The sequence below is a fragment of the Nonomuraea purpurea genome (genome assembly GCF_042650645.1).
Taxonomy (GTDB): domain Bacteria; phylum Actinomycetota; class Actinomycetes; order Streptosporangiales; family Streptosporangiaceae; genus Nonomuraea; species Nonomuraea purpurea.
Genome location: NZ_JBHSBI010000015.1, coordinates 168,043 through 224,274, shown reverse-complemented (window position 1 = coordinate 224,274; position 56,232 = coordinate 168,043). Strand labels below are relative to the sequence as shown.

The 56,232-nt window shown below is 70.1% G+C and carries 51 protein-coding genes (2 of these 51 cut by a window edge); 24 read left to right on the top strand and 27 right to left on the bottom strand.

Annotated elements, in window-relative coordinates; translation table 11 throughout:
• Nucleotides 1-461, bottom strand: the 5' end (the start) of a protein-coding gene (locus ACFOY2_RS29135) for a helix-turn-helix domain-containing protein (protein WP_379531276.1). The gene continues 472 nt to the left of window position 1, outside the view; only the first 461 of its 933 coding nucleotides appear in the window; the start codon lies at nt 459-461; its stop codon lies off the left edge, out of view.
• A 169-nt stretch (nt 462-630) separates the two neighbouring features.
• On the opposite strand from ACFOY2_RS29135, the gene ACFOY2_RS29130 reads away from it, so the two are divergent.
• Nucleotides 631-4,161 (top strand): S8 family serine peptidase, encoded by a 3,531-nt coding sequence (locus ACFOY2_RS29130; RefSeq protein ID WP_379531275.1) that lies wholly within the window; start codon nt 631-633, stop codon nt 4,159-4,161.
• 94 nt (nt 4,162-4,255) lie between these two features.
• On the opposite strand, the gene ACFOY2_RS29125 is transcribed toward ACFOY2_RS29130, so the two are convergent.
• A complete protein-coding gene (locus ACFOY2_RS29125) occupies nt 4,256-5,734 on the bottom strand; it encodes a M4 family metallopeptidase (RefSeq protein ID WP_379531274.1) in 1,479 nt (492 codons plus the stop codon).
• Nucleotides 5,735-5,952: 218 nt separating this feature from the next.
• Between ACFOY2_RS29125 and ACFOY2_RS29120 the strand changes: the two genes are divergently transcribed.
• The 4 genes from ACFOY2_RS29120 to ACFOY2_RS29105 all read left to right on the top strand — a co-directional run bounded on the left by ACFOY2_RS29120 (nt 5,953) and on the right by ACFOY2_RS29105 (nt 8,720).
• The gene (locus ACFOY2_RS29120; RefSeq protein ID WP_379531273.1) at nt 5,953-6,729 is read left to right on the top strand and encodes a GNAT family N-acetyltransferase; all 777 of its coding nucleotides are present in this window, start codon (nt 5,953-5,955) and stop codon (nt 6,727-6,729) included.
• 255 nt (nt 6,730-6,984) lie between these two features.
• A complete protein-coding gene (locus ACFOY2_RS29115; protein ID WP_379531272.1) occupies nt 6,985-7,695 on the top strand; it encodes a Crp/Fnr family transcriptional regulator in 711 nt (236 codons plus the stop codon).
• Between the two features lie 81 nt (nt 7,696-7,776).
• Nucleotides 7,777-8,388 (top strand): hypothetical protein, encoded by a 612-nt coding sequence (locus ACFOY2_RS29110; protein ID WP_379531271.1) that lies wholly within the window; start codon nt 7,777-7,779, stop codon nt 8,386-8,388.
• The gene (locus ACFOY2_RS29105) at nt 8,385-8,720 is read left to right on the top strand and encodes a hypothetical protein (RefSeq protein WP_379531270.1); all 336 of its coding nucleotides are present in this window, start codon (nt 8,385-8,387) and stop codon (nt 8,718-8,720) included. Before ACFOY2_RS29110 ends, ACFOY2_RS29105 begins: the two co-directional genes overlap by 4 nt.
• 32 nt (nt 8,721-8,752) lie before the next feature.
• Here the strand turns inward: ACFOY2_RS29105 and ACFOY2_RS29100 are convergent, their stop codons facing one another.
• Genes ACFOY2_RS29100 through ACFOY2_RS29070 form a run of 7 tightly spaced genes read right to left on the bottom strand, consistent with a single transcriptional unit; the run spans nt 8,753 to nt 17,450 of the window.
• A complete protein-coding gene (locus tag ACFOY2_RS29100; protein WP_379531269.1) occupies nt 8,753-10,753 on the bottom strand; it encodes an alpha-glucuronidase in 2,001 nt (666 codons plus the stop codon).
• Nucleotides 10,740-11,435: a hypothetical protein gene (locus ACFOY2_RS29095; RefSeq protein ID WP_379531268.1), complete on the bottom strand. Its 696-nt coding sequence runs from the start codon at nt 11,433-11,435 to the stop codon at nt 10,740-10,742. Before ACFOY2_RS29095 ends, ACFOY2_RS29100 begins: the two co-directional genes overlap by 14 nt.
• Nucleotides 11,432-11,605 carry a hypothetical protein gene (locus ACFOY2_RS29090; RefSeq protein WP_379531267.1) on the bottom strand — a complete coding sequence of 58 codons (174 nt, stop codon included), beginning with the start codon at nt 11,603-11,605 and terminating at the stop codon, nt 11,432-11,434. The genes ACFOY2_RS29095 and ACFOY2_RS29090 overlap by 4 nt, the downstream gene beginning before the upstream one ends.
• Nucleotides 11,605-13,245 carry an ABC transporter substrate-binding protein gene (locus ACFOY2_RS29085; protein ID WP_379531266.1) on the bottom strand — a complete coding sequence of 547 codons (1,641 nt, stop codon included), beginning with the start codon at nt 13,243-13,245 and terminating at the stop codon, nt 11,605-11,607. The genes ACFOY2_RS29090 and ACFOY2_RS29085 overlap by 1 nt, the downstream gene beginning before the upstream one ends.
• A 28-nt stretch (nt 13,246-13,273) precedes the next feature.
• Nucleotides 13,274-14,149 (bottom strand): carbohydrate ABC transporter permease, encoded by an 876-nt coding sequence (locus tag ACFOY2_RS29080; RefSeq protein WP_379531265.1) that lies wholly within the window; start codon nt 14,147-14,149, stop codon nt 13,274-13,276.
• Nucleotides 14,146-15,114: an ABC transporter permease gene (locus ACFOY2_RS29075; protein ID WP_379531264.1), complete on the bottom strand. Its 969-nt coding sequence runs from the start codon at nt 15,112-15,114 to the stop codon at nt 14,146-14,148. Before ACFOY2_RS29075 ends, ACFOY2_RS29080 begins: the two co-directional genes overlap by 4 nt.
• Complete coding sequence (locus ACFOY2_RS29070) at nt 15,111-17,450, bottom strand: beta-xylosidase/alpha-l-arabinosidase (protein WP_379531263.1); 2,340 nt, start codon at nt 17,448-17,450, stop codon at nt 15,111-15,113. The genes ACFOY2_RS29075 and ACFOY2_RS29070 overlap by 4 nt, the downstream gene beginning before the upstream one ends.
• Before the next feature lie 257 nt (nt 17,451-17,707).
• Between ACFOY2_RS29070 and ACFOY2_RS29065 the strand changes: the two genes are divergently transcribed.
• From ACFOY2_RS29065 to ACFOY2_RS29050, 4 genes are all read left to right on the top strand, one after another.
• Nucleotides 17,708-18,736 (top strand): LacI family DNA-binding transcriptional regulator, encoded by a 1,029-nt coding sequence (locus ACFOY2_RS29065; protein ID WP_379531262.1) that lies wholly within the window; start codon nt 17,708-17,710, stop codon nt 18,734-18,736.
• A 68-nt stretch (nt 18,737-18,804) separates the two neighbouring features.
• A complete protein-coding gene (locus ACFOY2_RS29060) occupies nt 18,805-19,860 on the top strand; it encodes a hypothetical protein (RefSeq protein WP_379531323.1) in 1,056 nt (351 codons plus the stop codon).
• Nucleotides 19,861-19,980: 120 nt separating this feature from the next.
• On the top strand, nt 19,981-21,279 hold the full coding sequence (locus ACFOY2_RS29055; RefSeq protein ID WP_379531261.1) for a hypothetical protein: 1,299 nt from the start codon (nt 19,981-19,983) through the stop codon (nt 21,277-21,279).
• Nucleotides 21,276-21,662 carry a hypothetical protein gene (locus ACFOY2_RS29050; RefSeq protein ID WP_379531260.1) on the top strand — a complete coding sequence of 129 codons (387 nt, stop codon included), beginning with the start codon at nt 21,276-21,278 and terminating at the stop codon, nt 21,660-21,662. Before ACFOY2_RS29055 ends, ACFOY2_RS29050 begins: the two co-directional genes overlap by 4 nt.
• A gap of 51 nt (nt 21,663-21,713) precedes the next feature.
• Here ACFOY2_RS29050 and ACFOY2_RS29045 read toward each other — a convergent pair whose 3' ends face one another.
• Both ACFOY2_RS29045 and ACFOY2_RS29040 read right to left on the bottom strand, forming a co-directional pair.
• On the bottom strand, nt 21,714-24,611 hold the full coding sequence (locus ACFOY2_RS29045) for a M48 family metalloprotease (RefSeq protein ID WP_379531259.1): 2,898 nt from the start codon (nt 24,609-24,611) through the stop codon (nt 21,714-21,716).
• A gap of 2 nt (nt 24,612-24,613) precedes the next feature.
• A complete protein-coding gene (locus ACFOY2_RS29040) occupies nt 24,614-25,165 on the bottom strand; it encodes a hypothetical protein (RefSeq protein ID WP_379531258.1) in 552 nt (183 codons plus the stop codon).
• Nucleotides 25,166-25,533: 368 nt separating this feature from the next.
• Here ACFOY2_RS29040 and ACFOY2_RS29035 point away from each other — a divergent pair, with 368 nt between their 5' ends.
• From ACFOY2_RS29035 to ACFOY2_RS29020, 4 genes are all read left to right on the top strand, one after another.
• Nucleotides 25,534-29,208 (top strand): NACHT and WD repeat domain-containing protein, encoded by a 3,675-nt coding sequence (locus tag ACFOY2_RS29035; RefSeq protein WP_379531257.1) that lies wholly within the window; start codon nt 25,534-25,536, stop codon nt 29,206-29,208.
• A 196-nt stretch (nt 29,209-29,404) separates the two neighbouring features.
• Nucleotides 29,405-29,854 (top strand): hypothetical protein, encoded by a 450-nt coding sequence (locus ACFOY2_RS29030; RefSeq protein WP_379531256.1) that lies wholly within the window; start codon nt 29,405-29,407, stop codon nt 29,852-29,854.
• A gap of 10 nt (nt 29,855-29,864) precedes the next feature.
• Nucleotides 29,865-30,461, top strand: a complete 597-nt coding sequence (locus ACFOY2_RS29025) for a cell wall protein (RefSeq protein WP_379531255.1) — start codon at nt 29,865-29,867, stop codon at nt 30,459-30,461.
• A gap of 10 nt (nt 30,462-30,471) precedes the next feature.
• The gene (locus ACFOY2_RS29020) at nt 30,472-31,239 is read left to right on the top strand and encodes a MauE/DoxX family redox-associated membrane protein (protein WP_379531254.1); all 768 of its coding nucleotides are present in this window, start codon (nt 30,472-30,474) and stop codon (nt 31,237-31,239) included.
• A gap of 50 nt (nt 31,240-31,289) precedes the next feature.
• On the opposite strand, the gene ACFOY2_RS29015 is transcribed toward ACFOY2_RS29020, so the two are convergent.
• Genes ACFOY2_RS29015 through ACFOY2_RS29000 form a run of 4 tightly spaced genes read right to left on the bottom strand, consistent with a single transcriptional unit; the run spans nt 31,290 to nt 34,563 of the window.
• Complete coding sequence (locus tag ACFOY2_RS29015; protein ID WP_379531253.1) at nt 31,290-31,697, bottom strand: cupin domain-containing protein; 408 nt, start codon at nt 31,695-31,697, stop codon at nt 31,290-31,292.
• Between the two features lie 10 nt (nt 31,698-31,707).
• Nucleotides 31,708-32,529 (bottom strand): phosphoenolpyruvate hydrolase family protein, encoded by an 822-nt coding sequence (locus tag ACFOY2_RS29010; protein ID WP_379531252.1) that lies wholly within the window; start codon nt 32,527-32,529, stop codon nt 31,708-31,710.
• Complete coding sequence (locus tag ACFOY2_RS29005; RefSeq protein ID WP_379531251.1) at nt 32,526-33,767, bottom strand: Tm-1-like ATP-binding domain-containing protein; 1,242 nt, start codon at nt 33,765-33,767, stop codon at nt 32,526-32,528. Before ACFOY2_RS29005 ends, ACFOY2_RS29010 begins: the two co-directional genes overlap by 4 nt.
• Nucleotide 33,768: 1 nt before the next feature.
• Nucleotides 33,769-34,563 carry a thioesterase II family protein gene (locus ACFOY2_RS29000; RefSeq protein WP_379531250.1) on the bottom strand — a complete coding sequence of 265 codons (795 nt, stop codon included), beginning with the start codon at nt 34,561-34,563 and terminating at the stop codon, nt 33,769-33,771.
• A 417-nt stretch (nt 34,564-34,980) separates the two neighbouring features.
• Here ACFOY2_RS29000 and ACFOY2_RS28995 point away from each other — a divergent pair, with 417 nt between their 5' ends.
• Nucleotides 34,981-35,802, top strand: coding sequence for an alpha/beta hydrolase (locus ACFOY2_RS28995; protein WP_379531249.1), 822 nt, complete (start codon nt 34,981-34,983; stop codon nt 35,800-35,802).
• A gap of 686 nt (nt 35,803-36,488) precedes the next feature.
• On the opposite strand, the gene ACFOY2_RS28990 is transcribed toward ACFOY2_RS28995, so the two are convergent.
• The 4 genes from ACFOY2_RS28990 to ACFOY2_RS28975 all read right to left on the bottom strand — a co-directional run bounded on the left by ACFOY2_RS28990 (nt 36,489) and on the right by ACFOY2_RS28975 (nt 39,770).
• Nucleotides 36,489-37,277: a lytic polysaccharide monooxygenase auxiliary activity family 9 protein gene (locus ACFOY2_RS28990; protein ID WP_379531248.1), complete on the bottom strand. Its 789-nt coding sequence runs from the start codon at nt 37,275-37,277 to the stop codon at nt 36,489-36,491.
• Between the two features lie 63 nt (nt 37,278-37,340).
• Nucleotides 37,341-37,982, bottom strand: coding sequence for a histidine phosphatase family protein (locus tag ACFOY2_RS28985; RefSeq protein ID WP_379531247.1), 642 nt, complete (start codon nt 37,980-37,982; stop codon nt 37,341-37,343).
• Nucleotides 37,983-38,036: 54 nt separating this feature from the next.
• On the bottom strand, nt 38,037-38,906 hold the full coding sequence (locus ACFOY2_RS28980; RefSeq protein ID WP_379531246.1) for a GNAT family N-acetyltransferase: 870 nt from the start codon (nt 38,904-38,906) through the stop codon (nt 38,037-38,039).
• Between the two features lie 60 nt (nt 38,907-38,966).
• Nucleotides 38,967-39,770 (bottom strand): class I SAM-dependent methyltransferase, encoded by an 804-nt coding sequence (locus tag ACFOY2_RS28975; protein WP_379531245.1) that lies wholly within the window; start codon nt 39,768-39,770, stop codon nt 38,967-38,969.
• 145 nt (nt 39,771-39,915) lie between these two features.
• On the opposite strand from ACFOY2_RS28975, the gene ACFOY2_RS28970 reads away from it, so the two are divergent.
• The 6 genes from ACFOY2_RS28970 (at nt 39,916) to ACFOY2_RS28945 (ending at nt 45,998) form a co-directional block, all read left to right on the top strand.
• Complete coding sequence (locus tag ACFOY2_RS28970) at nt 39,916-40,053, top strand: hypothetical protein (protein ID WP_379531244.1); 138 nt, start codon at nt 39,916-39,918, stop codon at nt 40,051-40,053.
• Nucleotides 40,054-40,198: 145 nt separating this feature from the next.
• Nucleotides 40,199-41,671 (top strand): IS21 family transposase, encoded by a 1,473-nt coding sequence (gene istA, locus ACFOY2_RS28965; RefSeq protein ID WP_379531322.1) that lies wholly within the window; start codon nt 40,199-40,201, stop codon nt 41,669-41,671.
• A complete protein-coding gene (locus tag ACFOY2_RS28960) occupies nt 41,668-41,961 on the top strand; it encodes a hypothetical protein (RefSeq protein WP_379531243.1) in 294 nt (97 codons plus the stop codon). Before istA ends, ACFOY2_RS28960 begins: the two co-directional genes overlap by 4 nt.
• Entirely contained in the window at nt 41,930-42,703 is a 774-nt protein-coding gene (gene istB, locus ACFOY2_RS28955; protein WP_379531242.1) for an IS21-like element helper ATPase IstB, read from the top strand. Before ACFOY2_RS28960 ends, istB begins: the two co-directional genes overlap by 32 nt.
• Nucleotides 42,704-43,049: 346 nt before the next feature.
• The gene (locus tag ACFOY2_RS28950) at nt 43,050-44,261 is read left to right on the top strand and encodes an MFS transporter (RefSeq protein ID WP_379531241.1); all 1,212 of its coding nucleotides are present in this window, start codon (nt 43,050-43,052) and stop codon (nt 44,259-44,261) included.
• A gap of 129 nt (nt 44,262-44,390) precedes the next feature.
• Nucleotides 44,391-45,998 carry an FAD-binding oxidoreductase gene (locus ACFOY2_RS28945; protein ID WP_379531321.1) on the top strand — a complete coding sequence of 536 codons (1,608 nt, stop codon included), beginning with the start codon at nt 44,391-44,393 and terminating at the stop codon, nt 45,996-45,998.
• Between the two features lie 30 nt (nt 45,999-46,028).
• On the opposite strand, the gene ACFOY2_RS28940 is transcribed toward ACFOY2_RS28945, so the two are convergent.
• The 6 genes from ACFOY2_RS28940 to egtA all read right to left on the bottom strand — a co-directional run bounded on the left by ACFOY2_RS28940 (nt 46,029) and on the right by egtA (nt 53,626).
• Nucleotides 46,029-47,825: a cytochrome c oxidase assembly protein gene (locus ACFOY2_RS28940; RefSeq protein ID WP_379531240.1), complete on the bottom strand. Its 1,797-nt coding sequence runs from the start codon at nt 47,823-47,825 to the stop codon at nt 46,029-46,031.
• Between the two features lie 275 nt (nt 47,826-48,100).
• Nucleotides 48,101-49,339 carry an ergothioneine biosynthesis PLP-dependent enzyme EgtE gene (gene egtE / locus ACFOY2_RS28935; protein ID WP_379531239.1) on the bottom strand — a complete coding sequence of 413 codons (1,239 nt, stop codon included), beginning with the start codon at nt 49,337-49,339 and terminating at the stop codon, nt 48,101-48,103.
• Nucleotides 49,336-50,316 (bottom strand): L-histidine N(alpha)-methyltransferase, encoded by a 981-nt coding sequence (gene egtD / locus ACFOY2_RS28930; protein ID WP_379531238.1) that lies wholly within the window; start codon nt 50,314-50,316, stop codon nt 49,336-49,338. Before egtD ends, egtE begins: the two co-directional genes overlap by 4 nt.
• Nucleotides 50,317-50,336: 20 nt before the next feature.
• Nucleotides 50,337-51,044 carry an ergothioneine biosynthesis protein EgtC gene (egtC, locus tag ACFOY2_RS28925; protein WP_379531237.1) on the bottom strand — a complete coding sequence of 236 codons (708 nt, stop codon included), beginning with the start codon at nt 51,042-51,044 and terminating at the stop codon, nt 50,337-50,339.
• Nucleotide 51,045: 1 nt separating this feature from the next.
• Nucleotides 51,046-52,344 carry an ergothioneine biosynthesis protein EgtB gene (gene egtB / locus ACFOY2_RS28920; protein WP_379531236.1) on the bottom strand — a complete coding sequence of 433 codons (1,299 nt, stop codon included), beginning with the start codon at nt 52,342-52,344 and terminating at the stop codon, nt 51,046-51,048.
• Nucleotides 52,345-52,414: 70 nt separating this feature from the next.
• Nucleotides 52,415-53,626 carry an ergothioneine biosynthesis glutamate--cysteine ligase EgtA gene (egtA, locus tag ACFOY2_RS28915; RefSeq protein WP_379531235.1) on the bottom strand — a complete coding sequence of 404 codons (1,212 nt, stop codon included), beginning with the start codon at nt 53,624-53,626 and terminating at the stop codon, nt 52,415-52,417.
• A gap of 131 nt (nt 53,627-53,757) precedes the next feature.
• Here egtA and ACFOY2_RS28910 point away from each other — a divergent pair, with 131 nt between their 5' ends.
• Nucleotides 53,758-53,991, top strand: a complete 234-nt coding sequence (locus ACFOY2_RS28910; protein ID WP_379531234.1) for an anti-sigma factor family protein — start codon at nt 53,758-53,760, stop codon at nt 53,989-53,991.
• Here the strand turns inward: ACFOY2_RS28910 and ACFOY2_RS28905 are convergent.
• Both ACFOY2_RS28905 and ACFOY2_RS28900 read right to left on the bottom strand, forming a co-directional pair.
• Nucleotides 53,986-54,225, bottom strand: a complete 240-nt coding sequence (locus tag ACFOY2_RS28905; protein ID WP_379531233.1) for an anti-sigma factor family protein — start codon at nt 54,223-54,225, stop codon at nt 53,986-53,988. The two genes, ACFOY2_RS28910 and ACFOY2_RS28905, sit on opposite strands and share 6 nt — an antisense overlap.
• Nucleotides 54,226-54,307: 82 nt before the next feature.
• Nucleotides 54,308-54,940 (bottom strand): RNA polymerase sigma factor, encoded by a 633-nt coding sequence (locus ACFOY2_RS28900; protein WP_379531232.1) that lies wholly within the window; start codon nt 54,938-54,940, stop codon nt 54,308-54,310.
• Nucleotides 54,941-55,136: 196 nt separating this feature from the next.
• Here ACFOY2_RS28900 and ACFOY2_RS28895 point away from each other — a divergent pair, with 196 nt between their 5' ends.
• From ACFOY2_RS28895 to ACFOY2_RS28885, 3 genes are all read left to right on the top strand, one after another.
• Nucleotides 55,137-55,679 carry an NUDIX domain-containing protein gene (locus ACFOY2_RS28895; protein ID WP_379531231.1) on the top strand — a complete coding sequence of 181 codons (543 nt, stop codon included), beginning with the start codon at nt 55,137-55,139 and terminating at the stop codon, nt 55,677-55,679.
• Nucleotides 55,680-55,793: 114 nt separating this feature from the next.
• Complete coding sequence (locus ACFOY2_RS28890) at nt 55,794-56,171, top strand: hypothetical protein (RefSeq protein ID WP_379531230.1); 378 nt, start codon at nt 55,794-55,796, stop codon at nt 56,169-56,171.
• 48 nt (nt 56,172-56,219) lie between these two features.
• Nucleotides 56,220-56,232: the 5' portion of a serine hydrolase domain-containing protein gene (locus tag ACFOY2_RS28885; RefSeq protein ID WP_379531229.1), read on the top strand. It continues 1,187 nt past the right edge of the window; 13 of the gene's 1,200 nt are visible here — the first part of the coding sequence; it begins with the start codon at nt 56,220-56,222; its stop codon lies off the right edge, out of view.

The following is a 56,232-nucleotide window of genomic DNA, read 5'->3' as shown; positions in this document are numbered from 1 at the left end:
GCGGCCATGGCCGCCTTCTGGGCCTGGTTGTCGTCCGAGAACACGATCGGCGCCTTGACCAGGCACTTGACCTCCTGCTGGGCCGAGCGTTGCAGGTGCTGCCAGCGGGCCATGACCTCGGCGGCACCGACCACGACCTCCACCACCTCACGGGAGTCGCGCAGGGCGGAACGTTCGCGATACTCCTCCATGAGGGTGGCGATGAACGTCTGCACCCGCTGGATCTCCCCGTGGCGGCGCAGCAGCGCGGGCCCGAAGGCGACGTCCGGCGCTGCGGCGACCAGCCGGTTGCCGGCCTGCCGGACGAACCCGTCCCTGACCAGGCGATCAACGACCGCGGAAACCTCCTCGGCCGGGCGCCTGAGGCGCTCGGCGAGCTCGCTCTCGCCGCTCGCGGGCAGGCGGAGCAGCGATAGATAGGCGTTTTCCTCCAGGTCGTCAAGGCCAAAAGTGCGTAACAAACGAACCTCTCCTTCGACGGCGAATCCACGGGACCTGACGTATTGCAGCCGTGTCGCAGATACGTCACGGGAGTTCCGTTGATCTACAAACTGACTTGCCTGACTATCTCTGACAGATGATCTCGCATTCATATGGTCATCTGAATCCCCGAGCCCCTCAAGGAGCATTGTGGATCGAAGCACCAGGCGATGGCGCATGACCGTCGCCGGCATCCTCGCGGCCGTGGCCTTACCCCTGGTCCCGGCGCCGGCCCTCGCCTACGACGACCCACCCGAGACCGTTCAGGCGAAGACCGAAGCCGAGGTTCTCCAGCAGCTCGACAAGGACGACAAGGCCGTCTACTGGGTCAGGCTGAAGGACCAGGCCAACCTCATCACCGCCGAACAGGCCACCGAGAAGGTGGCCAAGGCCAGGGCGGTGTACGCGGCCAAGACGGAGACGGCCAAGCGCACGCAGAAGAACCTGATCGCGCTGCTCGACCAGGCGCAGGTCGAGTACAAGCCGTTCTGGATCGTCAACATGGTCAAGGTCATCGGCGACACCGCGACCCTGGAGCGGATCGCCGAACTGCCCGAGGTCGCCGCCATCGAGGCGGACGACGCGATCGCGATCGACAAGCCCGAACCCGGCAAGAACGAGCCCACGGTCAACGCCATCGAGTGGAACGTCGCCGCCGTCAACGCGCCCAAGGTGTGGGACGAGCTGGGGGTCAAGGGCGAGGGCATCGTCGTGGCCAACCTCGACACCGGCGTCGAGCACACCCACCCAGCGGTCAGGTCCAAGTACCGAGGCCTGAACGCGGACGGCACCTACACCCACGCGTACAACTTCTACGACCCCACCGGCTCGTGCGCCGGCGGCGTCCCGTGTGACAACAACGGCCACGGAACCCACACCATGGGCACCATGGTCGGCGAGAGCGGCGCCGAGGTGATCGGCGTGGCGCCCGGCGCCAAGTGGATCGCGACCAAGGGCTGCGCCGGCAGCAGCTGCGCCCGTGAGCACCTGCTGGCCGCCGGCCAGTGGATCGCCGCGCCCACCGACGCGGGCGGGCAGAACCCCCGCCCCGATCTCGCCCCCGACGTGGTGAACAACTCCTGGGGCGCCAACGCGGTCGACCTGTGGTACACGCAGATCGTCGACTCGTGGATCGCCGCCGGGATCTTCCCGTCCTTCTCCATCGGCAACGCCGGGCCCTCCTGCGGCACCGCGGGCAGCCCCGGCGTCTACCAGCAGAGTTATGCCAGCGGCGGTTTTGACAGCACCGGCAGCGTCTACACCAGCTCCTCGCGCGGCCCCGGCGTCGACGGCGACATCAAGCCGGACATCTCCGCCCCCGCCGTGAACGTGCGTTCCAGCGTGCCCGGCGGCGGCTACGGAGCCAAGACCGGCACCTCCATGGCCGCGCCGCACACGAGCGCCACGGTGGCGCTGATCTGGTCCTACTCCCCGGCCTTGCGTGGCAACCTGGCCGAGACCCGCGCGTTGCTCGACCAGACGGCCCATGACGTCGACAACGTCACCTGCGGCGGCACGAGTGCGGACAACAACGTCTGGGGCCAGGGCAAGCTCGACGCCTACGCGGCCGTCTCCATGGCGCCGCACGGCCCGACCGGCATCCTGACCGGCAAGGTCACCTCGGGAGGCGAGCCCCTGTCCGGCGCGACGCTGGACATCGCAGGCCCGATCAAGCGCACGGTGACCACCGGCGCCACCGGCACGTACGAGGCCAAGAACCTGTCCGTGGGCGACTACACGATCACGGTCACCAAGTTCGGTTACGAGAAGGCGACGACGACCGCGACCGTCCTTGAAGACCAGACGGTCACCAAGGACACCGCGCTGACGGCCGCCCCCTCGGGCAAGGTGAGCGGCACGGTCAGGAGCCGGATCGGGGTCGCGGTCAACGCCGCCATCACAGTGACGGGAACCCCGGTCACCGCCACCACCGACGACCAGGGCAAGTACAGCCTGACCTTGCCGCTGGGCGACTACAGCCTGCAGGTCGCCTCGCCCGACGACTGCGCCGAGGGCGCGACCAAGGCGATCTCCGTCACCGGCGACATCACCACCGACGTCGATCTGCCCGACCGGCTCGACTCCTACGGCTACACCTGCACGACAGGCAAGCAGCCCTGGATCGAGGGCACCGACCTGGTCTCCCTGACCGGTGACAGCACCACGGCCGTCTTCACCCTGCCGTTCGCCTTCAACCTGTACGGCACCTCGTACACCTCCGGGCGGATCGGCACCAATGGCGCCATCGTGTTCAACGGGACCTCGCTGACCAACAGCAACGTGGCGATCCCCACCACCGCCGCGCCGAACGCCGCGCTCTACGCCCTGTGGGACGACCTCTACCTGGACGCGGACTCGGCGGTCTACACCAAACTCACCGGAACCAGCCCGCGCAGGACGTACGTGGTGGAGTACCGCGACGTCGCGTTCTACACCCCCCGTACGGCCCGGCTCTCCTTCGAGGTGCTGCTGGGTGAGGACGGCTCGATCGGCTACCGCTACAAGGACATCGACCCGGCGGTCAGCAAGGAGACCGGGTCGGAGGCCACGATCGGCATCGAGAACCACGCCGGCACCGTCGCCTTCCAGTACTCGCTGAACAAGCCCGTCCTGTCCGAAGGACTGAGCATCGACTTCAAGCCCACCAAGACCGGCATCCTGCATGGCGCGGTCACGGACGCCAACGACGGCAAGGCGGTCGCGGGCGCCACGGTGACGGTGAAGTCAGGCGGGACGGCGGTCGGCACCGCGACGACCGCCGCCGACGGCACCTACTCGGCCCAGCACCCGGCCGGGGCCTACCAGGTCGAGGTGGCGGCGCCGCACTACGAGAGCACGACCAAGACGGTCACCCTGGAGGGCGCCGGGGTGAGCGAGGCCTCGGCCGCGCTGCGCACCGGCGCGGTGGCCGCATCGCTCGACACCCTTGAAGCGGTGGTCCCGGTCCTGCAAACCAGGACCAGGACGCTGGAACTCAGCAACCCCGGACTGAGCACCGCCTTCACCGTCGAAGGCGCAACCCCATGGCTGAGCGTCACCCCGGCCACCGGGAACCTGGCCACCGGCGGCAAGACCAAGCTGACCTTCAGGATCGACACCTCCGCCGCCGAGCGGGGCACGGTCCTGGAGACGACGCTGAAGGTCACCTCGGAAAGCGGCAGGACACCGACGATCAGCGTTCCCGTCAAGGTCGTCGTGCCGGCTTACCAGGCCGCCATCGACTCGGCCTCGAACACCTCCAGCGTGGACGAGGCCGGTGACACCTGGTACCAGGATCGGGCCTACTCCGCCGCCACCGGGGTCGGCTACCTCGGCACCGCCTCCACCAAGTCCACCAGCCGCACCATCGCGGGCACCGACAACCAGGCGGTCTACCGCAACAACCGGCAGGGCATGTACGAGTACCGCTTCGACAACGTGCCGAACGGCACCTACAGCGTCGAGCTGGGCTTCGCCGAGGTCGAGTCGATCAAGGCGAACAAGCGCGTCTTCGACGTCATGATCGAGGATGCCGAGGTGTTGCCCAACCTCGACATCGCGCTGAAGGCAGGCACGTACGCCGCGCACAAGCGCACCTTCACCACAGAAGTCACCGACGGCCAGCTCAACGTGCGCTTCGTCAGCAGCTTGGGCAAGCCGCTGATCAACGCGATCAGGGTCACCGAGCGGCCCGACATGTAGGCCCTCATCAGTGATCGGCCGGGGTCCCGTTCCGGGGCCTCGGCCTTCTGGTGGAGTTTTCGGCGCCCACAGCAGCGCGGCCGTGGGCGTCTGGTCAGGGGCAGGGCTGGTCGGCGCCGGTCACGGCGACCGCCGACCAGGCGGCCTGCACAGCGCGGTACTCGGTTCCGCACTGCCCGTAGAGTTCGGTCGCCGCTTCGAGCATCCCGGCGCGCGCGCCGGCGTAGTTCGTCGATGAGGTCCATTGCGTGGTCAGCGCGTGGAACCACAGGCGGGCGGCGGTGTCGCGGCCGATGCCGGTGACGGTGGAACCGTCGCAGGTCGGGCTGTCGCCCCAGGCCGATGGGCCGCTGCCGTTGGCGAGCAGGAAGAAGGCGTGATTGCCGACACCTGAGGAGCGGTGCACGTTCAGGCTGCCGACGTTGGGCGACCAGCAGTCGGCGGACACACCGTCCTTGCTGGGCCGGTCCATGTAGCGCAGCGGCGCGGCCTTCCACACCTTCTCGCCCACCAGGTAGTCGGGCGCATCGTTGGGGTTGGCGGCGAAGAACTCCACCAGGTTGCCGACGATGTCGGAGGTGGCCTCGTTGAGCCCGCCGGACTCGCCGGTGTACCAGAGCTTGGCGGTGCGCGAGATCACCTGGTGGGTGGCCTCGTGCGCCACCACGTCGAGGGAGGTGTAGGAGTTGGTGGTGACCCCGTTGCCGTCGCCGAAGCGCATGCAGTAGCACTGCGCGCTCCAGTAGGCGTTGGACAGCTTGTCGCCCTCGTGCACCCCGGCGTTCAAAGTCATCGGCCCATCCGAGAACTCGGAGTTCCGGACGAGGGTGAAGTCGAAGGTCTGCTTGTAGAAGTCATAGGTCACCGCGGTGCCCCACTGCACGTCCACGCCGGCCGTCTGCGGATTGCTCGGCTTGCCGTCGGCCCAGTCGCCGTCGGTGTCGGTGAAGTACCGCATGGTGTCGACGTCGTAGGTGCCGAAGGTGCCGCGCGTCGGATCCTTCAGAACCTTGTTGGTCGAGGTGCCGGCAGGGGTGGTGGTGAGCGGTACGTCGCCGGAGTGGAAGCCGTGACCGGTGTCGGCCTGCACGTCGTCGTAGGTGGTGCGCACCGCGCCCGTCGCGGCGTCCACGAGCACGTGCAGGGCCGTGGGCAGACCGTCCGGCCGAGTGCCGGTGACGAGCACGTCCCAGGCCAGCGCGGGTACGCGGGCCGCGGCGGTGTCGCCGATCCCCTCGATCACCAGCCGCGGTGACCCGCTCGGCTGGTACGGGAAGCTCTTGGCCGCGATCGCCACGGCGGCCTGGCCGGACACCCGGGGCGTGGTGGACAGGGTGCTCAGCGTCGAGAGGGTACGGCTTTCCGCAGCCCCGTCCCCGTGCGTGATGACGTCCCCGCCGAGCACGGGTAATCCCTGGTAGGTGCGCTCGTAGTGGGTGTGCTTGACACCGTCGGGGCCGGTGACGGTGCGTAAGGCGTGCAGTTCCTCGCCCGGAGCCGCATACGCGGGTGGTGGGACGGCCGCCAGGCCCGCCAGCATGACACCCGTCACCACAATGCTGAATAACCGCATATTTCCTCCGATCGCTCACCCAGGTGGGATGTACGGCGACACGCCGAATGGCGGTCAAGGTCCGTAATGCGAGATCTTGCCGCCACCATGACCACGGGTCAAGATCCTTCCCAGGAGCGTGGTCGCCGCGACGGTCACGTTCGTCCGGCCCCGCGACAGCGTGATCGCGCGGGTCCTACGATCTTTTCGCAGCCATCGTTTCCCGGAGAGGACCTCACTTGTTCGACGCCGACGTGCACGCCTACCTTCGTTCGGCCGCCGGAGACCAGGCGCACCGGGTCGGACCGTTTGTGATCCGGTTCGACGAGCACGATGACGCGCCGCCGTTCAACTACGCCATCCCCGACGACGGCGCCTCCCCCACCAAGGACGACCTCGCCACGCTCGTCGCGGCGTTCCGCGAGCGGGCCAGGACCCCGAGGTTGGAGTACGTGCCGCAGGGGGCGCCGACCCTGGAGGACGCGCTGCTGGCGGCCGGGTTCACCGCGGAGGGGCGCTACCCGCTCCTGGTGTGCCCGCCGCAGGACGTGGTGGAGGCCCCCGTGGATCCCGCCGTACGGGTGGCGCTGGTGACCGATGACCCCGGGCTATGGAAGGTCGCCGGGGTGATGAACGCGGCGTTCGAGGCGCCGGAGGCAACCGAGCACGACGTCGCGCGGCTGCGGCGGGTCCTGGATCGCGGCGGGCTGGTGGCCGCCGCCGTGGACACCGCGACCGGCGAGGTCGTCGGCGCGGGTCAGCTCGGCGGCCCGCAGGCCGGGGTCGCCGAGGTGGCGGGCATCGCGGTACGCGTGTCACACCGGCGGCGCGGCATCGCGGGCGCGGTCACGGCCCTGCTGACCAGGGCGGGCGCCGAGGCAGGCATCACCACCCCGTTCCTGACCCCGGGTGACGATGCGGCGGGCCGGGTCTACGCCCGCGTCGGCTACCGCAAGGTCGGCGAGATGCTGCACATCTGCCTGCCCAAGTCTCGGGAGAGCGGGACGGCGGCGTAGGGCGAACGCGGTGGGGCGGCCCTGAGCAGGGGCTCTTCCGCCGTGATCGCCCGCAGCTAGACATTTTCCAACAAATGGCAACTTGGGCGAATTGTGCAGAATTATCGCCCATTTCTCGTTAGTTACTCGCGAGTTGCGAACAAAGCTCGCAATCCTCCCCGAGCACAATTCCTGTGGAATCCGGTTCGAGTTGCGAGTACCGGCCTAAAAGGTGAATCATCTTCCCGTTGCACCCGTACCCACCCGGGAGGGGAAATGCATTCTAGCCGCACGCCCGAGTGGCCGGCCGGCACGCTGATGGCCGGTCTCGACCAGAGCGCCGGCCGCGAGCTGCTCGCGCTCGGCACTCCCGTGCGACTGCCCGCCGGCAAGGTCCTCATCAGGCAGTGCGACGAGGACGACCGGCGCGTCTTCCTGCTGCATTCGGCCGGCGCGCACACCGCCCTGGTGAAGGTCACAGCCGGCCTGGCCAACGGCGCGGAGTCCCTGCTGGGCATCCGGGTGAGCGGTGACGTGGTGGGCGAGATGGCCGCCCTGTGCCACGGGCCGCGGTCGGCGACGGTCACACTGTGCTCCGACGCCGTCGTCCACGAGATCCCCGGGCGGGCCTTCCAGGCGTTCCTGGAGCGGCGGCCCGCCGCCGGGATCGCGGTCACCGCCATGGTCGCCGACCGCCTCAACTGGGCAAACCGCCGCAGGGTGGACATGGCCGGCTACGACGTCGCCACCCACCTGCGCGCGGTGCTCGCGGAGATGGTCGAACGCCATGGCCGGCCCACCGCGGAGGGCTACGACCTCGGCGTCAGCCTCACCCAGGCCGAGCTGGGCCGCCTCATCGGAGCCCGACAGGACGCCATCGGCAAGGCCATGCGCTGCCTGAGCAGGAGCGGTCTGGTCAAAACCACATACAAACGGGTGATAGTCCCCAATCCCGATCAATTGCGCCTTCAGCCGACAAACGACTGAAGACGTATTGGTACGGCATTTCTCGGCGGACCGCGTGCAAGGCTGTCGCATCTTCTGAAGCAATTCTCCATGGAGAACGATATGACGATAAATACTGCCCGACACTGGCTGCTGGCCATCGACGTCGTCGGCTACGGCAAAGGGGACGACCAACGCCACCGCAGCATTCAGCGCGTCCTTCTCGAGCTCCTGAACGAGGCGGCCGACGCGGCCGTCCTGCACCGCAAGCGCTGGACCATCCAGTCCACGGGCGACGGCGAGCTGGCCATCATCCCCCTCACCGAGTCCGAGCGGCGCCTGGTCGACGAGTTCATCCGGCACCTCGACCGGCTGCTCACCCAGCACAACGCCTGGCACATCGAGGCGGCCCGGCTGCGGCTGCGGGTGGCCGTCCACGTGGGCGTGGTCGGCCCCGGCGACAACGGATACACCGGCCAGGCGGTCGTGCAGGTCAAGCGGCTGCTCGAGTGCGGGGCGCTCAGGAAGGCGGTCGAGGCGGCCCCGGAAGCGAACATCGTGCTCGTCGTCTCCGACGAGATCCACCGCGGGATGATCAGCCAGGGCTATACCACGTACCGGTCCGACGACTTCCGGCGTGTGCGCGTGGGGCTGAAGGAGTATCGGGGACAGGCCTGGATCCACGTGGTCGCCGGCAAGGCCACCACCTCCGGCTACCACCAGGGGACGTCGTGAACGACTCCGTGCTGTCCGCCCTGGCCACATCGCTCTGGTCCGCCCTCGTGCACGGCGACCTCGACGAGCCCGGCCCGCACGGGAGCTTCGGCGGGCCCGGATCGGATGGAGCCGAGCGCTCGGTTCGGGTTCGTGGCGAGCAGGTGGGCGATGAGTCCGCTCAGTCGCTCGGCCTGCTCTGGGCAAGGCTGTGTGCCCGTCGCGAGCGCCGGGGCCACCACGGGCTGCCCGCCAACCGCGAGGAACTCTATCTGAGCCTCCTGGAACTGCTGCTCGACGACAGCGTGGCCTGCGAGCTCGTCACGCGGATCAGCGTGCCCGCCGATCAGTAGACGCGCCCGCCCCGCGCGTCGGGCACGCTCGATCAGTGGATGCGGCGGCCTTGTGCGTCGGGTATGCCTGACTTGCGCAGGAAGTAGGTGTTGATCTGATCGCGCCACTCCCCTGCGCACCGGACCTGCTCGTCGAGTCGTTCCTTGACCCGGGCGTGCAGGTCCGCGTCTACGCTGCCCGCGAGCTTGTCCCACAGCAGCCGCGTCTGGGCCGCCTCCTCGGCCCCGGCGAAGTGGGTGTCGTAGATGTGCTGGATGAGGGTCGATCCGTTGCGCAGCACGTGCCCGTATGGGACGTGGTGGAAGAAGAGCAGCAGTTCGTCGGGGCAGTCGGCGAGCGACTCGTACACCTGTGACCAGGGCGGTGGGTACTGGCCGGTAAAGCCGGTGCCGGTGGCGCGGGTGCGGTCCACGCCGACGCCGTCCCGGTCGGCGAAGTGGTAGGTGCCCCAGGGGGTGTACTCGTAGCCGTCCACGTCGGGGCCGTAGTGGTGGCCGGGCCGGACCATGAAGCCGACGCCGAGCGGCGCGGTGTAGCGCTCGTAGGTGCGCCAGGAGCCGTCCATCATCGCGTGCAGGGTTCGCCGCGGCTCGTCGCCGGCCGGGGCGAAGGTGAGGTCGATCCACTCGTCGAGGACGGCGGCGGGGTCCAGGTGGGGGTTCCAGGCGAGGCGGCCGAAGGCGTACAGGTTGGCCTGGGCGAGGGGGTGGCCGGTCCAGTACGGGTCGTCGCCGACGTTGGAGACCGCGACGATGTCGGAGGCGAGGGCGGCGACGTCGCGTCCGTCGTCGCCCCAGAAGCGGAAGCCGAGTACGTCGGACCACATCGGGGCCAGGTAGCACACGTGGCGCTGCTGGCCGGTGTACTCCTGTGTCACCTGGAGCTCGACCGCCAGGCGGGTCCTGGGCATGGCGGCGATCACGGGTGAGACCGGCTCGCGCACCTGAAAGTCGATGGGGCCGTATTTGACCTGGAGGACGGCGTTGTCGCGGAAGAGGCCGTCGAGCGGGGCGAAGTGGTCGAAGGCCGCGCGGGCGCGGTCGGTCGTGCGGTCGCGCCAGTCCTGGCGGTGGTTGTAGACGAAGGCGCGCCAGTGGACGACCCCGCCGAACGGCGCCAGGGCGTCGGCGAGCAGGTTCGCGCCGTCGGCGTGGCTGCGTCCGTAGGCGAAGGGGCCGGGCTGCCCCTCGGAGTCGGCTTTCACGACATATCCGCCAAAGTCGGGGATTGTGGCGTACACCTGCTCCGTCGTCTCCCGCCACCACGCCCGCACGTCCGCGTCAAGCGGATCGGCCGTCGGCAGCCCGCCGAGGGCGATGGGCGAGGCGAAGGTGACCGACAGGTGCACGCGGATGCCGTACGGACGCAACACGTCGGCGACGGCCGCCACGTCCCCGAGGCGATCCGTCAGCAGGTGGGCCTCGGTGGCGTGCACGTTGACGTTGTTGACCGCCACCGCGTTGACGCCGCAGGCGGCCAGCAGCCGTCCGTAGGCGCGCACCCGGTCCAGGTCGCGCGGCGCGCCGTCCGCCCAGAAGATCGACCCGCCCGAGTAACCGCGCTCGACCTGGCCCATCACAGGGTGCACGTCGATGTTGTCCCAGTGGTCGAGCATGCGCCGGTGCACGGCGGGCCGGTGGTGCTCAGTCGTTCGCGGGGCCGTGAAGGCCGGCTCGCCGAGGCGGACCACGTGGAAGAAGCCGTACAGCAGGCCGGTCGGGTCGTCTGCGAGGACGACCGTGACGCCGTCGCGGCGGGCCAGCAGATAGGACTGCTCGCCGATCGCGCCTTCGTGCCCGGCCAGGGCCGCCCGCGCGGCGGCGGGCAGGGGCTCCGCCGTGGTGAGGGCGAGCACCAAATCGGCTTCCTCCCCCACGTCGGCCAGGCGACCACCGTGACGAGCGCAGGCGTGGACGACCTCGTCGCGGACGACGCCCGCGCCGGGCGCGAAGACGCGGCGGGAGCCGACTGCCGAGAAGGCCAGAGGCGGCAGCCAGGCGGCGTGCGCGCCGGTCGGTTCAGGGATGGTCACGGGTGAACTTCTCCTGGATTTCGACGATCATCGGACGGCAGTTCCGCAGCAACATCGCCACCAGCGCGAACGCCGCCAGCGCCAGCACCGCCTCCGAGGTGTACAGCGTGATGCCGGCGGCCACGACGAGCAGGCAGAGGTTGCCCACGGTGGCGCCGGGAGTGCGGAGGAGGAAGTAGGAGGCCAGCCGGGCGACGTCCGACGGCCGGAACTCGTACAGGGAGCTGATGACCAGGGCGTTGGCGGCCCAGAGCGTGGCCCCCACCGCGATCACGACGAGCAGCACCGCCCACCAGCCGGGCACGCCGGCGGCGCCGAAGTTGGCAAGGTTCGTCCCGATGACGGCCAGGCCGGCCAGCCATGGAACCCAGATCTTCAGCACGCCGCGCACATTGGCCCGGTAGCCGCGCAGGAACGCCGCCGCCGGCGACAGGTCGCCCAGGTCGCGGCGGCGGTGGTGGAGCGCGTACACCGCCGCGGAGATCGCCGGGCCGAGCGGGAGCGCGCACAGCGCCACGAGCGGCACGTTGCTGGCGTCGTGGTCGAGCAGGATAAGGCCGACCAGGCCGGGCAGGGTGGTGGCCAGCAGCAGGAGCTCGACCACGAGCCAGGTGTAGATCAGGGCGGCGGCGCGCGAGAGCGGCCCTTGGCCGAAGCGGCCCGCGGCGCTCACATCGGTCATCGCCCTTCTCCGGTAGTCCGTCTCACGAAGTGCCGTAGTCCGTGCCCCCGGAGGTGCCGGAAGCCGATCTCCCGCTGGGCCGGCGCCGGCGCGAAGCGGCCGGTGCCGACGCGGAACCGCCAGGCGTCGGACAGCCGCCCCGAGTTCTGTCCGGGGACACGGATGCGCATCAGCCGTGTTCCTTCTTGAAGCGCTCGTAGGCGGTGTTGATGAGGTTTATGTAGGAGCCCATGTTCTTGCCTTCGAGCTCCTTGACGTAGGCGTCCCATTCGCCGAGGTCGCGCTCGCCGAGGATGAACTTGAGCGTGTTCTGGGTGACGTAGTCCTCCAGCGGCGTCTCCCACAGTGTCGCCTGCTCGCGCTCGTCGGCGTTGAACGGGCGCGGCGGGTCGACGGGCAGCGCCTTCCTGGCCTTCATCACCTTCTGGAACTCCAGCTCCTCCTCCGAGAACGTGGACTCCAGGAGCTTGGTGCTGCCGCCGTAGGCGAACACGCCGTTGCCGAAGCCGAAGTCCTTCTGCAGGTGCTTGGGCGCGCCGGGGTTGAGGGCGACGTAGTCGACGTCCTTGGCCAGCTTGTAGTTTCCTGAGGCGTCCTTGGTGAAGGTGACGCCTTCGACGCCCCACTTGGCGAACTCCAGGCCCGCGTCGGAGTACCAGAGCCAGTCGATGAACTGCATCATGGCGACGAAGTTCTTGTTCTCCAGGGCCTTCTTGGAGATCATGATGCCGTTCTCGAGGCGGGTGCCGACCTTGACCTCGCCGAGCGGGCCGACCGGCACCGGGATCTTGACGATCTTGGCGTCGGGGTTCGTCTTCTCAAGCTGCGACCGGTATTCGTTGACCAGCGTCTGCGCGTTGGTGCTGATCACGAAGGACTTTCCGGCGGTGAACTTGGCCTTGGCGGTGTCGTCGCTCTGGGTGAAGCTCTCGGGGTCGAGCAGTTTCTCCTTCACGAGCTTGTTGAGGTAGACCAGCATCTGCTTGTACTGCTCCATGGCGCCGGTGAAGACGTACTTCCCGGTGGCGGTGTCGAACGTCGCGTTGTGGTAGTCCCAGCCGCCCTGGGTGCCGTACGCCTGGCCGACCATCTTGAGCAGGTTGCCGCCCGCCGTCGGGATGCCCCACCGGTCGGTCATCGGGTACAGGTCGGGGTGTTCCGCCTTCATCGCCTTGAGCACGGTGTAGAGGTCCTCCCAGGTCTTGGGGACCTCCAGCTTGAGCTTTTCCAGGATGTCGGTCCTGACCGCCAGCGAGTAGTCGATCCAGATCTCCTCGTGCAGGCCGGGCAGCAAGTAGTAGCGGCCGTCGGCCTGCATGAGCTCCTTCAGGTCACCCTCCAGGTTCCACTTGGCGATCTTGTCCTTGAAGTTCGGCATCAGGTCGACGTACTCGCTGACCGCCAGGATCGCGCCGGAGGCGACGAACGGCTCCTCCTGAGGCGTGTAGGTCTTGGGGATGATGAACGGGGCGTCGCCGGCGCCGATCAGCAGGGCGCGCTTCTGCTCGTAGTCGCTCAGCGGCACCACGACCGGCTTGAACGTGACATTGGTGCGCTTGTTGAGCTCGGTCCAGAACAGCCAGTCGTTCTTGATCGGGTAGAACGGGTGGTTGTTGTACAGGACGTCGAACGAGAGCGGCTCAGTCGCCTTGAACTGCTGGTTGACGCCGTAGTTGGCCATCGCGCCCGCTTTGTTCGACGTCAGGTCCTGGGCGCCCTTCTTCGCGGCTTCGTCCTCGCCGCAGCCGGCGGCCAGGAAGGTCAGCGCACCCAGGCCGACGAGGGCCTGACGACGGGATATTTCGCGCATCGGGGGGTTCCTTTCGAAATGGGGAGGGCTAGCCCTTGACCGCGCCGAGCATGACGCCGGAGACGAAGTACCGCTGGACGAACGGGTAGACCGCCAGGATGGGCAGGACCGTCAGCACGATCGTCACCGACTGGATGTTGGCGGCCGCCTGCGTCACCTCGGAGGCCGCCGCGCCGGCGGCCTCGGCGCCGGTGGCCCCGGCGATGAGATTGCGCAGGTAGACCGTCACCGGGAAGAGTTCTGACTCGTTCATATAGAGAAACGCCGCGAACCATGAGTTCCAGAACGAGACGGCGTAGAAGAGCACCATCGTGGCGATCACCGCCTTCGACAGCGGCAGCACGACCCGCCACAGGATGCCGTAGGTGTTGAGGCCGTCGATGGCGGCGGCCTCCTCCAGTTCGTGCGGCAGGCTCTCGAAGAACGCCTTCATGACCAGCAGGTTGAAGACGTTGATGGCATTGGGCAGGACGATGGCCCAGATGCTGTTCTTCAGCCCGAGGCTGGTGATCAGGACGTAGTTGGGGATCAGCCCGCCGGAGAAGAACATGGTGAACAGGGCGATGCCCACCAGGGTGTTGCGGCCTTTGAGGCGCTTCTTCGACAGGACGTAGGCGTAACAGGTGGTCAGCACGATCGAGATGATCGTGGCGACGACCGTGTAGATCACCGTGTTGCGGTAGTTGATCCAGAACATCGGGTCCGAGGCCACGATCCTGTAGGTCGTGAGGTTGAACCCGCGCGGGATGAGGTTGACCTCGCCCGAGATGATGTAGCGCTCTTCGCTGAACGACCGGGCGATGATGTTGATGAAGGGGTAGAGCGTCACGGCCACGACACCGGTCAGGATGATGCCGTTGACGACCTGGAAGAGGCGGTAGCCCCTGCTCGTGCCGAGTGTCACCACAGGCTCGTCCCAACTGTGCGACGGGAGACCAGGTTCGCCGACAGGACGAGGATCAGGCCGATGACGGCCTCGAACAGCCCGATCGCCGCGGCGTAGCTGAAGTTGCTGGAGACCACGCCCATCCGGTACAGATACGTGGAGATCACGTCGGCCGTCGGATACGTCAGCGGGTTGTAAAGCAGCAGGACCTTCTCGAAGCCGACGGCCATGAACGTCCCGATGTTGAGGATCAGCAGGGTGACGATCGTGGGCCTGATGCCGGGGAGCGTCACATGCCAGGTCTGCCGCCAGCGGCTGGCGCCGTCCATGCGGGCCGCCTCGTACAGGCTGTCGTCGATGGTGGTGAGCGCGGCCAGGTAGAGGATCGTGCCCCAGCCCACGGTCTGCCAGATCTCGGAGGAGACGTAGATCGTGCGGAACCAGTCGGGCTGCTGCAGGAAGGTGACGGGGTCGTTGCCGAGCACCTTCACCATCTGGTTGATGGGCCCGTCGATGGAGAGCATCTGCATGGTGATCGCGGCCACGATCACGATCGACAGGAAGTGCGGCAGGTAGGACACCGACTGGACGAAGCGTTTGAGCAGGCGGTTCTTGACCTCGTTCAGCAGCAGCGCCAGCATGATCGGCAGCGGGAAGCAGAACAGCAGGGTCAGCGTGCCCAGCACCAGGGTGTTGGTGAAGACGTTCCAGAACGTGGGGTCGCTGAGGAACATCCGCACGTAACGCAGGCCCACCCACGACTCGCCCAGCACGCTTCCGCCCGGCTCGAAGCGGCGGAAGGCGATGATGTTGCCGATCATGGGCACGTACCGGAAGATCGCGAAGAACAGCAGCGGGAGGATCGCCAGCGAATAGAGCTGCCAGTCGCGGCGGAACGCGCCCCTCCAGCCACCGGGGCGGCGGCGGGCGCCGCGTTGGGGTCGCCCGCGCGCGGGCGGCGCCGCGGTCTGAGTTGTGCTCATCCTCCTACCTCCGGTTCTATGCGGGTCAGCGGCAGCAGCCGTCTGTCGTGGCCGATCTCGCGCTCGGCGCCGACCAGGCGCAGCGGCAGGGCGGCCGTCACGTCCGCGCTGGATCGGCAGAAGCGCAGTTCGACGTCGCCCGGCTCGACGATGCGCCGGCCGCGCAGCCCGGTGAACGAGGTGAGGTCGGCCGGGACCTCGAACGTCACGCGCGCGGCCCGGCCCGGTTCCAGGGGGACGCGGGCGTAACCGATCAGGCGCGCCACAGGCCGCGTCGTCTGCGCGACCGGGTCGTGCAGGTAGAGCTGGACGGTCTCGGTGCCGGCCCGCTCGCCGGTGTTGCGGACGGTGATCTCGACGCTCGCCTCACCGTCGACCGGCCACTCGGCCGGCCCGCGCACGGCCGCGTCACTCCACTCGAAGGTGGTGTAGCTCAGGCCGTGCCCGAAGGGGAAGGCGGGGGTCGGGTCGATGGACGACACATCCGTGGGGCCCCCGAGCGGCGGCGTCAGGTACGTCGAGGGCAGGCCGCCGGCGCCGCGCGGGACGCTGACCGGCAGGCGGCCCGACGGGTTCACCGCGCCAGTGAGCACCTCGGCCAGCGCCTGGCCGCCGCGCTGGCCGGGGAAGAAGCCGTAGAGCACGGCCGCGGCGGCGTCGAACTCGGCGCCCAGCGCGTACGGGCGGCCCGCGAGCAGCACCAGCACCACGGGGGTGCCGGTGGCCAGCACCGCGCGGACGAGGTCGGCCTGCACGCCCGGCAGGCGCAGGTCGGCGGCGTCGCAGCCCTCGCCGGAGGTGCCGCGGCCGAACAGGCCCGCCCGGTCGCCGACGGCCAGCACGCACACGTCGCTGCCCGCCGCCGCGGCGACCGCCGCCTCGATGCCCGAGGTGTCGTCGCCGGTGATGTCGCAGCCCCGCTCGTAGGCGAGGTCGGGGACGAGCGCGCCGAGCGCCTGGCGCAGCGACGGGATGTCCACGCCGAGCCCGTGCTCGGGGTGCGGGCCGACGTGGGTGGGGAAGGCGTAGCAGCCGAGCATCGCCATCGGGTCGTCGGCGACCGGGCCCACGAGCGCGACCCGCCGGCCTGCGGGCAGCGGCAGGATGCCGCCGGTGTTGCGCAGCAGCACCACGGACTGCCTGGCCAGGCGGAGCGCGAGGGCCTGGCTGTCGGCGTCGTCGAGGCGGACCTGCTCGGCGTCGCCGGGCAGGGGCCGGAAGTCCGCGTCGAGCAGGCCGAGTTCGGCCTTCTGGGCCAGCACGCGGCGCAGGGCGCGGTCGATCAGCGCCTCCTCGACCTCTCCCGCCTTGACCGCCTCGATCAGGGGGGTGCCGAACGTGTCGACCGTGGGCAGTTCCACGTCGATCCCGGCGCGCAGGGCAAGTGCGGCCGCGCCCGCCGCGTCGGCGGCCACGCGGTGCAGCCGCTCCAGGAACCGGATCGCGAAGTAGTCGGCGACCAGCGTGCCTTGGAAGCCCCATTCCTCCCGTAGCAGCCCGGTGAGCAGGCTCTCGTCGGCGGCGGCGGGGACGCCGTCGATCTCGGTGTAGGAGTGCATGACCGACCGGGCGCCGCCCAGGCGCAGCGCCATCTCGAACGGCGGCAGGATCACGTCGGCCAGTTCCCTGCGGCCCATGGCCACGGGCGCGTGGTTGCGTCCGCCGCGGGAGGCGGAGTAGCCGGCGAAGTGCTTCAGCGTGGCGACGACTCCGGCGCTCTCGATGCCGCGCACGTAGGCCGCGCCGAGGGTCCCGACCAGGTACGGGTCCTCGCCGATCGTCTCCTCGGTTCGGCCCCAGCGGTAGTCGCGGGTGACGTCGAGGACGGGCGCCAGCCCCTGGTGGATGCCGGCGGCGCGCATCGAGCGGCCGATCCGCCCGGCCATCTCCTCGATCAGTTCGGGATCGAAGCAGGCGCCCCAGCTCAGCGGCGCCGGGTACACCGTGGCCCCCCAGGCGGCGAAGCCGGTCAGGCACTCCTCGTGGACCTGCGCCGGGATCCCGAAGCGGCTGGTCGCCACGATCTCCTTCTGGGAGGCGACCAGCGAGCGGGCTCCGGCGACGGGGTCGACCGGCGCGGTCCCGAACGGGCGGGTGAGCTGCCCGAGCCCGTTGGCGATGACCGAGCCCCACTCCACGCTGTTCATGTCGGACTGGTGCGGGGCGACGCCTCCCCCTGAGGCGTCGGCGCCGACCCAGACTCCGACGAGTTGGGCGATCTTCTCTTCCAGCGTCATGAGCGGGATGAGCGCCTCGGCCCGTTCGGCGGGCGACAATCGGGTGTCCCGCCACGGCACCGACTCCGGGCTCGTGTCGATTGGTACCTGGCGACTCATGCCATCCCTTCGGCTGGTGCCCGGCGCCCGTCGCGCGCTGCCGACGGGCAGCGTTACGCTACCGTGACGCCGAAACTTTCAAAAAGATCCGCTTAATATTGCGGCAACATAGGGGGGACCGTCAGACGTGTCAAGAGCTCTGCCAACTGCTATGTTGCCAGTCCGTCCGGCGACGGTTCCGCTGATCCCGGCGCCAACATGAGCACCATCCGACACTAAACTTGCCCGAAAGTTTCGGAAACTAATATGAGACCCCGATGACAACTTCCCGCCCAGCCGTCGCCCGCCGCTCGGCCACGATCGCGACCATCGCCGAAGAGGTCGGCGTGTCCGCGGCGACCGTCTCCAAGGTCCTCAACGGCCACCCCGACGTCGCGCGGGAAACCCGGGCGCGCGTGGAGGACAGCCTTGAGCGCCACCGCTACCGCCGCCGCGCCAAGCGGCAGCCGGCCGAGACGGCGCAGCTCCACCTGGTCTTCCACGAGTGGGACTCCGTGTGGGCGATGGAGATCATGCGCGGCGTCGAGGCCGTGGCCGCCACCGCGAAGGTCGACCTGGTGCTCTCGCAGCTCGGGGGCAGGCACCGGCCGTCGGAGGAGTGGCTGAACGGCGTGCTCGGCCGCCGCCCCGTCGGCGTGCTGTTCGTGTTGTGCGGCCTGACGCAGGCCCAGCAGCAGAAACTGCGGCGCCGGCACATCCCCTTCGTGGTGGTCGACCAGGACAGCGCGACGTCGGCGTCGGTGCCGACCGTCGGCTCCAACAACTGGGACGGCGGCCTGCTGGCCACCCGCCACCTGGTGGAGCTGGGCCATCGCCGGATCGCGGTCATCTCGGGGCCGCAGGACGTGCTGTGCAGCAGAGCCCGCGTGGCCGGCTTCCAGTTCGCGCACGACGAGGCGGGGCTGACGGTCGATCCCGGCCTGGTGCGCTACGGCAACTTCCAGGTCGACGCCGGCTACGAGCACGGCATGGAACTGCTGACCCGCGCCGACCGGCCGACCGCGATCTTCGCCGGCTCCGACATGCAGGCCATGGGCGTGCTGCGGGCGGCCCGCCGCCTCGGCCTGGACGTGCCCGGCGACCTGTCGGTGATCGGCTACGACAACCTGCCCGTGGCCGCGTGGATCGACCCCGCCCTGACCACCGTGAACCAGCCCCTGCGCGACATGGCGGGCATCGCCGCCCAGATGCTGCTGGACCTGTCTCGCGGCGTGGACCTGGCGACGAGCCGGATCGACCTGGTGAACGAGCTGGTCGTCCGCGAGAGCACCGCCCCACCGGGCTGAGAGGTTTATTCCACGTCTACGCTCTCTCTGTCAAGATCGAGTTTGACCGAAGGGAGCTAGAGGTGGCAATGGCCGACGCCGGCATCCGGCGATTAATCGTGGACTCCGGAGAACCCCGGCAGTGGGTGTCTCCGCGCGGTGACCTGGTTACCGCGCTGCTCGGCGTGTGGTTCGGCGTCGGGTTGATGATCGACGCCTGGGCGCACACGAGCCGGAGCGAGCTGGAGACCTTCTTCACGCCGTGGCACGCGGTGTTCTACTCGGGGTTCGTCGTCGTGTCCGGCTGGATCTGCTGGCAGGTCTGGCGCAACGTCAGGACCGGACGGCAAGGGCTCGCGGCGGTGCCCATGGGCTACCTGGCCGGACTGCTGGCGATCCCCGCGTTCGCCGCCTTCGGCTTCGCCGACCTGACCTGGCACACCGTCCTCGGCATCGAGACGGAGCTCGACATCCTGTTCAGCCCGTCGCACCTGGGGCTGGTCACGACGATGCTGCTCATCATCACCTCGCCGGTGCGCTCCGCCTGGAGCGCACCCGACGTGGGCGAGCGGCCGTCGCTCGGCAGGCTGCTGCCCGCGCTCATCGGGCTGGCGTTCGCGACCACGCTGGTGTCGCTGTTCCTGTCCTACGGCGACGCCCTGCAGTACGGCCCGCGTACCGTCGTCGAGGCCTTCTCCAGCGTGGAGGGGACCTCGCGCCCGGCGCACCTGGCCACCGCCATGGTGGTCTCCAACGTCGTCCTGCTCTCCCCCGTGCTGCTGATGGTGCGCCGCTGGCGCCTGCCGTTCGGCGCCGTGACCATCATGTACGCGCTGGCGGTGCTGATGCCGGGCGCGCAGACGGAGTTCACCAACGTGCCGATCCTGCTGGCGATCGTGGTCGGCGGCCTGGCCGGTGACCTGCTGATCCTGTGGCTGAAGCCGTCCGCGGACCGGCCGAAGGCCTACTGGGCCTTCGGCGCGCTGTCGGCGCTGATCACCTGGTCGCTCTACATCGGGGTCGCCTCGGCCACGGGCGGCGGCCTGCCCGCGGTGCCCGAGCTGTGGACCGGCGCGCCGGTCGTCGCCGGGCTGATCGGCCTGGTGCTGGCGGCGCTGTTCCTGCCCAACGCCCGCCGGGCATGACCGAGCTTGTCGAGGTCATCAATAAGCAAGGAAACATGGGCCCGACGAAGGAGGGTTCATGACCGAGCTTGTCGAGGTCATCAATAAGCAAGGAAACATGGGCCCGGCGAAGGAGGGTTCATGATCCTGCGCGTCGTCGTCCTCGTCGTCTTCCTGGTGGTGGCGAGCGCCGCCCCGGCGGCCGCGCACAACGTGACGGCCGGTGCGGACCTGCGGATCGCGCAGACGATCGCGGGCACGGAGCTCACCGTGGTGATCAAGGGCACGTCGCGGGTTCCCGGCCCGTTGCGGATCGGCGTCGTCGCCTTCCAGCCGGTCGGCGACCTGCCCATCTCCTTGGAAGTGCGCTCGGTCGAGGACGGCCGTACGGTGACGGGCGTGGCACGCGCCGCCCCGGAACCGCAGTACACGCCGCTTCAGGTGGCGCGGACCGGCCCGCACGAGCTGAGGTTGCGTGCCGGGAACGAGGTCGCCGTGCTGCCGTTCCGCGTGCTGGTGGACCGGGGCTCCGCGGGCGACTTCGTGATCTACGGCGGCCTGTTCGTGGCGGGGCTGCTGATGGTGGGCGGGCTGCTCACCGGGGCGCTGTCACGGCGGGGCCCGGCGATGGCGCTGGCCGCGGGGGCCACGGCCGCGGTGACGGTGGCCGTCATGGTCGTCGTCGCCGAGCCGATCCTGCCCCCGCCCTCTCCGGACGGGGCCGCGCCGACGGCGCAGACGCCCGCAGCCGGGCGGCCGTTCGCGCAGGCGCGGGTGGCGACCGTGCCAGAGCGGCCCTCGGCCGGGCAGGAGTTCACGTTGCGGGTCGATCTCGTCGACGGCTCCACCGGGCGGCCGGTCGACGATCTCGTCCTGCATCACGAGGCGCTCGTCCACGTGGTGGTGACCAGCCAGGACGGGCGGTTCTTCCGGCACCTGCACCCGCTGCGGACCGCGCCGGGACGGCTGGAGGTGCGGCTGCGGGCCGAGCGGGGCGGGCGGTATCTGGCCCATGCGGAGCTGGAACGGGAGGATTCGGGCGGGCAACTGCTGGCCGGGGACTTCCGCGTCGAGGGAGCCGACGGTGAGGGCTCCCCCGACGCCGGGGACTTCGCGACCGGGCGCTGGGATGTCGGCGCCGAACCGCCCGCGGGGGTCGTGCCGCGGGTGCAGCCCGCCGCGCCCGTCGCGGGTCGTCCCGCGACGATCGAACTCGACCCCTCCGGGGCCGTGCGCCCGTGGCTCGGCATGGCCGGTCACCTGCTCGTCCGCAGCCAGAACGGCGCGTTCCTCGGCCACGTGCACGAGATGGGCGCGCCGGGCAACCGGCGGCTGCGCTTCACCTTCACCTTCCCCGAGCCGGGACGGTACTTCGCCTGGGTCCAGTACGCCCTGCGCGACCGCATCGTGACCGTGCCGTTCACCATCGAGGTCTCATGAAACGGATCCTGGCCCTGGCCGCCCTGGTGGTGGCCGCGGCGGTCGTCTTCATCGTCGGCAGCCTGTCGGCGGCCGAGCCGTTCGAACAGAGCGTCACGGGCACGCGCTACGCCGCCACCGTCCTGATCCCCGAGCCGGTCACGGGCAAGGCCGGGGTGGAGGTGCGGGTGAAGTCCGGCGACGCGAACGCCGTGGCGGTCTCGGCGGTGATGCCCGAAATGGGGCACGCGGTCCCCGAGGCCACCGCCAAGCAGGCCGCGCCCGGCAGATTCGTCGCCGCGGGCGAACCGTTCTCCATGTCGGGCGTGTGGGAGTTGTCGATCCGGCTGAACGGGGCGGCGGGCGAGGAGACGCTCACCGTCAAGGCGCTCATCGCGAAATGACGACGGCGCTCCGGCAGGGGGACAGCCCCTGCCGGAGCCTGCCAAGTTTCGCTATTCGCGGCCTGGGAGGCCCCCCGGCTTCTCCTGGAAGACGGCCCGTCCCGCCTCGAGGACCCGGCCTGAGACCGATACGAGTGCTTTCCCTGCCTCGGTGAATTCATTCATGAACGCGGCGAAGAGATCGGTGTTGCCGGGATCCAGGCTCTGCCGGCAGTCCCCGCTGGCTTTCTCCACCTGGGTGATGAATGTCCGCCAGACCGCTTGGATCTCGGGCTCGGGGACCGGGAAGTAACGGTCCGCGTCGCGGGCGATCTGCCCCATGTCGACGCACAGGGGGCGGAGGAGGGCCGGGTCGATGGTGCCGCGCCCGGAGTCCGCGGCATCTTGCTGGGCCGCGATGAGACTCTTGAGGACGGTCAGGTAGCGATCCTGCAGGTCCTGCCCACCGCGGAACCACCAGGCCGCCACCTGCAGGCGCCTGGTGCTGTCAGGCACGGCCGTGTCGTCGACGGGCACCAGCTGTCGCGCATCAATCCTGGAGATGCGTCCGGACGGGTTCTGTTCGAACGGGTTCTGTCCGGACGCTGCAACGGTTGCCGCCACCGCTGCGGCGGACAACGCCAACGCGCAGAGGCGACGGGCGGTGAGCCGACCCCTCACCGGTCCGGGCCTCGGCTCGGGGACCGTGTCTTCCGTTCTGGACCGCCACGCCCTCCGGGCCGCTGACACGATCGCGGCCGCGATGACGGCGGCGATCGCGGTGAGCACAAGGACATAGCCCAGGAGCATGTGGACGAGTGCCCAGGCCACGCCCGGCTGCCACTGGCAGTTGGTCGCCAGCGTGTTCAGCGGAGGGAGGCATCCATCCACGGAGACGAGCACGAAGTGACCGGCAAGGCCGCCCAATGCCACGCTCTCGGCGGTGATCAGCGTGACGAGCAGCCGGTAGCGGCGTGCCAGGACGCTCGCGGCGACGGCGGCCGCTGTGGGCCCGGCCACCAGGGCCACGAGCGCCCACGCCTGGTAGATCAGGAGGTAGAGGGGCCGTTGCCCGGACGGGGGCTGCCAGGTGTGCATGTACCCCTTCACGGTCGCGACGGCGGCCCAGCACGTCAGCACGCCCGCCAGTGCGACCAGCAGCACGCGCCGAAACGGCGGCAACACCTCCTCTGGCGCAGTCGCTCTGCCGGCTCCGCCCAGGACGCCGAATGCCCAGCGGGGCGGGACCGTGGCCGGACGGAGCGTCCAGGCGAGCAACGGCACCACCCACAAGGCCGTGACCGCGGACAGGATGAGAGGCCCTTCAAGGGTCGACAGCGGTTCCAACACCACGCCGATCACCGACAACATGGCCGGATCGTCGTTGGGCAAGGCACCGAAGGTGTCCTGTAACACCCGCCCCGTCCCGGCACCGAAGATCAGCCCTAGGCTCACCAGCAGCGTGCCCTGGCTCGACCACCACGCGAACCACGAAGTCAGCACCAGCCACGCGGCCGCCAGGCCCAGGAACATGGCCGGCCGGATCGTACGTCCCGGCCACGCTCTGACCCAGAGCTGAGCGCACTGCGCGGTCCACCAGCCGAACGCCGCTCCGGCGAACAGAACCAGCGCCAGGACCAGCGGGTGGTTCGGCACCCACAGCCCAATCGCAACCCGGTTGTAAACCAGTTCGCCGGCCACCAACCCGGCTCCCAGCCACAGCCCCGCACGCACGCCGGAGGGCGTGCGGCGCCCGGTGAGTACCGCGTGGGCCACGGCCCGCCACAGCGCTGTACCGGCCACCCCGCTGGTCAGACCCGCCGCCATCAGCGCAGTCGTCGTCGGAACCGCCCAGGCATCGCCGACGAATGACCAGTATTCTCTCGCCTGAGTCTCGATCAGCAGGGCAGCGGCCCCGGTCAGGAACATCGGCAGCGCCTGCACACCGAACAGTGCCGCCGGGTCGGTCAGAGCGTCCTGGCGCAGTTTCCAGCGTGGGTGGGTGCGCCACAGTTCGACGAAGGAGCCAAGTGCCCGCCGCAGCCTGCCCCCGGCCTGGTCGGATACGGTGAACGCCCAGCCGCGCGGATCCGCGCCCCAGCGCACCGCGGCGAGGTCGGCGTAGATCTCCCGGTTGCGCAGCACGTCCGAGCGGGCGAGGTAGACCAGCGTGATCATGACGACCGCAAGCAGCAGTTCACGCGTCGCATACGGTGCATCAGCGGGCCACCACCGCGACCGCGCGGAAGTGGGGATCCGGCTGAGTTGCCAGATGACGTACGGCAGGAGCACCAGGGCCATGAACACTCGCCACACGGCGATGGTGGTGTAGGTGAGAGTGACGTCGCCGTTGCGGATGTGGGCGAATTCGTGCAGGGCCACTGCTCGGAACGCGGTGGGGTCGGTGTTCCTGCGGGCGAGCAGCCCGCCGTGCAGGCACACGATCGGCCGGCGGTTGCTGCCGAACACCACCGCGCTGGTGGAGGCTGCCGCCGGGTCGACGACGACTCGTGGCAGGCGGTCCAGGCCGGCCACCGCCGCGAAGTCCGCCAGCCTGCGCCGGATCTCGCCGTCGTGGTCGATCGCCTCCAGCGGGACGAGCCGGCCGCGCCGTGCCTTCCACCGCGGCAGACACCAGAACAGCACGACGGTCGCCGCCACCAGCAGGGCCGGCCACAGCAGGGTCAGCCACAATGGCGCCCCAGGCTCGTAGCGCTCCCGGCATGCCTGGTAGGCCTCGAAGTACGGAACAATCCTGGCGGTGCTGGCTCGGCCTACACCCTGGTTGGGATCACCTCCGGCGGCGAGCAGACAACCGTAGTCGGATGCGCCATAGAACTGGTTGGTCACGGTCAGCATCATCGAGCCGCTGCTCACCAGCAGCAGGACCAGCAGCAGGGTGAACCGCACGGTCGTGCCTGCGACCATCGCCCGCTCGTCGATTCGTGGCGGGGCGATCACGCTCGCCATCGCTAGTCCAGGGCCGCGGTGTCGTCGCTGCCAGGACCGCCCGGTTCATCGGCATTCTTCCCTGCGGCGGCCAGGGCGAGCCTGCCCGCCACGGCGTCGGCGATGAGCTGCGCGCGGCTTTCCTCCAGCCCGTGCTTCACGGCGGTCTCGACCACCTGCTGGTGGACTTCGGCAAGCTGTTCGCGTGTCAGGTCAGGGACGACCACGTCCGCCGTCGGCCTGCGCAAGAGCTTGCGTAGCGCGGCTTTCGTCCCTTTGACCGTGACTTCCCCGGCTTCGCTCCCGATCCGCCGCGCGGCCTCGTCAACCACCAGCCACACCACCGGAGTCACCAGCACTGCGATCTCACCCAGGCCGAACCCCAACGGTTCACGCCGACCGCCTCTGCGGCCCAGCCGCCGCCTGACCGCGTCGTCGTCGAGCCCGGCCAGCCCGTCCACGAGCATGAGTTCTTCTGGCGCGACCTCGGCCACCACGTCGCGGACCACGTCGAGCACCCTGGTATCGCCCGCGCTACGCCTGTTGCTGGCGGGTAAAGCTGCTTCAGAACTCATGGCATCCCCCGCTTTGCCGTGTTCCGCGCATGGATATGGCGCCGTGCAGGAGCACCATCGTGGCCGAAGGAACGTGACGACGCAGGCGAAACCCGTGAGGTATAAGGATTCGCTCTCGCAGATCCCGGCTCGGCAAAGCCTCGACCCCGATATTCCTGGGTATACGCGTATGGCATTCAGCTCACTCAGCACTGGATCCGGTGGCTACGGTGGCCTTCGCCGATCGGGCTCTTACGTTGGGGGGCAGGGATGGATCCGCTGGTGTCAGTCGCGGCAATCGCAGTGGTGACCGCCTGCCGAGCGGGTAACCGACAGGCCGATCAGGACCTGGGGTTTCCAGCAGGCCGCGAACAGCACATCAATGAACGATGAGCGCTCTCCCTGAGCAGCCCGCGGACGGGGAGCAGGCTCGCCCCGATTTCCACGCCGCCGGCGAGGCGGTGGACTCCTGCCCCTACCCGGGGTTGGCCCCGTTCGAGCCCGAGCAGGCCCGCTGGTTCTTCGGCCGGGACCGGCTGCTCGAAGAGCTGACCGCGCGCCTGGAGGAGCATACACAGCATGGCGGCCCGCTGATGGTGGTGGCCCCCTCAGGGGCGGGGAAGTCATCGCTGCTGCGGGCCGGGTTGATGCCCGCGCTGGAGGACGGCGCCCTTCCCGGGTCGCAATACTGGCTGCGGCTGCTGTTCACTCCCACCGCCCGGCCGATGGCGGCTTTGAGGGCGAGCCTGGAGACATTGCCCGGCATCGGGTCCGAGCGGGCCGGTGAAGCGATCGAGGCCGGGGCCCAGCAGTGCGCGCGGCTGCTCCACGAGACGCTACGAGACGGTGACGCCGATTCGGACGTCAGCGGGCCACGCTTGGTCGTGATCGTCGATCAGCTCGAAGAACTGTTCACCCAGTGCCCAGACGAGCCGGAGCGACGCCGCTTCATCGAGGTGATCACTGAGCTGGCCGGCCCCGGCCCCGAGGCAGGCCCTCCGGTGGCGCTGGTCGTGTGCGGCCTGCGCTCGGACTTTTACCCCCGCTGCGCCGACTATCCCCGATTGCGGGCGGCGTTGCAGGACGGCCAGGTGCCTGTTGGACCGATGTCCCAGGATGAACTACGCGAAGCGATCCAGTACCCGGCCCGGGACGTGGATGTGGATGTCGAGCCGGAACTGGTCGAACGCCTGCTCAGCGATCTGGGGGCCACCACCGGTGACGGGTATGAGGCGGGGCGTCTGCCGTTGCTGGCCCACGCGCTGCGCGCCACCTGGCAGCAGCGCCACGGCCACACCCTGACCGTGGACGGCTACCGTGTCACCGGCGGCATCCAGCGAGCCGTGGCCACCACCGCCGAGCGCGTCTTCCTCGGCCTGGATGAGGCGGATCAGCAAACCGCCCGGGCCCTGTTCCTGCGCTTGGTCACCATCAGCGACGGCGTCGACGATGTCCGGCGTCGTGTGGCCCGTACCGATCTCCTCAGCGCAGGCTTCGACAGTGGTTCGACCGCCGCGGTCGTGGACGCCTTCACGCACGGCCGCCTGCTCACCCAGAACCAGGACACCGTGGAGATCACCCACGAGGCGCTGCTGTCCGCCTGGCCCCGGCTGCGTGAGTGGGTGGAGGCCGACCGCGAGGTCCTCATCACCCACCACGCCCTCGCCGACGCCGCGCGCCGCTGGCATCGGCACGGCCGCGAGCGCGGCGACCTGCTGCAGGGCACCGCACTCGACCAAGCCGTCACCTACGCCCTGGCCGGGCCCCGGCACCTCACGCCCGATCTTCTCGAACGTTCCTTCCTCGACCACTCGATACGCGCCGTCCGGCGCACAGGTCGCAACCGCACGCTGCTCAGCGCCGCCTTGGCCGTCCTGCTCGCCGTCGCCGCCGGTACGGCGATCGTGCAGGGGCGGACCTTGGCGGAAAGGAGCCGGACCATCACTCACCAGGGCGATGAGGCCGTCGCCGCCCGCATCGCCGGCCAGGCAGCCGACCATCTGGGCCTGGTCGACGCGGCCACCGCCAAACAGCTGGCCGTCGCCGCCGCGAGCCTCGCCCCGGATGCTTACGCCACCCGCCGTGCCTTGTCCACGCTCTACAACCAACCGGTGCTCTACACCTATCGCCCCCCGGGAGTCGACGGCCATTGGGAGTGGACCGAGACTGACACCGGCCGCGTGGAGGCCGCCGCCCGGTCCCTGGGCCACGAGGTGAAGATCATTGACGTGGATCAGCGGAAGGTGACACGCACCATCACCCTGACCGGAACCCCGATCGCCGAATCGGGCTTCACCAGGATCGTGTCCGTCAGCGGCGACGGCAAAGTGGTAGCCGTAGTGCGTCAGGACGGCACCGTCGGTCTCTGGGACACCGCGACCGGACGTGCCTGGCCGGTTGCCTTTCGTGTCTCCATTCCGTACATCGCGCTCAACGAGACGGGAACACGGCTGGTCAGTCCCGAAGGCAGTGGCAAGGCGCTGCGCACCAAGGTGTGGGACACCGCCACAGGGAAGCCTGTCTGGGAGCACCCCGGTAGCCTGGCGGCGGGTGACGGCAAGTATCTGATCTACGCGCGAGGGACGACACTGCAATGGCGCGACCTGGAGACGGGTCAACGAACACCCCGGCAGCGGCTCGTCCTGGATGGGGAACCGATCAGCGACCTGAGCGTCAGCCCTGACGGCAAAATCCTGGCGGTACGGCAGCGCGGCGGCAACTCGTTGGGGATCATCCGTCTCGACGACGTCGACAAGAGCGGAAGAATCGGCAAGTACGGCCCCGGTGTCCCTGTCCCTGCGGGGGTGAGGTGGTTGACGATCCCGCCCGACTCGAAGGGTCGCATCGGCTTCAGCTCCGACAACCGATACCTGAACGTGGGCGCCACGATCTGGGACCTCGATGAGACCTATTTCAACCAGCCGGTCTTCCAGTACGCGGACACGAACTGTCTCGACTTCGTCTTCGGCCCAGGGGACCGTACGCTGCGCTGTGTCCGTGACGATGTCACCGTCCTGTCTCTCAGCGCGCTCCGCGACCCCGTCCAGCTCATCCCCGAGTACCTCGACACGGCGGTGACCAGCACGGACGGCATGACCCTCGCGCTGCGACGCTTCGACTACCGCGGCGTGGAGATCTGGGATCCCATCAGGCGCACCCTCCGGGCGACACTGCCCATCCCCAAGCCCGACTGGGGGAAGGACCCCGGACGGTTTGAACTGTCGCAGGACGGGCGGCTGTTGGCCTACATCCACGGCAATGGGGACATCGACATCTGGGACGTCGCCTCCGCGACCAGGAAGAACACGCTGAGAACCCACCACAAGCTCGGCGCCCGCACGCCGGTGGCCTTCTCCCCGGACGGCAAGACCTTGGCGGTGGCCACCCTCACCGGATACACCACCCGGCTCGACCTGTGGGATGTCCGATCGGCAACCCGCCGCGCCACCTCCACCGGCCGGCGGCAGGCGACCACCCGGGTAGTGGCGTTCTCCCAGCTTGACGAGCCCTCCCAGATCCTTTTCAGCCACGACGGACGGACCGTCATCTCCGCGCCCGACCAGGGCGTGGTCGACGTCGCCACCGGCAAGAGACTGACGGCTCCCAGCACCGAGCTGTTTGAGCCCCTGGCGCTCAGCAAGAACGGAGTCCTCGCCGATCGAGTCGGCATGGACAAAACGCTCACCGTCTATGACGGTCGCACTCTCCGGAGACTGGCGCGTGCCCGGATCAACAGTAGGTTCCCCCGTTGGATGAGGTTCTCTCCTGACGGAGACCTGCTCGCCATCGCCGAAGGGTCTTCGGACCAGATCCGGCTGTGGCATGTGCCCAGCAGGACCCCTTACGGGCCCGTGCTGACCAGCTTCCCCACCAGCACGATCAAGACCCTCGCCTTCACACCGGATGGTTCGTCCGTCCTCGCTCTCGACGACGAGGGCCGCCTGCGCACGACCCTCATCGCACCCGGCCAGATCAAAGCCGCGCTGTGCGCCCAGTTTGGCCCGCTGTCCGAAGCGGACTGGAAGACCTACATTCCGGAAGTCCCTTACCGGAAGACTTGCTGATCGTCACGGCGGGAAACCACCCGCAGGTAAGGCACGTCTCTGACACCGGCGGTCGCCACGGACACCACTTGCCCCAATTTCATCTAATTTCCCCCATTGACGAAAAATCCTTACATGGTACTCATAGATCGAGTCGGAAACCTTCAGTACACCTCATCGGGGGACCCGTTCACGAGCTCACCCTAGGAGGACGCGCATGGCGCGCAGCCAGCCCACCGACCCGCCGATCGACTTACTCGCGCCCGTCCAAGGAGAGGTCTCCTGGTTCTGCTGCGGAACCGCATGGGGGCCGTGCAGCAGCACAGGCAAGGGCGCCTGCGGCACCTGCAACTCAGGAAACCTCCAGCACGCCTGGCCCAACACCTCCGACGCCTGCTGGGACATCACCCGTCCCGACCGCTGCGGCGTCAGCCTCTCCCGCAGGACCTGCGGGTTCCGTCACCGCATCACGGCGCTGTGCAGCGGCTCCAGCGTCGTCACCGCCATCGCCGACTGCGGCCCGCAGACCGACCTGTTCTGCGGCGAACGCAGTTGCTGCGGCGCGACCTGCGCCGACAACCGGCTGATCGACCTCACCCCGGCCGCCTACAGCGCGATCGCCAGCCTGTCCTCCGGGCTGCGGCCGTGCTCGATCGACACCGCGTGAGGAGACGGCGATGACCAGTAGAAGAGATCTGTTCAGGTCCGCCGTGCTCGGCGGCGGCGCGAGCGTCGTGGCCGCGACCGCGCTGGGCTCGCTCGGCCCCGAGGCGGCCTTCGCCAACACGGCGCCGGGGGTCGAACCGGGCGCCCCCGACCCGAACTTCGCCGAGGGCCGCATCCGTTCGATCAAGGACAACACGCTGCTCGTCCTGGGCTCGAACATGGTCATCCACAACATCAGGGTCGTGGACGGCACGAGCCTGTGGAAGCTCGGTCCCGTGGGCTTCGACCAGGCCAAGCCGGGTGACGGCCTGTACGCGCGCGGCGTCCGCATGCCGGACGGCGTGCTCGCGGCCGAGTCGGTCTGGCTCAACATCGTCAACATCAAGGGGCACATCAAGAACATCACCGACAAGAAGCTCCACATCGATCACAACGGGCATGAAGTGGTCTGCCACGTCGTGGCCGGCAAGTCGGTCGCGGTGCACTCGGAGTCGCCGCCGTCGTCCGACCTGTCGATGCTGAAGGTCAGCCAGCACGTGCAGATTCTCGGCGCCTGGCGCCCCGACACGAACGAAGTCGACATCGCCACCGTCTTCTCCCCGCACTAGGAGCCTGCCCATGCACGGGATCGCCGCGTCGCAACCGTTCGTGATCGCTGTCTTCCTCACCTGGTCGGGCCTGCTGAAGCTGTTCAGCAGGAGGATGCGAGCACAAGCCGGCCGGACCGCCCTGGCCCGGCTGCTGGGCGCGGCGCGCGCGATCCCGGCATTCCGGCTGGTCGGGCTGGCTGAGCTGGCAGTGGCCGCCGCGCTGCTGCTGCCCCTGGCCGGCCCGCGTGCCCTCGTCGTGCCCGCCGCCGTGGCCGGCGCGCTGCTGTCGGCCGGTTTCCTGGCCTATCTCACCTACGCCCGGGTCGCCGCGCCCACGTCATCCTGCGGGTGCCTGGGCGCCCACTCCCGTCCGATCGGCGTGCGGGGCTTCACCAGGGCGGGGCTGCTGCTGGCCGCGAGCCTGCTGGCCATCGGCGCGGGGCCGTACCCGCCGCTGCCCGCGCTCGTCCTCGTGGAGATCGCGGTCCTGCTGGCCCTGTCGGAGGAACTGGACCGTCACTGGCTGACGCCCCTGCGGCGGCTGCTCGTGCGGCTGCGCCGCCCGCTGGCCATGGCCGCGCCACAGGACGTCCCGCTCGGGACCTCACTGCACCTGCTCTACCGCAGCCCCGCGTACTGCTCGGCCTCCGCCCAGCTCACCTCGGACATCAGGGACACCTGGGACGAGGACGGGGTGCGGTTCGTCGTGTACGGCGCCCGCGAACACACCGCGGTTTTCGCCATCCCCCTGGCCGGCAACGACCCCGGAGCCGTCAAGGTCGCCCTGGTGACCTGACCCTCCAAGATCGCCCCACACCCTGGCCGCGCGCCCGCCGCGGGCGCCGGTCAGGCCTGCCACCACTGGGCGACGCCCCCGACCTGGTGCAGGCGCAGGTCGGGGGCACCCTCCAGGGCTTTCTCCGCGCCCCCTGGCGAGTAGGTGACGATCAGCCGGAGCGGCCGCCACGTGGTGTTGAAGGTCGAATGGTAGACCCCGGCCGGGATGTGCACGGTGTCACCCTCCTTGATCGTGAACTCCTCGCCGTCGTCGACCATCTGCCGCCCCTCCCCCGAGATCACGTAGATCACTTCCTCGGCGTCGGGGTGGTTGTGCCTGGTATGCCCGCGCCCCGGGTTGACGATGACCTCGCCCAGCGTGCTCGCCGCCCCCGGGATGGCCGACGGGGTGACGAACCACTTGATGGACCCCCAGTCGAAGGCCATCGTGGGCACGTTATCGGGCGTGAGGTGCATGCTCTCTCCTCTAGAACGCCAGTGACTTGAAGGCCCGCACCTGCTCGGTGATGGCGCGTTCGGTGGGTAGCCGCTCGACGGACGAGGCGCCGAAGAAGCCGACCACGCCCTTGGTGCGGGCCAGCACGTACGCGGCGTCCTGCGGCTCGGCGATCGGGCCGCCGTGGCAGAGCACGAGCACGTCGGACCGGACGGCGGTGGCGGCGTCGCGCATGGCCTGCACGCGTTCGGCGGCCTCGTCGAGACTCAGGGCGGTGCCGGCGCCGATGCTGCCCTTGGTGGTCAGGCCCACGTGCGGCACGAGCACGTCGGCGCCCGCCTCGGCCATGGCCCGCGCCTGGTGCTCGTCGAAGACGTAGGGGGCGGTGACGAGGTCGCGTTCGCGGGCCAGCCGGACCATCTCGACCTCCAGGTCGTAGCCCATGCCGGTCTCTTCCAGGTTCTGGCGGAAGGTCCCGTCGTACAGGCCGACGGTCGGGAAGTTCTGGACGCCGGCGAACCCCATCGCCTTGAGCTGGTCGAGGAAGAGCGGCATGACGCGGAACGGGTCGGTGCCGCACACCCCGGCCAGCACCGGCGTGTCGCGCACGACCGGCAGCACCTCGGAGGCCATCTCGACGACGATCTGGTTGGCGTCGCCGTACGGCAGCAGCCCGGCCAGCGAGCCGCGTCCCGCCATGCGGTAGCGGCCGGAGTTGTAGATGATGATCAGGTCGACGCCGCCGGCCTCGGCGCACTTGGCCGACAGGCCGGTGCCGGCGCCCGCCCCGACGATCGGGCGGCCGGCCGCGACCGTGGCGCGCAGGCGGCGCAGGACGTCGTTCCTGTTCACGAAGGGCCTCCGGAGATCAGGTGGTGGAGCCGGTCGGCCATGGCGCGGCCGAAGGCGGGGTCGTTGATGTGCAGGTCGAGCTCTTCGACGGCGACGCGGGAGCCGTCCAGGCCCGCCCGCATGGCCTCGAAGCAGGCCGCGTCGGCCTTCGGGTCGGCGAACGCCGCGCCGGGCGCGTCCAGCGCTGAGACCCCCTGACGGGGTACGAACAGCGCGGCGGGGCCCGACGCGTCCCTGAGTTTGGCGGCTACGCGGCGGCCCAGTTCGCGCATCTCGTCGGCGGTGGTGCGCATGAGCGTCACGGTCGGGTTGTGCGCGTACAGCAGACGGTGTTCGAACGCCGGGGGCACGGTGTCGCGCGGGCCGAAGTTGACCATGTCGAGCGCGCCGGGCGCGACCACCTGCGGCACGCCGTGCCGGCCTGCGGCCGTGAGCCGGCCCGGCCCTGCCGACAGGACGCCGCCCACGAGGTCGTCGGCCAGTTCGGTCGTGGTCAGGTCGAGCACGCCCGCCAGCATGCCGCTGTCCGCGAGCCCTTCGAGCGCCCGGCCGCCCGAGCCTGTCGCGTGGAAGACGAGCACCTCGTAGCCGAGTTCGGCGAGCCGTTCGCGGGCGGCGTCCACGGCCGGGGTGGTCACCCCGAACATCGACGCGCCGACCAGCGGCCGCTCCCGCCCTCCGACGGTCTGCACGGCCTTGGCCAGGTGGTAGGCCCTGGCCATGCCGTCCGCCGCGGCGGCGGCGTTGCCGAGGATGGCGCGCGAGAGCCGGTTGACGCCGGCGATGTCGACCACGCTGTACATGAGCGTGACGTCCTTGGCCCCGACGTACGGCGAGACGTCGCCGGCCGCCATCGTGGACACGATCAGTTTCGGCAGCCCGATCGGCAGGTCGCGCACCGCCCGCGCGGCGATCGAGGAGCCGCCGCTGCCGCCCAGCGCCAGCACGGCGTCGACGCGGCCCAGGGCGTGCAGCCCGGCCAGGATCGCCGCCGCGCCCTCGCCCATCGCGGTCACCGCCGCGCCGCGGTCGCCGCCCTCGCGCAGGGTGCGCAGCTCGGCCCCGGCCGCCGCGGCGATGCGCTCGGCGGGCACGTCGGCGAGCAACCTCTCCTCGTGCTCGCCGACGCCGGCGTCGAGCACGATCACGTCGCTGCCCAGCTCGACCAGGCGGTTGCGCAGCCAGGCGTACTCCTCGCCCTTGGTGTCGAGGGTGCCGATCAGTACGACGGACGCCATGTCATGCCATACCCTTCTGCCGGCCGGCCTCCTTCATAACACTTCTCGCTTCCGGCGGCCGGTGAACGGGTGCGCCGTCGGCCGAACGCCGATGGCATGCCCCGACAAATCCGGCTATTTCCTGTTGGCGGCCGAGGAAATACATGTGGCCGCCCTCCCACATGCGCCGCTCGAACCCCGCCCGCGTCTGGACGGCCCAGGCGTCCAGGCCCGCGTCCGTCACCTCGGGATCGTCGGTGCCGCCCAGCGCGAACACCTTCGACGAAAGCTTCTGGCCTTCCCGATACGCGTAGCCGCGCGCCATTTTGTAATCGGCGCGCAGGGCGGGCATGAGCAGGTCGCGCAATTCGGCATTGTCGAGCACCTCGGGCGGGGTCGCGCCGTACGAACGCACATTGTCAAGGATCTCCGCGTCGGTCGGCGTGGGCCTGACACGCAGCGTGTGCGGCGCCGCCATCGCGGAGACGACCAGGCAGGCGACCGGGCGCGAACGCTCCTGCAGGCGGCGGGCCAGCTCGAACGCCACAAGCGCCCCGAAACTGTGCCCGAACAGACTCGTCGGCTTGTCCTCCCGGCTCAGGGCCTCGTCCAGGGCGGAGACGATCACCTGGATGTCGTCGACCGGTCGCTCGCATATCCGGTGTTCGCGGGCGGGCAGGCTGGGCACCCACAATTCGACGTCGGCCGGCAACCATGGGGCCCAACTGGTGTAGATCGATCCGCTGCCGCCGGCGTACGGCAGGCACACCAGCCGACTGCCGCCGTCGCCGGCGCTGATGCGCCTGAGCCAGGTCATGTCCACGGCACCGCCGCCTCCCCCGCCCGGAATCATGCTGTCGGTCCGTTATAACACTGCACTCGAGGGTTCGTCGGCGGCTGGAAGCAGCGACGCCGACGGTTCCCGGGCAATAATCGGCCGGCATTCGTGCGGCGGGTGAGAGGGTTATCGCATCTGGTCGCAGACGTACGACGGACCAAATTCGGCGACGAGCCCCGGCTGCCCGTCGCCGACCGTACCGGGCCGGCCGCTCCGGCGACGCTGGGGCCGTGGGAGGTGTGGCCGTGGTGCCTGGGCGACCTGGTGCCGGAGGCGGCGCGGGCGTGCCGGCGATCGTCGTCTGGCACCTGCAGTCGGCATGATCAGCCATTCGGCCGATGCTGGCCAGCCGAATTGCCGATATATCAGCATGGGAGCGATTTCTAACGTTCATGCATGCGCTCACCTCGAAGGCTCCTGCTTGTCGCGCTCGTCGCTCTCCTGACCGGGCTCGCCGGCCGGCCGATGGCGGAGGAGTCGCCGCCGCCGCATGACTTCACCGCCGAGGCGCTGCGCCGGACATACCAGAGCGTCGGATGGTCCGGGCGGCAGTTCCTGGCGCTGAGCCGCAAGGGCGACGGGCAGGCCATCGAGGTGATCGGGGACCTGGCCACCGCCCGAACCATCATCGTCTACGTGCCGGGCGCGGGGCACGGGCTGAGCTCGTTCGACACCTCCGCCGAGAGCCCGGGACGGGCGGCGCGTGCCCTGTACGGCGGCGCCGCCGCGTTGGGGCCGGGCACGGCGGTGATCGGATGGCTCGGCTACGACCCGCCCGACATGGTCAATCCGGAGATCATCACGGTCTGGCCGGCCGAACGCGGAGCGCGGCGGTTGCGGTCGTTCGTCTCGGCGCTGCCGAAGGGCGTCCGGATCAGCCTGGTCTGCCACAGCTACGGGTCCGTGGTGTGCGGCCGGGCGGTTCGCGGGCTGCCGATCAGCGAGCTCATCGTCACCGGCAGCCCGGGGCTCGGCGTCCGGACGGCCGGGGAACTGGGCACCTCGGCCCGGGTGTGGGCCGGGCTGGGAAGCCGGGACGACGTGCTGCGCGCGGGGGTGCTGATCGGGCCGTTCGGGTTCGGTACGGATCCGGTACGCCCCGAGTTCGGCGGCCGGGTCTTCGACGGAGGTGACGCCCGGCACGGAACCTACCTTCGGGAGGGCAGCCCGACGTTGCGGCGGATCGCCCGTATCGCGGTGACGGGGGCCAAGGCATGAACGCCGTCCGACACGATGCGGACAGTGTCCATGGTGGCTGCGCCGGCCCCGGCCGAGGCGACGGCATGCTGCGGGCCGGTGCCGTAACGGTCGCCGTCCTCGCCGGCTGGCTCGTCACGACCTACGCCGTCGGGGACAACCTCCACGTCACCGGCCCGCCGACGCCGGGATGGACGTCCGCCGCGTTCTTGCTGCTCCTGCTCTGCGGGCGCCCCCACGACCGGCCCCGGGTCATCGGCCGGAAACTGCTGACGTTCGGGCTGGCGTGGGGGGCCGCAGTCGCCGTGCTGTTGCTGAACGGGTTCTCCCGGGTCACGGTCCTGGACGTTCTGTCCCCCGTGCTCGCGCCCTTGGGGCCGGTGATCGGGTATCTGGTGATCAGGGCGATCGCGGCGAGGGCGCGGTGGACATGGGCACGAGGACGGCTCGGCAGAGGACGGCTGCCCGGCCGGAAAAGCACGACCAATCCCTCGGCCCATCGGATCGTGCATGCGATCAGCCGTTCGGCCGTACCGATCTACCTCTGGCATCAGTCGGCGCCCGCCCTCATCGCGCTGGCGACCGCCCGGCTCGGCCCCATCCCCGGGCTGACCGACGAGCCCGCCGGCCCGGGGTGGCTCTGGTCGCGGCTGGCGTGGCTGCCGGTCCTGACCGCCGTACTCGCCGCCCTGGTGTGGCTGGGCCGCTCAGAAAGTGGAACGGCGGCGGCTCAGGCGGGCGATCAGCACGGCCGCCGCTCCGACGCCGCCGGCGAGCACGGCCGCCATGCCGATCAGCCAGCTACGGTCGCCGGGCACCGCGCTCTCCCGGACGATCGCCGGCCCGGCCTGTCCGCCGCCCGAGGCCGCGCCCGCCTTGAAGATCACGTCTGAGCAGGAGTAGTAGGTGTCCGGGGTGTCGGAGTTCTGCCAGATCGTGTAGATCAGGTGGCGTCCGGTGCGGTCCTTGGGCAGGCGGCCCTTGAGGACGTAGGAGCCGTCGGTCAGCTTGGGGTCGGTGACCTTGAGGAAGGGGTCGCGCTCCAGGTCGGACCACTTCAGCGGCTTGCGCGGGTTGTAGCCGTCCTGCGTGATGTACAGGCGGAATGTCCCCTTGTGCGGGATGGTGCCGCGGTATTTGAAGGTGAAGCGGGCCCTGGGCTCGAGCGTGGTGGCCGGCCAGTCGTCGCGGGCGAGGTCCAGCCCCTTGAACATGCCGAGGCCGCCGCTGCACAGCTTGCCGTCCGGGATCATCTCGCGGTCCCGGCCGGCGACGTTCGCGACCCGCAGGTTGTCCCAGTTGCCGGGCATGGTGCTGCCGCTCGCTTTCAGTGCCGCACGGCACGCCGCCGACTTGGCCGCGGGCCTGTCCTCCGCCCCACAGGCGGCCGCCCTGCTGAGAGGGCTCTCCAGCGCGCCGTGCGCACTGGCCGTCCCCACATTCAAGATCGTCGTCAGCAACAGTCCTGCGCTCACGCCCGCGATCCAGTGCCGCACGGTGGCCGACCTCCTCACCTGTCCTCACATCGAGGTACGGCCACGCGCCCGCGCGGGTTCACCTCAGGAGGTTGCGGCGGGGTCGAGGTGGAGGGTGTCACCGAGATTGACGACCGTGCGGTTGTGGTAGAAGTCGTCTTCGCGCAGCGTGGTGATGCTGCCGGATCGCACCCGGAAGCTGGCATGGCCGACCGCCTTGATCGGCATCTTGATCCAGGACGTCACGACGAAGGTCAGGGAGCCACCGTGGGTCACGATGATCTGGTGTTCGCAGGGGCGCTGCACGATCTCGTCCATGGCCGCGTAGATGCGCCGCGCCAACTCCGCCTTGGTCTCGGCACCTTCCACGCCCTCGTCGTGTTCCAACCGCTCCCCGGCAGCCGGTGGCGGGACGAATCGTCGGTCCAGCCACTCCTTCGGCCTTCCCCCCGCCTCTCCGTAGGATTTCTCCCGCAGTCTGCGGTCCAGGATTGGTTTCACGCCGAACAACTCGGCAACCTTCTCGGCCGTTTGCCGGGTGCGCCGCAGATCCGATGAGAACAACTCCACATCGGCGCCGTCCGGAATCTGAGCCCGCAGCGCCTGGGCGATGGAGACCGCCGCGCTGAGACCCACTGGCGTCAGCTGCGAATCATGCCAGCCGCCGACGACCCCCTCAACGTGGTGCGTCGCCTCCGGATGGGTGACGACGTAAAGGGTGCGCATGAGTGAGCTCTTCCCGCAGGTAGCTGTTCTTGAGTGATCTTAGAACCGAGAGCCTCAGGAAGCGTCGCGGCACAGGTCTCGTCTCTCGGGCAACTGCTCGAAGCCGGCCGACCGGTAGGTGGCGACGGCGCCGACGTTGGAGCTCGGAGTGCACACGACCACGCTGGACGAACCCAGCTCCTGAAGTGCGCGCGCCGCGGCGACCGTGATCGCTCGGCCGTAACCGTGACCGCGGTGTGCCCGGTGCACCCCCATCGGCTCGATCAGGCCGAGCTTGCCTTCACCCGCCGACCACACCGTCACGGCCGCCACCGCCTGGCCCTGCTCATCGCGAACGACCAGGCATCGCGCGTCGGCATACGGCGCGCCTGCCGCCATCGCGTGCCAGCGCTCGTCGGTGAACGTCGACCCGTCGAACGACGCCCGCAGGACCTCGGCCCACTCGTGCGCCTGTTGCGGCCCGATCGCCTCGACGTGAACGCCGGGATCCGGCACAGGGGCGCCGAGGTCACGCCGAAGCGGTGTCCACGGCTCGCCGCTCTCCCAGCCGTCTTTGAACAACAGGTCCTGGACCAGCGCACCCATCGGCGCCTCGACGTACACCTTGCCCTCAGGCAGCACACCACGCTCAGGTGCCGACACGTCCTCGGCCACCTGCTGCGCCAATTCCTCGTCCCGCGACGCCTCCGGCGCGAAAGCCAACCGCAGCAACTCCGCACCATCCAGCAGCCCGACCGCCAGAACCTCCCCGGCTCGGCTCCAGGTCCGCGTAGCCTCTGCGGTCCGCTTCACACCGAACCGCCAGAACCACCCCACATCCCCCGGATGCAACTGCAGGGGCCCTCCGTCGTCCTGCCACTCCCCCAGCACCCGCACCACGTCACCGAGCCCGTCGGCCCCCGGCCTGCCCATCTCGATCGCCACCCCCCGATCACACACCACCCCACTGACCCTCCGCACCCGAATTTCCCTTGGCGTGGTTGGCTAGTCGTCCGAGCCCGCAGCCGACGGCGGTACCTCGACGACGAAGCACAGGAAACTCAGTTTGTTCACGAAGTCATCGAAGTCATCGGGGAACAGCTCTCGGACGGCCGGGTCGACCTGCGGCTCGTTGATGACGGCAAGGCGGAACCCGGCGGCGGTGAAGGCGTCGGTCATCGCGTGCAACGGCCTGCGCCAGAAGGTCATCGGGAAGGACTGCCCGTTGAACGTCCACTCGTCGGTGTAGCTGGTGGTCGCGAAATAGTTGGGCCGGGGATCTTGAAACAGGTAGTCCACGAACGGGTGGTGCACCGACGCGATCAGGCGGCCGCCGGGCCTGAGCACCCGCCGCATCTCGGCCAGCGTCGGCCCCCAGTCCTCCAGGTAGTGCAGCACCAGCGAGGCGACCACGTCGTCGAACGCACCGTCGGCGAACGGCAGCGGATCGCTCACGTCGGCCACGCGCAGGTCCGCGTCGTCACCGAGCCGCCGCCTGGCCAGCTCCAGCATCCCGGCGCTGGCGTCGATGCCGGTGACGACGGCACCGCGCTCGCGCAGGGCGGCGGACAGGGGGCCTGAGCCGCAGCCGGCGTCCAGGATCCGGCGGCCGGCCACGTCTCCGACGAGGGCTGTGATCGCGGGCCGCGTCCAGTGTGCGTTGATGATGTTGTTCTCGGTTTCCGCCGAGTACGCCTCGGCGAAGCTGTCGTAGTCGTTCGCCTGGACCGGATCTGCACGCTGGGTTGCGGTCGAACGGGCAGGACGCTCTGGCGCGAAGGTCTCGGGCCCGTCGGTTGTGCGTTCCATCGTCGCAGCCTAGCGATCTTCGGTCGCATTTCTGGACGCTTGTCAGGTTTCCGATGCGCGAGCGCATCGGCCCTCAATCGAAGCCCACACCGCCTCCGGGTCCATGGTGGGACGTTACCTCGCGCGTGCCGGAGTTGGCGTGCGCATGACCCACCCCTTGCCGTCGCAGCCCCTCGGCATCGGCGGGAAGACGTGGCCTCTCACGTTCGTGCTGTGGTCGCACCCCGAGTCTGCCGACGGCCATGGCAAGCTCCTGGTGGGCGGCCAGTTGAGTCTCGGCTGATGGCCACGAGAAATCCTGGTGGATGGCCTCGGGTGTCCTGATCTCCGCCCTGTCCTGAGGAGACCTCTCCGGTCCGGTTTGCTGATGTTTGCCGCATTCGCAAGCCGACCGAAGAGGTCCCGTGACCAAGTCTGACAGAGAGATCATGAAGATCTTTGAGGCATACGACCTGACCAAGACCATGTGGTCAGCCGCGCAGTTGAGCGGCACTGATCCGAAGACCGTCAAGCGTTACGTGGAGCTGCGTGACCTGGGGCTCAACCCGTTCGAGCGGGCTGCGCGGCCAAAGCTGATCGACCCGTTCCTGGAGAAGATCGAGGAGTGGGTGGAGGCGTCGAAGGCGAAGATCCGCGCCGATGTCGCCCATGACAAGTTGACTGCGATGGGCTACCGGGGCAGCCCGCGCTCGACGCGACGGGCGGTGAACGCGGCCAAGACGGCATGGAAGGCTGGACGGCGGCGCACCTACCGGCCGTGGATTCCCGAGCCGGGCATGTGGCTGCAGGTCGACTGGGGTGAGGGCCCGCGCATCGCGGGGCGGCGGACCTGGTTGTTTTGCGCCTGGCTGGCCTGGTCGAGGTTCCGTGTGGTGCTGCCGGTCTGGGACTGCACGCTCGGCACGCTGGTGTCGTGCCTGGATTCCACGCTGCGGCGGATCGGCGGCGCGCCGACCTATGTGCTGACCGACAACGCCAAGACGGTGACCACCGACCACGTCGCGGGGATCGCGGTCCGCCATCCGCAGATCGTTGCCGCGGGCCGCTTCTACGGCTGCACCGTGGAGACCTGCGTCCCCTACGATCCCGAGTCCAAGGGCGGAGCGGAGGCTACTGTCCGCCTGGCCAAGGCCGACCTGGTGCCGACCGAGGCGAACCTGCGCAGCGAGTACGGCAGCTTCGCCGAACTGGCGGCGGCCTGCCGGGATTGGTGCGAGCGGATCAACAACCGCCGCCATCGGGCCACCGGGCAGATCCCCGCCGAGCGGCTGCTGATCGAGCAGCAGCGGCTGCACGTGCTGCCCGCCGAGCCGTTCGCGCTCGCGCTGGGCGCCGAGCGGACCGTCTATGACGATCAGACCATCAGTTTCGCCTCGGTCCGCTACTCCACCCCGCCCGGGCACGTCGGCGCCAAGGTGTGGGTGCGAGTGGTCGGCGAGGAACTGGTCATCACCGCCCGCACCGGCACCGACCTGACCGAGATCGCCCGCCATGTCGTCTCCACGCCGGGCAGCCCGCAGATCCTCGATGAGCACTACCCCGGCCATCCGCAAGGGCGCAGCATCCACGCGCCCAAGCCCAAACCCCGCAGCGAGGCCGAGATCGCCTTCCTGGCGATCGGGCCGGGCGCGCACCGCTGGCTGACCGAGGCCGGACCAGCCGGAGCAAGCAGGATCCGAGCCAAGATGGCCCGCGCCGTCGAACTGGCCACCGTGCTAGGCATCGAACGCGTCGATGAGGCGCTCGGCCTGGCCGCCATCGCCGGCCGCTTCGCCGACGACGACCTGCCCGCCATTTTGGACCATCTGGCCGATCACCAAGCCGCCGGCGAGGTGGTCCGCGTTGATGAGAGCCACTCCATCCAGCCGGGCACCAGCGGCTGGCAGGCCCTGGGCCGGTGACCGCACCACACTCCACCTGCCCGGCAGCAACCCCCGCCGGGCAGGCCCCCACCCTGCCCTGTCCCGTGCTGGTCCTGACCGCCCAGCATGCCCATGCCCTGCTGGACGCGCTCGACCAGGCCGGCCCCCACCTGCTGCACGGCGTCGCGCCAGACCCCGTGCGCCGCGAGTTCTTCTACCAACGAGCCTGGCTGCGCCTGCGCATGGAGCAACACGGCCACCTCGCCGCCACCGACACACCCTCGAGGAGTCCTGCCCATGACCACCCCAACGCCACCAGCCCTGCCTGAGGAGCTGGACCGGCTGCTGCGCCGGATGCGGCTGCCCTACCTGCGCAGGAGCGCACCCGATGTGCTGGCCACCGCCCGCGCGCAACGCTGGGACCCAGCCGAAGTCTTGCGAGTGCTCATCGCTGAAGAAGTCGTCGGCCGCGACGCGGCCACCCGCCGCCTGCGCCGCTCAACGGCCAACTTCCCCACCGGCAAGACACTGGCCTCCTGGCGACCCGAGGACTCCTCCATCCCGCAGGCCACCCAAAACGCGCTCACCACGCTGGAATGGATCAGCCGCGCGGAGAACCTCGTGATCGCCGGAGCCTCGGGCACAGGCAAGTCGCACTTCACCGAGGGCCTGGCGCATGCCGCGATCGAGAAAGATCTGCGAGTGGCCTGGTTCACCCTGGAAACCCTGACCTCCACGATCGGCAAGGCCAAGGTCGACGGATCGGTCGCCCGCACCGTCACCAAGATCTGCCGAGCAGATTTGATCGTCATCGATGACATTGGGCTGCTCCCCGCCGGAGACGATGCCGCCGAGGCCTTCTACCGCATCATCGACGCCGCCTACGAACGCCGCTCAATCGCGATCACCAGCAACATCCACCCCAGCGGGTTCGACACGATCATGCCCAAGACCCTGGCCACCGCCTCGGTCGACCGGCTTCTGCACCACGCCCACCTCGTCCTCGCCAAGGGCGACTCCCACCGGCTCGCCGAGGCCCTGGCAGGCAACGGCGTCATCCCACTGACCTGACCATCCACCAGGAACACCCCGGCCATCAACATGGATTTCTGGTGGCCACCAGCCCAGAGAACCCACGACCATCTACCAGGAGAACCTCATGGCCATTGACAGAGTCGCAGTCGTAGATACCACTTTGTTCAACTTTCGCACCTGGATGGTATACTTGTCCCTTTTTCCTCATACAGGTGGCTCTACCCACTCACCAGCATTTATGAGTGGTGCCAGACTCACCCCTTATGGGCACTTACATCATGTATGTGCATCCTTCTTCCCGTTAGTATTGATCTGTACTTCTGTACGGGCGCCAGCGCCTGGCCTGCCGGACATCCGCACTCCCCCGGAGACCTCCTCTTTCATGAACCTCGCCACGCGCCAGCGCCGGCAAGCGCTGTTCCTGTTCTTCCTCCTCCCGGGGATCGCCATGTCGTCATGGGTGACCCGAACCCCGGACATCCGCGACCGGCTGGAGGCGTCCACCGGCCAGATGGGCTGGATTCTGTTCGGCCTCTCGCTCGGCTCCATGATCGGGGTCCTGTCCTCAGGGCGTCTCGTCTCGCGCTTCGGGACCAGAGCCGTCATGGGCGTGGGAACCACGTTGATCGTCGCGAGCCTGGCCGTCATCAGCGTCGGCAGCCTCCTGTCGTCCGCGCCGCTGGTCATGGCGGGCCTGTTCGTGTTCGGCGCCGGCATGGGCGGGGGCGAGGTCGCGATCAATGTCGATGCCGCCGACGTCGAGCGCATCACCGGCAAGACGACCATGCCGATCCTGCACGGCTGCTTCAGCCTGGGCACCGTCCTCGGCGCCGGCACGGGCATCGCGGCCACCGCCGCCCGCCTCCCGGTGCACTGGCATCTGGCCGCGGTCACACTGATCACGGCCGCGATGCTCCTGTACGCCATCCGCTTCATCCCCTCGGGCACCGGCATCCACGCACCCGGCCAGGCCGACGCCGGTCATCCTCGGCCGAAGCTGTGGAAGGACACCCAACTCCTCCTCATCGGCGCGATCGTCCTGGCGATGGCCTTGGCCGAGGGAGCCGCCAACGACTGGCTGCCGCTGCTCATGGTCGACGGGCACGGCCTGAACGCCACCACGGGATCCCTCGTCTACACCGCCTTCGCCGCCTCCATGACCATCGGCCGCTTCGCCGGCGGCTATTTCCTCGACCGCTTCGGCCGCACGATCGTCGTGCGCGCCAGCGCCGTCTCAGGAGCGCTCGGCCTGCTCCTGGTGATCTTCTCGGACAGCGCCGTGCTGGCCGGAGCGGCCGTCCTGCTCTGGGGCCTCGGAGCGTCCCTGGGCTTCCCCGTCGCGTTGTCCGCCGCGGGAGAGACCGGACCTGACGAGACGGCCCGCGTCAGCCTGGTGGCCACCATCGGGTACGTCGCCTTCCTCGTCGGACCGCCCGGGCTCGGCTTCCTCGGCGACCATTGGGGCCTGCGTTCGGCCATGCTCGTGGTGCTCGCCTTCGTCGCCTCCGCCGTCTTCCTGGCTCCGGCCGTCGACACCCGCCGCCGTTCCGCTCCGGCAGGCACCGTCCACCACGACGACACGACACGCTCGTAGACCTGGCTCAAGGATGGTGTAGTTACGTCCACCCTGGTGTGGATCTGGGTGCATTCTGCCGAACCGGCCGCGCTTCTAGCGTTCGAGATGCACATTCCGGACTCGCAGCAGGGGGACATCGTGGGTGAGATGACACGCCGGGGGCTTCTCGGCGGCACGGCGGCGCTCGGCGGTGCGGCGGTCACGTCGTCGTTCGCGCCGGCCGCCGCCGCGAGCAGTGGCGGCCCGGCGTTCGGGCCGATCGTGGTACGCCCGGGTGACGCGCGCTACGAGGACCTCGTGGTCCGCCGGACGAACCAGCGTTTCCGCCCGCAACCCGACTACTTCCACGTGCCTGGCTCGACGGAGCAGGTCGTCGCGGCCGTCAACGAGGCGGTGCGGGCGGGCCGCCGCGTCACCGTGCGCAGCGGCGGCCACTGCTACGAGAACTTCGTCGGCGACGGCGCACAGGTGGTGATCGACCTGTGCGAGATGTCGGAGGTGTACTTCGACGAGCGCAGGGGCGCGTTCGCCATCGAGGCGGGGGCGACGTTGATGCAGGCGTACCGCACCCTCTACCTCGGCTGGGGCGTGACGATCCCCGGCGGCCAATGCGGGGGCGTGGCCGCCGGGGGGCACATCGCGGGCGGCGGGTACGGGCCGCTGTCCCGCCTGCACGGCCTCACCGTCGACTACCTGGACGCGGTGGAGGTCGTGGTGGTCGACCGGTCGGGACGGGCGCGGGCGGTCGTGGCGACCAGGGACCCGTCCGACCCGAACCACGACCTGTGGTGGGCCCACACGGGTGGCGGCGGCGGGAACTTCGGCATCGTGACCCGCTACTGGATGCGCGACCCGAACGTGCGCGGCCGCGACCCCGGCAAGCTGCTTCCCCGTCCGCCCGCGAGCGTCCTGTCGGGCGTGGCCCTGTGGTCATGGAACGGGATGACGAAGGAGTCGTTCCGGCGGCTGCTGCGCAACCACGGCGAATGGCACGAACGCCACAGCGCCCCGGACAGCCCGTACGCCGCCCTGTGGGGCTCCCTGCTGATCCCCGGCCGTCAGACAGGCGCCGACCCGGGCGGCATCGCCCTGCCCACGCAGGTGGCCGCCACCGTTCCCGGCGCCGAGCGGCTCCTGCGCGACTATTTCGCGGCCGTGGCCGAGGGCGTCACCCCCGAGGTGTTCGTGCCGCCGTTCGAGCGCATGCCGTGGTTCCAGGCGGTGCGGACGCTGTCGCTCGGCGAGGCGTCGGAGTCGGGTCGTTACAAGGGCAAGTCGGCCTACCTGCGTCAACACCTCACCGACGAGCAGGCGGACGTGGCTTACGAGCACCTGGGGACCGCCGGCGAGGTCTCGTCCACGGGGCTGCTGTGGCTGCTGTCGTACGGGGGGCTGGTCAACACGGTGCGGCCGGAGGCCACGGCCACGGTGGAGCGCCGATCCGTGCTGAAGATGATCCACCTGGTGACCTGGGAGGAGGGCCAGGACGGGGCCGAGCACCTGGAGTGGGTGCGCCGGCTGCACCAGCGCACGTTCGCGGCCACGGGCGGCGTTCCGGCCCCCGGAGGGAACTGCGGCGGCGCCTACATCAACTACCCGGACATCGATCACGCCGACCCGAAGTGGAACACCTCGGACGTGCCCTGGTCCACGATCTACTACGGGGCCAACTACGCGCGGCTGCAGCGGGTGAAGGCGCGCTGGGACCCACGCGACGTCTTCCACCACGCGCTCTCCGTCCGCCTGCCCGGCTGACGGAGCTGGTGGCGCCTGGTGCCGGCTCGGTCAGGCGAGCGCGTCCGTCCGCAGGGCGGCGCGGGCCCGCCCGCTCGGACGCCCGGTCAGGCGGACGGCCAGCACGGCCAGCGGCGGCAGCGGCAGGAGCAGGAAGACGGCCCCGGCCAGGCGCTGGTCGGCGAGCAGATCGACCCCAGGCGACGGGGGCCGGCCGGGCGCGAGCTGCGGCCCGAGCATCAGGGCGGCGCCCAGGCCGAGTTGGCCGACGGCGACGGCGGCCAGCAGCCAGGCGCGGGCCGTCGCGGGGAACGCCCTGGGCAGTGGGTCCACGCCCGCCACCACCCAGAAGACCAGCAGTCCCGAGCAGACGAACAACGCCTGGGTCGCCAGGCGGGCGGCCCAGTCGGACAGGGACCAGGGCAGCCAGGCCGTCCCGTACAGCAGGATGCCCGGCAGGGCGCCGGCGAGCAGCAGGACCGCGGGGTGGGTGATCCGCCAGGCGAGCATGCGGGAGCCGAGGTGGCCGTACTGGGAGGCGGCGGTGGTGGCCTGGGCGGCCAGGGTGATCGGGGCGCCCAGGCACAGCAGGACGGGGGCGATGACGGAGAGCACGACGTGCTGGACGGCGTGGACGTACGGCACCGTGCCGGCGTAGCCCGCGCCCCCGCCGAACAGGACCAGCGCGATCAACGCCAGGCCGGCGTACCAGGACAGAGTGCGGCCCGCCGGCCAGGAAGGCAGCCTGCGCACGCCGATCAGGTAGCCGATCGCGGGCAGCGCCAGGAGCAGCAGCACCGTCGGGTCCAGGCGGAACTCGGTGATCAGGGCGATGGGGGTGAACGAGGGGGGCGGGGCGGCGCTTTCGTGGCCGGAGACCGGCGGCGGTGTGGTCGACAGGCCGACGGCCAGTCCCATCGCCACGGCCATCACGGTCACCTCGCCCGCGGCCAGCCGGACGAAGGTGTGGCGCACGCTCCGCTCGGCGATGCCGAGGACCGTGCGGCGGCGGTGGCTCAGGCCGAACCAGGCCAGGAGCCCGAGTGTGGCGGTCTTGGCCAGCAGGAGCAGTCCGTAGGAGGTCTGCCAGAGGTCGGCGGGGGTGCTCAGCCGTACCCACGCGCCGACCAGGCCCGACAGGGCGACGGCCGCGAAGCAGCACAGGGCGATCGTGCTGAACCTGGGCAGTACGGTCGCCAGCCGCTCGGAACGGCGGAAGTGGACGAGCACGGCGGCCAGACCGCCCACCCAGGCGGAGACCCCCAGCAGGTGGGACACCATCGCGGAGACCGCGACGTCGTGCGCGCCGGAAGAGGCGGCGTGGCCCACGTAGGCGGGCGGCAGGATCGCGAACGCCGCCAGGGCCAGGCGGATCCAGCCGGGGAAGCGGGGCACGATCGTGATCGGCACCAGGACGGTGGCGGTGGCCAGCACGATGAGCAGGGCCTGGGTCTGCGGGATCGACGCGCCGAAGCCGAGCAGGTCGGGGAAGGCGAGCAGGTTGGCGACCGGCATCGGGATCATGCTGGACACGGTCAGCACGTAGCTCACGGCCGCGCCGGCCGCCAGGCCGAGCGCCCACCAGCCGGCCGCGCGGGTGCAGGCCGACGACTCCGGGGAGCCCGAGGGGGCCAGGACGACGGCGGCGAGCAGGGTGCCGATGCAGGCGACGGCGCACACGTCCATCCAGAACCTGGCCACGGGCAGGCCCCAGTTGGTGAGCGGGCCCGCGCTGGGGAGGCCGGGGATCTCCGTCTCGATCATCCCGCCGCCGAACTGCAGCGCCGCGACCAGGGTGATGAGGCCCGCGGCTGCAATGGCGACGGTGGTGGAGGTGCGCGCTTTCATAGCGAAATCCAGGGTCCGCATCGCATATATCGGGATACGCCGGGATTGCCGGGAGGGTTCAGCGCGGGCGAACCCGATGGGTCGGCCGTGCGTATCTCGTGACATCGGCCAGACCGGCGTGAATGCGAGGAGGTAATGGATGCAGGGCATGAGCTGGGACGACGGTGTCGCGCTCAGGGCGGATGAAAGCCGGAGGGGCAGGCACACCCCGACGCCGCCGCCCGTGCGGCGGCAGGGGTTCCGGCCCCGCCGCTCCCCCGTGGCGCCGTGGTAAGTCAGCAGGCCAGGACGCGGGCGAGCGCTTCCAGCGTCTCCAGGCGCGTGCCCGGCGGCGGGGAAACGCGGAGCACGGGCTCGCGCAGGTCCAGCGGCGCACGACCGACCGGAACGACGTTGACCAGCAGGGACGCCTCCGACGCCCGGACGGCGGCGTGCTCGGCCGTGTCGCCGGGCGGCGGCCTCAGCGTGATCAGGGCGGACGGCTCGTCCTGCGGCTCGGCCACGCGCCAGCCTCCGGCCCCGTCGAGCAGCCCCCGGGCGGTACGGCCGAGGTCCGCCAGATGGGCGTGGACCGCCGGCGGGCCGAGCCGCAGGAGTTCCAGAGCGGCCACGCCGAGGCCGACGCGGGCCGCGATCGGCCCCTCCGAGCTCTCGTAGCGGACCGCGCCGGGCAGCGGCACCGGCTCCTCATCCGGCGTCCTCCAGAGGTGACCGGTGAGGGTGGGCGCGGCGGCGTCCATGGCGGGCGTGAGGCCGGGGGCGATCAGGAAGCCGACGCCGCGCGGCCCCGCCAGCCACTTGCGCGAGGTGCCCACGTACGCGCTCGCGCCCGACCCCCGTGCCTCGACGTGCCCGAGCGACTGGCAGACGTCCAGCACGAACGGGACCCCGGACGCGCGGCACAACGCCCCGATCTCGGCGGCGGGCTGCACGACCCCGCGATGGGAGGCGACGTGCGAGACGACCACCAGGTCGAGACCGGCCGCCAGCCGGGTCCGCAGGGCGTCCATGTCGAGGCGGGTGTGGTCGTCCACCGGCAGGTCGACCAGGTTCCAGTCGCGGGCGGCGGCCAGGCGGCGCAGGAGCATCAGCGTGCTGCCGTACTCGGTGCGCGGGTGGCCGACGCGGCTGCCGGGCGGGAGCCGCCAGCCGCCCAGCAGGGCAGCCATCGCGGCCGTCCCGCTCTCGGTGAACGCCACGTCCGCGTGACCTGCGCCGACGAGCGCGGCCAGGGACGACTTCGTCTCGGTGAGGTCGGGGACGGCCGCGTAGCCGCCGCGTTCGCGTTCCAGCCGCAGGTGCCCCACGACGGCGTCGAATACCCCGTCGCTGGGCACGTTGCAGCCGGCCGCGTCGAGGTGGCCGGGGGGCAGCACGCTCCGCGCGGCGCGCCACCTCTCCCCGACCTGCCCGTCGAAATCGACGTTCTCCCCGACGACGGCGTGCCTCTCCTCCTTGAAGTCGGCCCGTCTCTCGCAGGCGGCTTCGGTCCGGGTCCCCGGCTGCGGCGTCACGCTTCGGCCAGGACCAGCGTGAAGTCGTCGTCGGGGTCGGTGTAGCTGCGGCGTACCCGGAAGCCCGCCGCCGCGAGCTCCCTGCGCAGCCCCTCCTGACGGAACTTGGCGCTGATCTCGGTACGCATCTCCTCCCCCGCCGTGAAGTCCACGCCGAGCCCGATCGCGCCGACCCAGACCCGCATGTCCCGTACGGCCCGCAGCCGCATCTCGATCCAGTCGTGGCGTTCGTCGTAGACCGCCACGTGCTCGAACGCCTCGGCGTCGAAGTCGGCGTCGAGCTCGCGGTTGACCACCCGCAGCACGTTCCTGTTGAAGGCGGCCGTCACCCCGGCGGCGTCGTCGTAGGCCGCGACCAGCCGCCCGGTGTCCTTGATCAGGTCGGCCCCGAGCAGGAACGTGTCCCCCGGCCGCAGCGTGGCGCGCAGTTCCTTGAGGAAGACCGAGCGCACGCCCGGCTCCAGGTTCCCGATGGTGCCGCCGAGGAAGGCCACCATCCGCCGCCCGGTACGCGGCAGCAGCGCCAGGTGGCGTTCGAAGTCGGCGCACACCGCGCGCACCGCGAGGCCCGGGTAGCGTCCGGCCACCCGTCCGGCCGCCGACTCCAGGGTGACCGCGTCCACGTCCACGGGCGTGTAGGTGCGCAGCGTGCCCGCGTGCGCGAGCGCGTCGAGCAGCAGCACGGTCTTCTCGCTGGTCCCCGAGCCCAGCTCGACCAGCGTGTCGGCGCCGCTGTCGGCCGCCAGGTCGACGGCCCGCGTCCGCAGGATGGACAGCTCCCTGCGGGTCGGGTAGTACTCCGGCAATCGGGTTATACGGGAGAACAGTTCGCTGCCGGTGGCGTCGTAGAACCACTTGGGCGGCAGCCACTTGGGCGAGGCCGTCAGGCCGACGCCGACGTCGTGTTCGAGGGCTTGGCGCAGATAGTCGCGGTCGAGGTGGTTGATCACATGTACGATCGACTGACTGACGGTCATGGGATCCTCCTGAGGTGAGATCACAGGGGCTGGACGCGCACGTCACCGGCGGTGACGGTCAGCAGGCTGCGGTCTTCGACGGCCTGCCAGCCCGGCAGGTCGTCGAACGGCTCGCTGGCCACGAGCACGCCGTCGGACAGCCGGTGGACGAAGAGCGTGTCGCCCCAGACGGTCGCGGCGATCGACGTGCCGTCGCAGGCGAGGAGGTTCAGGCGGGCGGCGGGGTCCTTGGAGCCGGCGTTCACGACGACCTCGGCCAGCGCCTCGGCCAGGCCGAGCCCGGCGCGGCCGCGCTGGAACACGGCGGCAGCCACCCAGGCGGCGTCGCACGCGCTCTCCGCGCCGTCGGCCAGGGGCCGCACCGCGTCCCTGGCGACCCGGCCGTTGTGGCTGAGCAGCCAGTTCCTGTCGGTGAACGGGGCGGTGGCGCTCTCCTCGACGGGCATGCCGACAGTGGCCGAGCGCACGGCCGCCAGCAGGCAGGTCGAGCGGGCGACCGAGGCGAGCGCGGGCAGGTTGGCGTCGGTCCACATGGGCACGGCGCGGCGGTACCGGACGGGTTCGTCGCGGCCGGGGACATACCAGCCCATGCCGTACCCGTCGGCGTTGATCAGGCCCTGGCGCTGGCGGCGCGGCGCGTACGACTGCGTGAGCAGCCCGTGCTCAGGGTCGTGGATGAGCCAGGTGAGCGGCCGGGCCGCGCCCAGCCATGCGGCGTGCCTGCACATGTCAGTCCCGTTCCGAACGCGCGCACCGGAACCCGGTGAAGATCTGCCGGCGGATCGGATAGTCCCAGTTCCTGAACGTCGTCCGCACCGCCGCCGGGTCGGCCGCCCACGAGCCGCCGCGCAGCACCCGGTACTCCTGTCCGAAGAACACCTCGCTGTACTCCTTGTACGGGAAGCTGCGGAAGCCCGGGTACGGGTGGAACCAGGAGCCGGTCCACTCCCAGACGTCTCCGATCATCTGCTCGACCCCGTACGCGCCGGCCCCCGCCGGGTAGGCGCCCAAGGGCGCGGGCCGGGCGGCGCGGTGGCCGAGGTTGGCCAGGTCGGGCCCCGGTTCCTGCTCGCCCCACGGGTAGCGGCGGGCCCGCTGCTCCTTCGGGTCCCAGCCGCAGGCCTTCTCCCATTCGGCCTCGGTCGGCAGCCGCTTGCCGGCCCAGCGGGCGTAGGCGTCGGCCTCGTACCAGCACACGTGCTGGACCGGCTCGTCCATCGGGACGGGCTCGGCGCGGCCGAAGCGGGTACGCCACCACGTGTCGCCGTCCCTGGTCCAGAACAGGGGGGCGGTGGAGTCGGTGCCGCGGCGCCACTGCCAGCCCTCGGGGGTCCACCAGCGTGGGTCGTCGTAGCCGCCGCCCTCGATGAAGGCCGCGTAGGCGCGGTTGCCGACGGGGAGCCGGTCGATCCAGTACGCGGGCAGGTCCACCCGGTGGCCGGGGCGTTCGTTGTCGTAGGCCCACGGGAGGGTGGTGGTGCCCATCTGGAAGGGGCCCGCCGGGATGTACACCTCCTCCGGGCCCCGGTCGCGGCCCTGCGGCAGGTCGCCGTCGCGAACCAGGCCCGGCTGGCCCGAGAGCTGCCAGGTGGCGAGCATGGTCTCGTCGTGCTGGTGCTCGTGCTGGATCACCAGGCCGAACACGAAACCGTCGCGGTGCAGCGGCGCGGGGTCGTCCAGGTCGATCGTGTCGAGGACGTCGAGCACCCGCCCGCGCACGCCCTCGATGTAGCGGCGGGCCTCGACCGGGCCCATGAAGGGCAGGGTGGGGCGGTCCTTGCGCGGGGTCTTGAAGGCGTCGTAGATGTCGTCGATCTCGGGGCGCAGGGGCGTGATGCCCGCGGCTTCCCGCAGCACCCACAACTCTTCGTAGTTGCCCACGTGCGCGAGGTCCCACACCAGGGGCGACATCAGCGGGGAGTGCTGGCGCAGCAGGAGATCGTCGTCGGCCTCGGTGTAGGTCAGCGAACGGTCGCGCACCGCGAGGAGCTGGGCCGCGATGCGTTCCTTGGTGTCGAAGTCGTTCATGGCCGTCCTTCGTCGTCCATTGCCGTCGTCAGTCGGTCGGTCCGTCGTAGGGAGGAGTTCGGCACAGTCATCAGTCGGTCAGCCAGGCCGGGGTGGGGTGGCCCGGTGGCGGATCCATCAGGTCGGCCGCCGGGGACCGGCCGGTGCTCACGTGGCGGTCGGCGAAGGCGGCCACCTCCGCCACCAGGCCGGGGCCTGCGCCGAGGCGCGGGAGCGCCTCCAGTGCGGCGCGGAAACCCGCCTCGGCGGCCTTGCGCAGGCGGGGGTCGGACAGCCCGCAGCGGGCGGCGGTCTCCCACAGCCCCCGGTACGGCTCCGCCGCCGCCATCGCGGCGTCGCCGGCCCGGTCGTCGGCGATGAGGGCGTGGGTCACGGCCACGCACACCGGCCAGGCCGCAGGGTGCTGGGCGTCGAGGTAGCGGATCTCCAGCCAGCCGCGGGGCCGCACCGGCGGGAAGAGGGTGGTGGCGTGGTAGGCGAGGTCCTCGGCGGTGGGACGGCGCCCGTCGCCGGATTCCAGCCAGTCACGGAACGTCGAGCCGTCCCGGATCGGCCGGTAACGCTCACCGGCCTCGCGTACCAGCATGAGCCGGGCGTCCAGCAGGTAGGCGGCCCAGTCGGCGGCGGGGTCGCCCGAGGCGGGCACGGGCGCGGTCCTGGTGCGGTCGAGGCGGTCCCAGACGGCCTGGCGGCCCGACATCCAGCCGCACGGCCGTCCGCCGCTCAGAGGCGAGTTGGCGAAGGCCGCCAGCAGCATGGGCCCGAGAGCGTGGGCGCGCTCCCAGCGCGCCGCCGGCCGTTCGCCCAGGTCCACGTTGACCTGGATCGAGGCGGTCGAGCACATCATCAGCGGGCCGTAGGGCACGCCGAGGTAGGCGGCCATCGCCTCGTAGCGGGGCAGGCGGAGCTGGCGGTGGGCCGGGCGCACCGGGTCCAGGCCCACCCCGGCCAGCGCCATGCCGGCGGGGCGCAGGGCGTCGCGTACGGCGGTGACGTCGGCGGTCAGGCGGTTCAGCGCCTCGGACAGTGATCCCGCGGGGCCCGACAGTTCGAGCTGGCCGCCCGGCTCGAACGTCACGCTGCTGCCGCCCGCCATCGCGGGCAGGGCGCGTTCGACGTTGGACAGCGGGACGTGCCGGGCATCCGCGCCGCTGTAGAAAACCAGGAACTCCAGTTCGACGCCCACCTGGTTTCCTGTGTCGGGACGGAAGCAGCGGCGCGCGAAGTCCGCCACCTCCGAGGCGTCCCGCAACGGTGTGCCCTCGGCGGTCAGCCCGATCATCGTTTCCCCTTCGCGTGGCGTCCGGGTCTGCGGTGTTCGCACCTACAGACCCGCGAGCCGCGCGAGCGTTACATCCGGATTTGCGTGTAACGGATGGGGCTTGTCCGGAACTAGGTCACATGGAGCGGGAAATGGGCGGGCCCGGGTGCGCGGAGGTGGTCGGGCTGCTCACGGACTATCTGGAGGAGGAGCTCCCGGCCGGACGGCAGCGGGGTGTGGAGGGACATCTGGGCGGCTGCCCGAGGTGCGCGCGATGGCTGGCGCAGTTCCGTGCGACGATCGCGGCGCTCGGCTGCCTGCGCGACGGGCGCGTCATCCCCGAGCCGGTGCTCGCCGCGCTGCGCGACAGCTTCCGCCGCTCATGACCGGTGTCGTTCGCGGAAGGCGGACATGAGCCGGTCGCGCAGGTCGGCGGGGAGTTTCTCGGGGGGCGGGTCGGCGAGGGCGCCGATGGTCGCGCGGAACTGCTCCAGGTGACGCTCGCACCCTCCACAGCTCGCCAGATGCGCCCGTACGCCCTCGCGCTCGGTCTGGCCGAGGGCGTCTTCAAGGTAGGCGGTGAGGAGTTTTACCAGCTCGTCGCAGGTGAACCGCTTCACGACGTTCCGCCCTTATCGTGTGTCGGAGATGAACCGTTTCACTTATTGTGGCCGCTGCACGGACCGGCAGGAGCCCCCCGAGCTATTCTGGCTGCTTCACCGCCTCGAAGTAGCCCGCGAGCCAGCCGCGCACGGCCGTGCGGGCGCGGTGGAGCAGCACCCGCTGGTTGGCCGCCGAGATCTCCAGGATGTCGCAGACCTCGTCGGAGGTGCACCCTTCGACGTCGCGCAGGGTGATCACGATGCGCTGCCTCGGCGGCAGCCTGGCCAGCGCCTCACCGATCAGCCCGCGCACCTCCGAGGCCAGCGCCTCGCCCTCGGGGGTCGGCCAGGCCGCCGAGAACTCCTTCCAGCCGCGCGGCGGCGCGGCCCCGTCGAAGGTGACGGGGACGCCGTCGTGTTCGAGGGCGCTCCACGGCAGGGTGCGGCTCTCGCGCACGCCACGTTTCTTCGCGGCGTTGACCAGGATGCGGTAGATCCAGGTTTTCAGCGAGGACCGGCCCTCGAAGGCGTCGATCCCGCCGATCACCGCCAGCCACGTGTCCTGGACGACCTCCTCGGCCGAGTGGTCGGTGGAGACGTAGGACCTGGCGACCCGCAACATGCCCCCGGACCACGTGTCGAGCAGCGCCGCGAACATCGTCTCGTCGCCGGCGCGCAGGGCCGTGACGACGACGTCATCCGGGGGCAGCCCTCCGCCCTCGAAAGACCCCACGATCGCTTCCCCTTCGGTCGAACGTTGGGACATCACTGACGTGTGGGCCGAGCCGGAGCCCGGCGTCGGCCCGGGGCGGGACGACACCGCCAAGGCTAATCGCTCCCTCTGACGTTCTTTCTTTCCCCCCGTGGTGCCCGCTGAGCTTGTGCGTATTCTCAGAGTGCGTATCCGGCGAATCGGTGAGGAGCATTCCATGCGCCGCTCGGAACGGCTGCTCTACGCGGCGGACGGCCTCGACCTGCGCGTCGTGGACGTCGAACTGGCCGACGGAGAGCACGTCGAACGGCCCTTCGTCCGCACGCCCCGAGCCGCGGGAGCGGTGGTCTTCCACAACGGCCGCGTCCTGCTCCTGTGGCGGCACCGCGTCATCACCGACACCTGGGGGTGGGAGATCCCGCTCGGTGAGATCGGCCGGGACGAGACGCCGGAGTCGGCCGCGGCCCGGCATGTGGAGGCGCAGACCGGCTGGCGACCGGGCGAGCTGGTGCCGCTGATCAGGATCCACCCCGCCGGGGACGTCGCCGACTGCGACCACGAGATCTTCCTGGCCCACCAGGTCTCCCCCACCGCCGCGCAGGAGAGCGGCGAGCCGGCGGAGGGTGGCGAGCTCGCGCAATGGCTGCCGATCCTGCGGATCCAGCGGCTGATCAGTGAGCAGGCCATCACTTCTGCGACGACGTCGGCGGCGCTGCTGCACTTCCTGGCCGACCTCCTTCAGGCCCGCGCGGCACATTAGTTTGTCTCCGATGTAGACGATGTTTCCATTCCACGCTAACATTGTCTCGAACGTAGACAATGTTCATCCGTGGTAGAAATCCGGAGGAGGCTCACCCAGACAGGTTGGTGCACCATGACCGAGCGCTACCTCGGCGTCATCGGCGTCGCCGAGGCGCTGGGAGTGACCCGTCACGCGGTGCACAAATGGCGCACCCGCTATCCCGGCGACTCCCGTCACCCCTTCCCCGAGCCCGACGTCGAGGTCGACGGGTCCCCCGGCTGGCGGGCCGAGCGGCTGCGGGAGATCGTGCGCTGGCGCGAGAGCCTGCCAGGGCGCGGCGCGGGCGGAGGCCGTCCCTCCCTCGCGCGTCAGGACTACCTCAGGCAGGCCGCCGCCCGCGGCCTTGACCGGGACGAGGCGATCCGCGCGCTCGCCGCGTTCACCGAGGAGTTCCCCGAGATGACCGAACCGGAGCTGTGCGCCTGGCTGGTCGAGAAGTGGCGCCGCTGAGGCGCCGCCCTGCCACGAAGACTCAGCGACACGGAAGGCGATGACGCATTGCCAGAAACAC

Bases quoted from the DNA above. Each gene is read 5' to 3' on its own strand.
- ACFOY2_RS28890 (WP_379531230.1), top strand. From the start codon at position 55,794: ATGACCGAGCGCTACCTCGGCGTCATCGGCGTCGCCGAGGCGCTGGGA.
- ACFOY2_RS29090 (WP_379531267.1), bottom strand. From the start codon at position 11,605: ATGCGCATCCGTGTCCCCGGACAGAACTCGGGGCGGCTGTCCGACGCC.
- ACFOY2_RS28950 (WP_379531241.1), top strand. From the start codon at position 43,050: ATGAACCTCGCCACGCGCCAGCGCCGGCAAGCGCTGTTCCTGTTCTTC.
- istB (WP_379531242.1), top strand. From the start codon at position 41,930: ATGACCACCCCAACGCCACCAGCCCTGCCTGAGGAGCTGGACCGGCTG.
- ACFOY2_RS29050 (WP_379531260.1), top strand. From the start codon at position 21,276: ATGAAACGGATCCTGGCCCTGGCCGCCCTGGTGGTGGCCGCGGCGGTC.
- ACFOY2_RS28895 (WP_379531231.1), top strand. From the start codon at position 55,137: ATGCGCCGCTCGGAACGGCTGCTCTACGCGGCGGACGGCCTCGACCTG.
- ACFOY2_RS28945 (WP_379531321.1), top strand. From the start codon at position 44,391: ATGACACGCCGGGGGCTTCTCGGCGGCACGGCGGCGCTCGGCGGTGCG.
- ACFOY2_RS29005 (WP_379531251.1), bottom strand. From the start codon at position 33,767: ATGGCGTCCGTCGTACTGATCGGCACCCTCGACACCAAGGGCGAGGAG.
- ACFOY2_RS29000 (WP_379531250.1), bottom strand. From the start codon at position 34,563: ATGACCTGGCTCAGGCGCATCAGCGCCGGCGACGGCGGCAGTCGGCTG.
- ACFOY2_RS29020 (WP_379531254.1), top strand. From the start codon at position 30,472: ATGCACGGGATCGCCGCGTCGCAACCGTTCGTGATCGCTGTCTTCCTC.
- ACFOY2_RS29040 (WP_379531258.1), bottom strand. From the start codon at position 25,165: ATGAGTTCTGAAGCAGCTTTACCCGCCAGCAACAGGCGTAGCGCGGGC.
- ACFOY2_RS29060 (WP_379531323.1), top strand. From the start codon at position 18,805: ATGGCCGACGCCGGCATCCGGCGATTAATCGTGGACTCCGGAGAACCC.
- istA (WP_379531322.1), top strand. From the start codon at position 40,199: ATGAAGATCTTTGAGGCATACGACCTGACCAAGACCATGTGGTCAGCC.
- ACFOY2_RS29095 (WP_379531268.1), bottom strand. From the start codon at position 11,435: ATGACCGATGTGAGCGCCGCGGGCCGCTTCGGCCAAGGGCCGCTCTCG.
- ACFOY2_RS28970 (WP_379531244.1), top strand. From the start codon at position 39,916: ATGACCCACCCCTTGCCGTCGCAGCCCCTCGGCATCGGCGGGAAGACG.
- egtC (WP_379531237.1), bottom strand. From the start codon at position 51,044: ATGTGCAGGCACGCCGCATGGCTGGGCGCGGCCCGGCCGCTCACCTGG.
- ACFOY2_RS28995 (WP_379531249.1), top strand. From the start codon at position 34,981: ATGCGCTCACCTCGAAGGCTCCTGCTTGTCGCGCTCGTCGCTCTCCTG.
- egtB (WP_379531236.1), bottom strand. From the start codon at position 52,344: ATGAACGACTTCGACACCAAGGAACGCATCGCGGCCCAGCTCCTCGCG.
- ACFOY2_RS28985 (WP_379531247.1), bottom strand. From the start codon at position 37,982: ATGCGCACCCTTTACGTCGTCACCCATCCGGAGGCGACGCACCACGTT.
- ACFOY2_RS29085 (WP_379531266.1), bottom strand. From the start codon at position 13,245: ATGCGCGAAATATCCCGTCGTCAGGCCCTCGTCGGCCTGGGTGCGCTG.
- ACFOY2_RS29125 (WP_379531274.1), bottom strand. From the start codon at position 5,734: ATGCGGTTATTCAGCATTGTGGTGACGGGTGTCATGCTGGCGGGCCTG.
- ACFOY2_RS29035 (WP_379531257.1), top strand. From the start codon at position 25,534: ATGAGCGCTCTCCCTGAGCAGCCCGCGGACGGGGAGCAGGCTCGCCCC.
- ACFOY2_RS28940 (WP_379531240.1), bottom strand. From the start codon at position 47,825: ATGAAAGCGCGCACCTCCACCACCGTCGCCATTGCAGCCGCGGGCCTC.
- ACFOY2_RS29065 (WP_379531262.1), top strand. From the start codon at position 17,708: ATGACAACTTCCCGCCCAGCCGTCGCCCGCCGCTCGGCCACGATCGCG.
- egtD (WP_379531238.1), bottom strand. From the start codon at position 50,316: ATGACCGTCAGTCAGTCGATCGTACATGTGATCAACCACCTCGACCGC.
- ACFOY2_RS28910 (WP_379531234.1), top strand. From the start codon at position 53,758: ATGGGCGGGCCCGGGTGCGCGGAGGTGGTCGGGCTGCTCACGGACTAT.
- ACFOY2_RS29045 (WP_379531259.1), bottom strand. From the start codon at position 24,611: ATGGCGAGCGTGATCGCCCCGCCACGAATCGACGAGCGGGCGATGGTC.
- ACFOY2_RS28975 (WP_379531245.1), bottom strand. From the start codon at position 39,770: ATGGAACGCACAACCGACGGGCCCGAGACCTTCGCGCCAGAGCGTCCT.
- ACFOY2_RS29015 (WP_379531253.1), bottom strand. From the start codon at position 31,697: ATGCACCTCACGCCCGATAACGTGCCCACGATGGCCTTCGACTGGGGG.
- ACFOY2_RS29075 (WP_379531264.1), bottom strand. From the start codon at position 15,114: ATGAGCACAACTCAGACCGCGGCGCCGCCCGCGCGCGGGCGACCCCAA.
- ACFOY2_RS29030 (WP_379531256.1), top strand. From the start codon at position 29,405: ATGGCGCGCAGCCAGCCCACCGACCCGCCGATCGACTTACTCGCGCCC.
- egtA (WP_379531235.1), bottom strand. From the start codon at position 53,626: ATGATCGGGCTGACCGCCGAGGGCACACCGTTGCGGGACGCCTCGGAG.
- ACFOY2_RS29110 (WP_379531271.1), top strand. From the start codon at position 7,777: ATGACGATAAATACTGCCCGACACTGGCTGCTGGCCATCGACGTCGTC.
- ACFOY2_RS29025 (WP_379531255.1), top strand. From the start codon at position 29,865: ATGACCAGTAGAAGAGATCTGTTCAGGTCCGCCGTGCTCGGCGGCGGC.
- ACFOY2_RS29070 (WP_379531263.1), bottom strand. From the start codon at position 17,450: ATGAGTCGCCAGGTACCAATCGACACGAGCCCGGAGTCGGTGCCGTGG.
- ACFOY2_RS29055 (WP_379531261.1), top strand. From the start codon at position 19,981: ATGATCCTGCGCGTCGTCGTCCTCGTCGTCTTCCTGGTGGTGGCGAGC.
- ACFOY2_RS29115 (WP_379531272.1), top strand. From the start codon at position 6,985: ATGCATTCTAGCCGCACGCCCGAGTGGCCGGCCGGCACGCTGATGGCC.